Genomic DNA, 54,478 nt, shown 5'->3' with positions numbered 1-54,478 from the left:
GTCAACCCGTGTCAGCGCTGCGTCGTCCCCTCTCGCGACCCGGACACGGGGGCCGAGATCGACGGGTTCCGCGAGCGGTTCGTCCGGAAGCGCCGCGAGACGCTGCCCGAGTGGACCGCGAGCGACCGCTTCGACCACGACTTCCGGCTGATGGTCAACACCGTCGTCGAGGAGCGATCGTGGGGCGACGTCCTCGCCGTCGGCGACGAGGTCACCGTCGACGGCGTCATGACCGTCGACGAGAGCGGGACGCCCGTCGCGGGCGCGGACGCGGCGGAGTGACTCTCCGGAAGCGACGCACGAACGGTAAAAGGCGAGCGGGCGGGTCAGCGAGCGGAACCGGCGACGGTCGAGAGCGGGACCGGCGCGCGAGAGTAAAAGTGACGACCGCCGTGACGCGTCAGCGCCCGCCGTCGGTCATCGCGACCGGTTCGTCCGCGTCGGCGTCGGCCGGCTCCGCGGCGGACTCGCCGCGCGACGCGGGATCGACCGCGGTGTCCGTGACGCCGAACTGCGTCCAGAAGGTCGCGACGACGACCGCGTACGCGACCAGGTCGTAGTGGACCGCGCCCTCCAGCCCGGTGAACGCGGTGAGCGTGCTGTAGCCGTAGAGGGCGGCGACCCCCCCGACGAACGCGACCTCGTTGGTGAACTCACCGTCGCGCACCGCCGCGGCCGCGCGACGGATCGTCGGGCCGCAGGCGACGAGGAACGCGAGCCCCGAGAGCGCGCCGAGGTTGATGAAGAAGTGCGTCGTCATCTGCGAGTCGAGGATCGACTGAAGGTACTGGACGGTCACCGGGTCGTAGAACAGCCACTCGACCCGGGTCGGGTACAGCACTGCGATGTACGGCGTCGCGACCATCAGGCCGAACAGGGTCGCGACCGCGACGCGCGCCGACGCGAACTGCGAGGCGCGCCGGGACTCGAACGCCTCGTCGCCGGGCGCGACGACGAGGCCGCAGGATTCGAGCTCCCCGCGGAGCGCGTCCCGCGAGAGCGACGGGTCGTGGTGGACGCCGACGGTCCCGTTGCGCCGCGTTGCCGAGGCGGCGCTGACGCCGTCGACGTCGCGCAGGACCGTCTCCAGTAACCCCTCGCGGCGGTCGGTCTCGATCCCCTCGACAGAGAACGTGTCGTGGGTGTGGCTCTCCGGCACGCGGGCGACTCGCGGCCCCGAACCGCCGGCGTCGCCCGGACACGTCGAGTCCCCGGTCGGATCGGGCTTCCCCGCCCCGTCGGGCGCGTCGAGTCCCCGTTCGCGGACCACGGCGTCGAGCGGCGACTCGCCGCCGGGGTGGTTGCTGTCTCGCATGAGAGATACCTACGGGTACACGACTATGAAACTTCCCCCGAGCGCGCGCCGCGTCCGGCCCAAAGTCCGCGTGCGGCGCTCAGGCGTTGACGGATTCGAGGTACGAGCTCACGATCATCTGTCCCTTGCGGGTGAGCGTGGTCCCGCTGTCGCCGTCGGCGACGAGGTCCTCCTCTCGGAGCGTGTCGAGGATCATCGACGTCTGGGCGACATCGCCGGTGACGACGTCCGCGATGTTCGCCTCGCCGCCCGCGGAGTAGATAGAGACGAGGATCTCCAGCTGCTCTTCGGTCGGGTCGAAGGACTCCAAGTCCTCCATCGCCTCGTCGTACTCGATCTTGATGTACCGGCCGAGGATGTTGAGCGCGCGCTCGTTCGGCACGGTCGTGATCGACGTGACCGTCTGGTCGTCGACGACGTGTTCGAAGACGAGCGCGGGGCGCTTCTTCCCGCCGAGGGTGCGGTCCGTCCGCTCGTAGTCGATCACCGAAGAGAGGTCGACCGTGAACGGGTCCGGACAGTTGTTGAACCGTATCTCGCCCGGCGACACCGACACCGAGGCGCGGTGGTCGGTCGCGTCCGTGACGCGGCCGCCGACCTTCGCTGGGTGTCGCACCGTCACGGTGACGTTCCGCAACAGGGACGTGAACAGCAGCCTGACGAACTTGTCCATGTCGTCGGGTTCGCCTTCCACGAGCGCCGAGCGCCGCGACCCGTCGCGCTCGTACGCGACGGTGACGCTGTCGTTGAAGAACGAGCGCAGGTCGCCGGGGACGCTCCCGACGACGACGTCGAACACCCGCGAGAGGGGGATCGTCTCCTTGCCGTCGTCGGTCGCGAGGACCAGCCGTCGCTGGCTCAACAGGACGCGACCGGTCGCCGGCTCGTCGGCGGACAGGCTCGCCGCGTGAACGCGGCCCACGAAGTCGGCGACGACGGACTCCTCCATCGGTACGTTCTGCGCGTCGTACGCTATTTATTGTTACTCACCTCGTATCAGTCGCGATAACGCGCAGTCACGTGATCGGACGGAGGTCGCCGGCGGTGAGGAACCCGGCCGATCGACGACGCCCCGATCCCCGGACGAGGCGACGGAACGTGCCGAACTCGTTCGGCCGCGGAAGCGAACTCGTTCGGTCGTCGGGCTCTCGTCTCGGCGGCGGCGGACGGGGAACAGCAAAGCCTAATGAGGTGGGCACCAAACCGTCAGGTGATGCCCACAGTAGAATACCTCAACTACGAAGTGCTCGACGACCACGGCTGGTCGATGGACGACGATAATCTCTTCGAGGAGGCCGCAGACGCCGGCCTCGACGAAGAGGACTACGGCACCCTCGAAGTGAACCAGGGCGAATACATCCTCGAATCGGCCGAGGCGCAAGGCTACGACTGGCCCTTCTCGTGCCGCGCCGGCGCGTGCGCGAACTGCGCGTCCATCGTCAAGGAAGGTGACATCGAGATGGACATGCAGCAGATCCTCTCCGACGAGGAGGTCGAGGAGAAGAACGTCCGGCTCACCTGTATCGGGAGCCCGGCCACCGACGAGGTCAAGATCGTCTACAACGCGAAACACCTCGACTACCTGCAGAACCGCGTCATCTGATCGGGTTTCTCCTTCGGTAACGGCCGCTCTCACACGGGATCGCGGCGTACGCGGTCCTCGATCCTCTCGGAGCCGGGAGCGGCAGGTCTGCCGCCGTCGCTCGACTCGGACGGCGACCCCTCCGCGTTACCGTCTCGCCCGAACCCGTTCGGTCGAATTTCGCGGCCGTGGGAACGCGCGAAACCCCGTTCGGGGAACCGTCCGTACGGTGGGGTATGGTCGAGAAGACGGACCGAAGCGAGGGCGCGAACGGGCCGCGGTCGGCCGACGGTCGCCGCTTCGAGGTGTTCGTCCGCGAGGCGGAGTCGGACCCGCTCCGCCACGTCGGAACCGTCGCCGCCCCGACGCCGGACGCCGCCCACGAGGAGGCGAGCAAGCTCTTCGCGTGGTACGCCCGCGACGTGTGGGTGTGCCCGGCCGCAGAGGTTTCCCGGTTTTCCGCCGGGTCGCTCGCGGACGACGGGACGGAGGCCGGAGAGAGCGACGCTGGCGACGGGGACGCCGACGAACCGCGCGTTTACGAGGAGACGGAGGGGACGCCGACCGTCTCCTGCGGCGGCGCGCCCCCGGCCGACGCGGTCGACGCCGACGACGCGGGGGACCAGCGATGATATCCGTCAGCAAGCTGCTCTGCGGGCTCGACGCCGAGAGCGACGGGCTCCGCTACGACGCGGCCGACGGCTCGAAGAAGCCGCAGATCACCGAGGAGGTACAGCAGCGTCCGGTCGTCGTCTGGAACACCACGAAGCGGTGTAACCTCTACTGCGAGCACTGCTACGCCGGCGCCGACGAGGCGGGCGCGCCGAACGAGCTCTCCACCGCGGAGGGGAAGGCGCTCATCGACGACCTCGCCGAGTTCGGCGTCCCGGTCCTCCTCTTCTCCGGCGGCGAGCCCCTCGTCCGCGAGGACCTCACCGAGCTGGTCGCGTACGCCGACAACAGCGGAATCCGGCCGGTGCTCTCGACGAACGGCACGCTCCTCACCCGGGAGCGCGCCCGCGAACTGAAGGAGGCCGGCCTCAAGTACGCCGGCGTCTCGGTCGACGGACTCCCCGAGCGCAACGACCGCATCCGGGGCGAGGAGGGCGCGTTCGACGCCGCCGTGCGCGGGATCGAGGCCTGCCTCGACGTGGGGCTCAAGACCGGACTGCGGTACACGATCACCGAGCACAACGTCGACGACCTCGCGGGCGTCGTCGACCTGCTCGCCGACGTGGGCGTCGACCGCTTCTGCTTCTACCACCTCGATTACGGCGGCCGCGGCGCCGACATCTCCGACGTCGACCTCTCCCCGGAGGCCACCCGGAAGGCGGTCACCGACCTCTGTGACCTCACCCGCGAGTACCACGACCGGGGCGAGGAGATAGAGACCCTGCTCGTCGGCAACTACGCCGATGCGGGCCACCTGGTCGAGTACGCCGACCGCGAGATGGGGAAGGATCGCGCCCGGCTCATCTACCGGTACCTCGAACGCAACGGGGGCGACCCGACCGGCGAGCGCGTCGCCGACGTCGACCCCGTCGGCAACGTCCACCTGACGCAGTTCTGGCAGGGGTACTCGCCCGGGAACGTCCGTGACCGCTCGTTCGGCGCGATCTGGTCCGACGAGTCGAACCCGCTCCTTTCCGGGCTCCGCGAGCGGGAGGAACACCTCTCCGGGCGGTGCGCCGACTGCGCGTACCAGTCGATCTGTCGCGGCGGCTCGCGGCTCCGGGCGCTCTCCGCGCACGGCGACCCGTTCGCGCCCGACCCGAAGTGCTATCTCACGGAGTCGGAGCGCGCTGGCGAGGAGGCCTTCGCACGGATCGACGGCCCCGACCGGTCCGCGCCCGCGGACGACTGAGTCGCCGTCCGGCGGTGGGCTTTACTCCGGGCCGCCGTCCGACTCGATCCCCGTGCCGTACTTCGTCGAGAACCGCTCCGCGGGCACCTCGCCGCGCGCGACGCCGATGGCGTCGCGCACGAGTTCGACGGTGGCGTCGTCTCGGGCCGGTTCGGGAACCGGTGGCTCGTCGTCGGTCATACCCGGCCCGACGCGTCGACGCCACCTCCGCGTCCCGCTTCACGTGTGTATCCCTTCAAGAGGACCGCGCTCACCCTTCGACGCCGTCGAAGACGTCGGTCACCAGCTTCGCCTGCGCAGTGCGGAGCCGCTGTGAGAGCGCCGACTTGCTGATCCCGAGCTCGTCCGCGAGGTCGCTCAGGCGCACGTCGCGGTCGTCGTCGAAGTAGCCGCGGACGACCGCGAGTTCGAGGCCGCGGCGCTGTTTCGGCGTCAGCGCGGAGAGGTCGAAGGTGACCTGCTCGGTCGCGTCGGGGCCCTCCACGACCGCGAGCCGGACGAGCCGCACCCGGTCGACGACCTCGCGGAGCTCCTCGACCAGTCGGCGCACGGCGTCGCGGTCGTCGACGTACGCGGTCACGAGGATCGTCCCGTCCTCGACGCGCCGGAAGTGCGGGGCGTAGCCGAGCCGGGAGAAGGCGTGACAGAGGCAGTCCTCGCTCACTTCGCCTGTCCCACGGCGCACGTCGCCGTCGGGCGTCGTCACGTCGACGACGCACTCCTCGCCGACGGCGTTGACAGCTACCCCGGCGGCCTCGGTGGCTTCGGTGACGATCGGACACCCGCTGTCGTCGACGAGGTCGACGTCGAGGTCGACCCGCAGGCGGCGGTCCCCGCTGACGGCGGCGTCGGACATGACAGCCGGTACGGGCAGCGCCGGTTTTACTTTTCGGCGGATTCCCGCGGACCGGTTGGACGACCCGAGCCGGGCCGGCGGCGTAGCGCGACCGATCCCACACCGTTTATTCCTCGCGGCCGGGAGTAGGCGGACGACGTGCGAGACGCGCTCCGCGGTATCGTCGAGCTCGCGCGCCTCGGCAACTGCGTCGCCGCCGGGGGGCTCACGGCCACCGGCGCGTTCGTCGCGGGCGCGGGCGGCGCCGCCCTCCCGACCGCGCTGGCGGCCGCGACGACCGTCTTCGCGGTCGCCGCGGGCAACGCGATCAACGACTACTTCGACCGCGAGATCGACGCCGTCAACAGCCCCGGCCGGCCGATCCCCCGTGGCGCCGTCTCGCCGCGGACCGCGCTGGCGACCGCCGCGCTCTGGTTCGCGGTCGCGGTCGCGTTCGCGGTCCGACTCCCGACCCTCGCGATCGGCATCGCCGCGGTGAACCTCGTCGCGCTCGTCACCTACACGAGCGTCTTCAAGGGTACGCCCGGGCTCGGCAACGCTCTGGTCGCCTACCTCGTCGGCTCGACGTTCCTGTTCGGCGGCGCCGCGGTCGGGAACCCGCGCGCGGTCCTCGTCCTCGCCGCGCTCGCCGGTCTCTCGACGTTCACCCGCGAGGTGATCAAAGACGTCGAGGACGTGGCGGGCGACCGCGAGGAGGGGCTCGCGACGCTCCCCATCGCGGTCGGCGAGCGCCGCGCGCTGTGGATCGGCGCGGCCGCGCTCGGCGTCGCCGTGACCGTCAGCCCGCTACCGTACCTCTCCGGGACGCTCGGCGCGGCGTACCTCGCGGTCGTCGCGGTCGCCGACGCGGTCATGCTGTACGCCGCCTACGAGGGCTTCGCCGACCCGGCCGCCGCGCAGCGCCGATTTAAGTACGGAACCTTCCTCGCGGCGGTGGCGTTCGTCGTCGGCCGCGCCGCGGTAGTCGCCTGAGACGGTCCGTTCCGGCCGCGTGAGTCGACGGTGCCGTCGCTCCCGGACGCGACTCATGGTAAAAACGAGAGCCGACTGCGGTTCGAACCGACGCTCGACGGCGGACGGTCAGGTGACGGTCACGCGACGTTGAAGCCCTTGTCGCGGAGGAAGTCCTCCACGCGACCCGAGTGGTTCCCCTGGAGTTCGATGGCGCCGTCTTCGACGGTGCCCCCGCAGGCGAACTTCGACTTGAGATCCGACGAGAGGGAACTCAGGTCCACGTCCTTCGGGTCGAATCCTTCGATGACCGTTACCTCCTTACCGTACCTGCGCTCGTCGATGCGGATGCTGATCTGCTGGGACTCTTTCGCGACGTCCTCGCAGACGCAGAGTTCCTGGGGCAGTCCGCACGTCGAGCAGACTTCCGACATTACAGCCTGAGTCTACAGGATGCCCATATTAAATAGTGTCGGGAAGCCCCCCGTTCAGCGGACGAACCGCCCGACGAGCGGCAGCCGTTCGAGCGCGAGCCGGCGCACGGCTCGCCGGGCCTCGTCGGCCTCGGCGCGCGTCACCGACCCGGCGTACGCGGCGCGCTCGTACGCGGCGGCGACGGTCTCGACGCGCTCGTCCGCGCCGAGCGTCCGGACCGCGTCGACGTAGCTCCGCGGCGTCTCCCCCGGGCGCCGCTCGCGGTAGCGCCCGGCCAACAGCCGTTCGAGGTCCCCGAACGCGCGCTCGGCGTCCGCCCTCGGATCGCGCCGCCGCCGCGGGAGCGCCGGACCGATCCGACGGTGAACTCGTCCCGCGAGTCCCGTCCGGCGGACCCCCGCGACGCCGAGCCCCGCGACGAGCAGCCAGTAGAGCGCGGTCTCCGGGTCGGGGAGCGACCCGAGCGGGCCGCCGTCGCTCCCGTCCGCCTCGGATCCCCTCGCCGACCGCGTGGCCGCCGCCGGAATGGTTCCGGTCCGGGTCCCGTCGAGCCGCGCGATGTCGGTGGGACCGACCGCGCCGCCGCCGCTCGCGTTCCCGACCGTCGAGTCGTTCGTCCCCCCGCTCGGCGCGTCGTCGGTCGTCTCCGCGTCGGTCTGGTTCGGTTCGGGGTCCGGCGTCCGGTCCGGGACGGACGCGTCCGTGTCGACGTTCTCCGCCCCGTCGGCGCGCGCCTCCGCGAGCCGGGTCGCCCGCGTCTCGTCGCGCGGCCCGGACGGGGTCGGGTCGAACGCCACCCAGCCGTGGTCCGGCACGTAGATCGACACCCACGCGTGGGCGTTCTGTCCCCGGACGACGTACTCGTCGTCGCCCACCCGCTGGCCCGGGGTGTAGCCGGTCTCGAAGCGCGCCGGGATCCCCTGCGACCGGAGCATCGCCGCCATCGTCGTCGCGAAGTACACGCAGTACCCGGCGTCCATCTCGAAGAGGAACGCGTCCGCCACGTCTCCCTCGGGCTCCTCGACGGTCAGCGTGTACTCGTACTCCGAGCGGAGGTACGCCTCGACCGCGGCCGCCTGCTCGTACGGCGACTCCGCGCCCGCGGCAGCGACGATCTCCTCTGTTCGGTCGCCGACCCGCCCGGGCGTGCTCTCGGGCAGCTGCGTGTACCGCTCCTCGATGGCCGTGGGGTAGTCGTCGCTGGCGTTCCGGAGCGCCGCGGGGTCTGCGTCGAGCACGCGGCTCCGGACGACCGCCCCGTCGCCCGGTTCGAGCGGCTCCGCGAGCCGGAGGCTCCCCCGCTCGTCGACCTCGACCGCGCCGCCGCCCAGAGCCGAGACCGGCTTCCACGGCGCCGGCAGCGCGGTCGACTCGGCCTCCGAGGTGATCCGCGTCTCGACGAGGTCGCTCGCGCCCGGCGGGCCCGACAGCGAGCCGTTGACCGCTGACCGCTCGCCGCTCCGCACCCACCCATCGCCGGTGTAGGTGTCGTACGCGCCGGTGTGCCAGTTCCGCTCAACCGGGCTCTCGATCGTGTACCGCACCTCCGGCGAGAGCCGCGTCGATCCGACGACGTCCAGCTCGTCGTCGCCGCTCAGGCTCGACTCTAACGTCGTCGTCCCGCGGTCGAGCCCCAGCGGGGCCGCCGCCCCCGCCGGGATCACGGTGACGGTCGCGCTCGCGACGACCATCGCGGCGACCACCACGGCGAACGTCCCCGCGTGGCCGCGGCGCCGGCTCGGCGTCGAGAGCGTCGCGAGGCCGACGGCGAGCGCCAGGCCGACGACCCCGGCGACCGCGGCTCCCGTCTCGGCGTCGCCGGTCAACACGAGGAAGCCGAGCGTCCCTCCCGCGACCGACGCGGCCGCGACGTGTCGCCCGCGCCCGACGAAGTAGCCGACGAGGAACGTCGGCACCGGCGCCACCGCGAGCACCCAGACGTCCGCGAGCGCCAGCCGCAACACGGAGAGCCCGGTCGACAGCGCGAGGAGGTCCAAGGTGACGCTCCGCGCCGTGAACAGCGCTCGCCGGCTCTCGGGGATCGCGAGGACGTAGGCGGCGAGCCCCGCGGCGAGGAGGAGGCCGGCCAGCCACAGCGCGGTCCGCTCGCCGACGGCCCGCGCCAGCGCGACGCCGCCGAGGCCGGCGAGCGCGACGACGCCGGCGGTCCGTCCCGTCCCGCCGACGACGTTCGTTATTTGGAAGAACACGGCGAGGTACGCCGCGGTGACGACCGCGACGCCGACGACCGCCGCGTCGGCGAGCCGCCCGTCGCCGTCGGTCGGCTCGCCCGGTGAACGGGGTTCCCGGAGCGACGAACCGCGGCTCACGGCGACGCCACCTCCCCGGGGTCCGCCGCGCTCTCGGCTCGGCGCGGGCCGTGGGCTCCGGTCGGCGTGCCCTCCTCCTCGGCCTCGCGGCGCAGGTCCGCGAAGGAGACCGCCCGGTCGCCCGTGCGGAACCGGGCGCCGTCCGCCCCGGCGACGATCGTCACGTCGGCCTCGTCGTCGGCCACAGCTCCCGGGCCGGTCACCGCCGCCAGCTCCAGCACCTCTCGTCGACCGCGGCCGCCCGGTGCCGCCGAGACGCGACCGCCGGGGAGCCGCACGTCGACCGGGACCCCGTCGTCGAGCAGCGCCAGCGCGAGACTCACCGTCGCCCGGGCGAGCTCGTCGGCCGCGACCGCGCTCGCGGCCCGGTCGGTGTCGCCGTGGTCGATACCGGCAAACACCGGTCGTTCCTTCCCGCTGCCGACGTCTGTCCCGCCCGCGATCGTCACCCGGTTCCGCGCGGTCTCGGCCGCGAACTCCTTGACGACGATCTCGTCTCGCTTGGCGGTCGTCGCCCAGTGGACGTCGCGGACCGCGTCGCCACGGGTGTACTCGCGGAGCCGGTCGAACTCCTCCCGTTGCCGGCTCACGTCGACCGCGTCGGCCGCGTACAGCGCCCGCCGGAACCGCGTCGGCATCGGGTCGCGGGGCGGGTACACCGTCACGGCGTCGGTCTCGTCGACGACCAGTTCGCGCTCGAAGAGGCCGAACACGTCGGTCACAGTGAGGTCGATCGGTCCGAGGGTCCGCTCGCCGCGCTCGCGGTACGTCACGCGGTACGACACCGGCTCAGTGCCGACGGACGCTCGGATCGGCGCCGTCGGCCCGTCGAGCCCCTCGTCTACCCGGACAGACACGTCGGCGAGGAACGACGGGGAGGCGTCGCCGCCCCCGACCGCGTCGGGTCCGAACTCCAGGCGGACCTCCCGCGTCTCCCCGACGAATCCGTCGGCGGGCGCCACGTGGCGGACCGCGGGCACGTCGACCCGCAACACTTGGACGTAGCCGGCCGCGAGCGCGATGGCGACCGGGATCACGATCGCGTCTAAGGCGCGGCCGCCTGCTGCGAACGCGCTGGCGGCTGCGACGAGGCCGACGACGCCGGCGACGCGCCCTCGTCGGGTGAGCGCTGGCGTCATCGGCGCGAGGGGGGCGTCATGGGCGGGTCACTCCACGCGAATCCGGTCGAGCGCGTCGCTGACGACGTCCGCGCCGTCGGTCCCGCCCGACTCGGTCCGGACCCGATGCGAGAGCACCGTCGGCGCCTCGGTCTGAACGTCGTCCGGGATCACGTACCCGCGGCCGTCGAGCGCGGCGCGGGCCTGCGACGCGCGGATCAGCGCGAGGCTCCCGCGCGGGCTCGCCCCGAGCTTCGCGTTCCGCCGGGTGAACACCGCGAGCCGGGCCACGTACTCCCGGACCGCCTCCGAGGCCTCGACCTCGCCGACGACCCGGCGGGCCGCCCGCACGTCCGCGATCGTCGCGACCGGCTCGACCGAGTCGACCGGGTGGTCGCCGGTGAGCCGCCCGAGGATCGCGGCCTCCTCCTCGGTGTCCGGGTAGCCGAGCCGGATCTTCTTCGTGAACCGGTCGACCTCCGCGACCGGAAGCTCGTACGTCTGTCCCGGCTCCACGTCGTTCTGGGTCGCGATCACGCAGAACGGGTCCGGCAGCTCGCGGGTGGTCCCGTCGGTCGTCACCTGGTTCTCCTCCATCGCCTCCAAGAGCGCCGACTGCGTCTTCGGCGGGGCGCGGTTGATCTCGTCGCCCAGCACGACGTTCGCGAACACCGGACCGGGCTGGAAGTCGAACTCGTCAGTGCGGCGGTTGAACACGTTGACGCCGGTGACGTCGGAGGGAAGGAGGTCGGGGGTGAACTGGACGCGCTTGAACGAGCCGTCGATCGAGCGCGCGACCGACTTCGCGAGCGTCGTTTTCCCGACGCCCGGCACGTCCTCCACGAGCAGGTGGCCGCGCGCCAGCACGGTGACGAGGACGTGTTCGACCGCGCCTCGCTTGCCGACGATCACGTCCTCGACCTCCTCGACGATGCGGTCCGCGAGCGTGGCGACGTCCGCGGGGGTCTCCGGTCCGCTCCCCGCGCCGGCCCCGGTCGTCGCTCCCGCGGCCTCGGCGTCGCTCGATTCCGCGTCGGCCGACCCCGCGGGACCCGTCCCGACCGGCCCGGACTCTCCGGGGTCGGTCATGTCCGGCCGACCTCGTCCAGGTCGGGCTCCCGCCCCGAGGCGACCGTGCGAATGCTCCCCGTGGTCATCGATATACACCGGCTAAGGCGAGCAACGGCATATGCGTTCCGCCGCCCCCGATCCGCCGTCGCGGCCGATTTCGGCGTCTCGGCCGTCGATCGCCCGGACGCGCCGTTTCCGCACAGCGCTCCGCGATTCCCTTCGATTCCCCGCGATTACGACTCCCTGACGTTCCGCCCGACGGGCTCGCCGAACGACGCCGCCCCCGTCGCCGGGTCGCGTTCGTAGACGACCTCGCCGCGGACGAGCGTCACCTCGGGGAAGACCCCGCGGAGCCCCTCGAATGGGGTCCACGCGGGGGCGCTGTGGAGCGCGGCGGCCTCGATCTCGCGGGGGTCGGCGATGTCGACGAGGACGAGGTCGGCGTCGCGCCCCGCCGCGACCCGCCCCTTCCGGTCGAGGCCGAATATCTCGGCCGGGTTCGCGGCGACCACGTTCCGGACGCGTTCGAGCGACAGTTCGCCCGTCCGCGCCGACTCCAGGAGCAGGGGGTACAGCGTCTCCACGCCCGGCACGCCGCTCGGCGCGTCGACGAGTCCCCGCCGCTTCTCCTCGACCGTGTGAGGCGCGTGGTCGGTCGCGACCACGTCGACGTCGCCCGCGGCGAGCCGGGCGAACAGTGCCTCGCGGCGCTCTTCCGACCGGAGGGGCGGGTTCATCCGCCCGAACGTGCCGAGCGACCGCGCCCGCTCGCGGGAGAGGTAGAGGTGGTGCGGCGTCACCTCGCAGGTGACCAGTGCGGTGTCGGCGTCGCCCCCGTCCTCGTCGGCTCCCGACCCGCCCTCGCGGGCCTCCGTCACCGCGTCGACCGCCTCTGGCGTCGAGGTGTGCGCGACGTGGAGTTGGGCGTCGCGCTCCGCGGCCGTCGCGAGCGCGCGCTCGACCGCGGCGACCTCGGCGTCGGCCGTCCGATAGGCGGACCACGCGTTGGCGGTCGCGGCCGTGCCGACCCCGCCGAGGTCGCCGTTGAGCGCGCCGTCGTCGAACAGCGTCGCGTCCTCGGCGTGGACCGTGACCGGCACGTCGCGGGCGCTCGCCTCGTCGAGCGCGTCGGCGAACAGGTCGGCGTCGATCCCCATGTCGCCGGTCGAGTCCGCGAGGAACACCTCGCCGAGCGCGAAGAGTCGCCGATCGAACAGCTCCTCGGGGTCCCAGTCGGGGGTCACGCCGCCGTTGATCCCGTAGTCGACGAGCGAGTCGGCCGCGAGCGCGGCCTTCTCGTCGAACGCCGCGCCGTCGACCGTCGGGGGCGAGGTGTTCGGCTGGTCGACGACGGTCGTGACCCCGCCGGCGGCCGCGCTCTCGGACCCGGAGGTCCACGTCTCCTTGTGCCCCCCGCCGGGCTCCCGGAAGTGGACGTGGACATCGACAGCGCCCGGCAGGAGGTGCCTCCCGCGGGCTTCGAGGACGCGCTCGCCGCCGTCGGCGCCGAGCCCCTCGGCGACCGCGTCGATCCGTCCGTCGTCGCCGATACGCACGTCTCGCACCCGGCCGTCGGCCAGCGTCGCGCCCGTGATGAGCATCGTTGTCGGCCGGTCGCGGCGAGCGGGATAAACGCTGGTGGTTCCGGGCGGCCGCCGGCCGACCGCGACGGCGACGCCTCGCAGGTCACCACAAGAGGTTTGCCGCCCGCGGCGGCTCGTCTCGCGCATGGTCTCGCCCGTCCCCGCTCCGTCGGTTCCGCTCTCCCTCGCTCCCGCGGTCGTCGATTCGGTCGTCGGCTGGCTGTGGACGCTCGCGCTGCTGGGCTTCCCCGGGCTCGTCGCCGCGGGACTGTGCGCGCCGTTCCTCGCGGCGTCGCGCCTCCGGGCGCTGTTCGAGGCGCTTCCCCCGGCGGGGCGGGTCCTCCCCTCGTACCTTGCGGTCGCGGTCGGGCTCTCCGTCCCGTACCTCGTCGGGGTCGGCCTCACGGTGGCGCGCGCCGGCGAGGCGGGGCCCGCGTGGAGTTCGGGGTTCCTCTCAACGGCGCTTCTCGGCGGCGTCCTCGTCGGCCTCGTCGCCCCCGCGGCCGCGGTCGCCGGGCTGCCGCGGTTCGGGGTCGACTGGGACCCGACGGGATACGGCGTCGGGACGTGGCTCCTCCTCGGCGCCGCCGGCCTCTGGTACGCGGTCGTCGCCGCCGTGCCGCTCGCCGCGCTCGCCGTCGGGATGGCGTTACCGGGCGGGTACTGACGGCGACGCGCGAACCGGGCGCCCCGACTCCGCGGGACCTCCCGATTCCATAACACTTTGTTGCCTCGCGTCGAGACTCCACCGCGCATGCTCCCCGCACCATTCCGGCTGTTCTTCGTTGCCGTCCCCCTCCTCGTTAGCGCCGGCGCGCTGGCGATGGCGGCGTTCCCGCGAAAGATGACGAGCTGGCAGACCCGCTCGCCAGACGGATCGACGGGGCGGATCGAACCGAGCGACACGCGGATCCTGATGATGCGCGTGATGGGCGTCGTCGTCGCCGCGCTCGCCCTCCTGATGGCGTTCGGTACGTTCTCGTTCACCCCCTGAGGCCCGCGGTTCCGCGCCCCGGCCCGAATCCTTGTCACGCGGTGACGACGCTCCGATACGGTTTTGGGTCGCCCCGCGGAACTCCCGACAAATGCTGTCTCGACAGTTCGTCCGGGAGAACCCCGAGGTCGTCCGCGAGGCGCTCGACAACAAGGGCGTCGACGTCGACCTCGACCGGATACTCGACGTCGACGAGGAGTGGCGGAAGCTGAAACAGCGCGGCGACGACCTGCGCCACGAGCGCAACGAGGTCTCCTCGACGATCGGCGAGCTGAAAGCCGCCGGCGAGGAGGAGGCGGCCCAGGAGGCGATCGAGCGCTCCCAGGAGCTCAAGTCGGAGCTCCAGGAGGTCGAGGCGCGCGCCGACGAACTGGAGCGCGAACTGGAGGCGTCGCTGCTCGAACTGCCCCAGATCCCCCAAGACTCCGTGCCGGTCGGCGCGGACGAGTCGGAGAACGTCGAGGTGCGCCGCGAGGGGTTCGACGACCACCGCGAGGTCCCCGCCGACGTGGAGCCGCACTACGACCTCGGTGAGGACCTCGAGATCCTCGACTTCGAGCGCGGCGCGAAGGTCGCCGGCGGCGGGTTCTACGTCGCGAAGGGCGACGGCGCGCGCCTCGAACACGCCCTGATCCAGTTCATGCTCGACGTCCACCGCGAGCAGGGGTACGAGGACGTGTTCCCGCCGATCCCCGTCAACTCCGAGTCGATGCGCGGCACCGGGCAACTCCCGAAGTTCACCGAGGACGCCTACCGCGTCGAAGGGTCGAACGAGGACGACTACGACGACGACGACCTCTGGCTGCTCCCGACCGCGGAGGTGCCGGTCACGAACCTCCACCGCGACGAGATCCTCCTCGGCGAGGACCTCCCGCTGAAGTACCAGGCGTACACGCCCAACTTCCGACAGGAGGCGGGCGAACACGGCACCGAGACGCGCGGTATCGTCCGCGTCCACCAGTTCAACAAGGTGGAGATGGTGAACTTCGTCCGGCCCGAGGAGAGCGACGAGCGCTTCGAGGGGCTCGTCGACGAGGCCGAGGAGGTGCTCCGCCGCCTCGAACTGCCGTACCGTATCTTGGAGATGTGTACCGGTGACCTCGGGTTCACGCAGGCGAAAAAGTACGACGTTGAGGTGTGGGCACCCGCGGACGACATGGACGAGGGCCCGGAGCAGGGAGGCCGCTGGCTGGAGGTCTCCTCGGTCTCCAACTTCGAGGATTTTCAGGCGCGCCGCGCCGGGATCCAGTACCGCGAGGAGCACCACGAGTCGGCGGAGTACCTCCACACCCTGAACGGCTCGGGGCTCGCGGTCCCGCGGATTGTCGTCGCGATCCTAGAGTACTACCAGAACGACGACGGCACCGTCACCGTCCCGGAGGCGCTCCGCCCGTACATGGGCGGCACCGAGGTCATCGACGGTCACGACGCGGTCGGCGAGTCGAAGCTGGGCGGGGAGTAGCCGGCGCCGTCCCCTCGGTCGCGGCCGCTACTTGTTCTCTAGGGCGTCGAGGATACACGCGGCGGCGATCACCGCCTCCTTCGGCACGCCGCTCGCGTCGTCGATGGTGACCGTGTAGGCGTCGCGCATCGAGAACTGCCCCGCGATGTCGCCGACGTGGCCGCCGTCGGCGTCGAATATCTCGTACTTGTTCGGGATCAGGTTCGCGGGGCCGACGAGGTGCCGGAGCGCGGACAGCACCTTGTTTTTCGACCGGATCGTCGCCAGCGCCTCGCCGGTGTCGGGGTCGCGAATCGTCCAGTTCTCGACGAGAAGCGAGAGGTCCTCGTCCAAGACGACGACCTCCTCGCCGGTGCCCGCGTCGGTGATCGCGTAGTTGCCCGCGACGTCCATGATGCCGCCGGCCTTCACCGAGAAGGCGTCCTCGCCGTCGGCCGTGACGAACGGGAACTCCTCTTTCAGCTTGAACATCTTCTGTTTCCCGCGCAGGACGACATCGCCGGCGCTGTCGGTGACGGCGTACTTGTTGCGGACCAGCGACTGCGTGACCTCGTATCGGTCGTCGCTGAGGTCCACCGTTGAGATGTCGTACGCGCTCGACTCGGCGGGGAACGTGGAGGGGTCGACCATGGGTGTCGACGCGCGTCACCGCCGGAAAAAGCTTCCTGCTCTCTCCGCGGCGCCCGCGGCCGGTCGGTAGCTCAAGCGATCGTCGTAGCCTCCGAGACCCCTTTTGAAACGGCGCACCGTCGTGACGGTAATGTCTCGACTCGCCCTCGTCGCGGTCGCGTGTCTCGTCGTCCTCGCCGGCTGCCTGTCGGGCGGCGCTCCGGGCTGCCCCGCGATAGGACCGGACGGCGAACGGGTCGACGATCCGGTGTGTCCCGACCAGCGGACGGGCGGGCTCTCGCTGTCCCTCGATCGGGACGGGGAGACCGTCCGCGTCGTCGCCACGAACGTGGGCGACGAGCCGGTCCCGATCAATCCGGACCGGTGGGTCGTCTTCCGGAACGCCGCCGACTCGGGGGCCCCCGAGTGGCGGGCGGCGGCGAACGCGCCGGCGGGAACGTACAACCTGACCGTGATCGAACTGGCCCCCGACGAGACGCGGACGTGGGCGCTCCGCTACGACCCGACCGCGTCGGACGCGTCCGACCGGCGCGACGCGGTGCTCGACCGGCCGGGCGAGTACGTCTTCTCGCTCGGGTCGAACAACAGGACCTACGTGATCCCCTTCGAGATCGAGGCGTGAACGGCGGCGCGCGCCGCTCAGACCGCCTCTTCGCTCTCCCGCTGTCGGTGGTGACGCCGGAGGACGCCGACCTTGTTCGCGACCGCGGCCGCCAGGTCCCGGAACGCCGCCGCGGCCTCGCCGTCGCCGTCGGAGACGATCGGCTCACCGTCGTCGCCTCCCGCGCGGACGGCCGGGTCCAGCGGCAGCGATTTGAGGTACGGGACGTCGACCGACTCGGCGAGCGTCCGCCCCCCGTCCTCGCCGAATATCTCGTGTCTGTCCCCGCAGCTCGGGCAGACGAACCCGCTCATGTTCTCGACGACGCCCAACACGTTCGTCCGGTACTCCCCGAACATCTGAACGCCTCGACGGGTGTCGCCCACGGCGACGGACTGCGGCGTCGTGACGACGACTGTCCCCATCACGGGGAGGTTCTGAAGCACCGTCAACTGGACGTCGCCCGTCCCCGGCGGCAGGTCCACCACGAGGTAGTCGAGCTGCCCCCACGACACGTCCTCGAAGAGGTCGGTGAGCGTGTTCTGCGCGACCGGTCCGAGCTGACCGACCGGCAGCGCGAAGCGGCGCGCACCGCGCACTTCGCCGGGTTCTTCGAGTGGCCCCGCGAGCACACCGGAGAGGAGGTGGCGTCGATGATGGACATCTCGCAGACGACGTTCACGCAGCACCTCCGCGCGGCCGAAAACAAGCTGTTCGCCGCGCTGTTCGACGACACTGTGACGGTGTCGTGAACGGCCCGCGGAGCGGTGACCGGTCGGCCACGGGGCGGTGATCGGTCGGCCGCGAGACGGTCGGCTGCGGTATCCCTCAACTCCGGTGCCGGTCGGCTACGGCGTCAGTCGGTCGACCGAGACCCACTCCACGTCGGCGGCGCGGACCCAGTCCGCCGCGCGCGCGCCGCGTCCGCCGCCGCCGACCGACGTCACCGCGAACACCATCTCCTTGCGGACGCCGCCGGCGAGCCGCACGTCGAGCGAGAGCTCGCGCGGCGAGAACCGGTGGTCGGCCTCGACGACGCGCACCAGGTGTTCGGAGTGGGGCAGGTCCTCGACCGTCTCCACGTCGAGGTACGTCCGGAAGTCGGCGCCGAACTTGAAGCCGGTCTTCGGCACCGCGTCGGCACCGCGGAGGCGCTCGTACACCGCGAGCCGGCGGTCGAAGCGGTCCCCCTCCACCTCGCGGCCGCGGGCAACGATCCGGGCGGCGTCGTCGCCGGCAACACCCCCCTCGTCTCCGACCGACGTGGACAGCGCCAGCCGGCCGTCCGCGACCAGCGACGCGGCCTCGACGAGAGAGAGCTGGAGCGCGCCCTCGACGTCTGCGGCCCGTCCGGTGAGCGGGCGGCCGTAGAAGCCGCGCTCGTACAACCCCTCGGGGGCGTCCCAGACGACGACGCGGTCGGCGAGGAGGACGCCGCTCAGGTCGGCGGGGGGCTCGTAGTCGGTCGCGCCGTCGACCGCGCCGCCCTCGGCCGCGAAGTAGGTGATGTCGGACTCCTCGTCGACGACCGCGAGGGTGCGGCCCGCGAGCCCCGCGGCCGCGACGGACTCCCGCTCGCCGACGACCCGAATGGGGTACTTGACCTTGCCCGTGTCGGGCGTCTCGCCGCGCTCGTAGGCGACGAAGTCGACCGCGTCTCCCGGCGCGTCGCTCCCCCCGGGCCACGGCTCGCGGGCGGGCGAGAGGTAGAAGCCGCGGTCGCGGAGGTCGGAGTAGACGAGGAACCGCACCGCGAAGCGGTCGGCGGCGGCCGCGCTCGCGACGAAGAAGCGCTCGAAGCCGACGGGGTCGCCGCCCGACACGCCCGCCGCGTCGCCCCCGAGTTCGATCCCGGAGAGGTCGCCGCGGAACAGGAGGTGGGCGGCCTCGACCCGCGAGAGCGCGATCTCGTTGCCGTCGAGCGGCCGCCCGTACCCCCGGGCGTCGTAGAAGCGCTGGCGGGCGTCCCCGCCCACGCGGACCGCGTCGCTCCGCAGGTGTCCCGTCGGTTGCATACCCGTCACGGCGGCCGGGCGAGGGAAGGGGGTTGCGGTCGGCGGTCGGGGCCGGTCACTCGTCTTGGATGAACTCGCCCGAGCAGTCGTACTCGATCAGCTCGAACCCGTTCGCGGCCACCACGCTCCCGTTGTAGGGGTCGGTCCGCTCGTACTGCTGGTGGATCGTGACGTTTTCCACGGCCGTCTCGCGGGTCCGGTTCCAGTCCTCACAGAGGTAGTTCGCGAGGTACAACCGGTGGTTCTCGTTGTCCGTCGACGCGACGTTGCCGAGGTACTTCCGCCAGCGCGCGCTCCGGTAGGTGGCCTCCGCGCGCGTCGGCCGGTCGAACTCCACGGGCGAGTCGCGCAACACGTCTCGCTCGGTCCCGTCGGCGAGGGTGCCGACCGTCACGAACCACCGGGTCGTGCGGGTGGGATCCGGTGCGAACATCCGCCAGTGTTGGTCCATCTCGACGGTTTCGAGGGCGTTTTCGGCCGGGTCTGGCGTCTCGGCGTAGCCGACCGCCTGGGCGCTCGAGAGGACGATCAGCACGAGGAAGACGTACGGCACGACCGTCGAGAGGAGCGGTCGTCCGCGTCCGACTCGCGCGCGGAGGCCGGCGACGGCGCCGCTCGGCGTCGGTCGGGGTATCGACGCGTCGAGCGAGGCGAGCGACTCTCCGACGGACTCGAGGCGCGCGCGCCACCGTTCGAGGGCCGCCGGCGGGCCGAACCGATCCACGGCGCGCTCCGCGGCGTCCCAGACCGGGGTCTGGAAGAACGGCACGAAGCCGACGACGACGACGATGGGGAAGAGGCCGATCGGCATCGTGACCGCCATGCCGAGGTGCATCCCGACGAACAGCGAGGCGATCGCGGCGCGCGGGATCCCCGTGAGCAGGATCAGCAGCGGGGAGGCGAACAGGAGCGCGATCCACAGGACCGTGAGACCGCGGAGCAGGCCGGTGAACTCGGCGAGGTGGTTCCCCAGCAGGTAGGTGAAGTGGTCCGCCTGCATGATGTACGCGACCGCCTCGCCGTCCATCCAGAGGTCGCTCCCGCGCTTGTGGATGCCGTTCGTCACGTACATCAACAGCACCTGTATCAGGACCGCCATCGTGGCGACGGTCGCCACGGCGGACCCGGACGGCCCGGCTGTCGCGGACTCATCGCCGTCGTCCGCCCCGGGATCTCTCTCGGAGCCGCCCGCGCCAGCGGCGGCGTCCGCGTCGGTCCCCGCGCCTGCCCGCCTGAGGGCGTCGACCGACCAGCGGGCGCCGAGCGGGAGGAAGACGCTCCAGAAGAGCAGCATGCGGAGCAGGCTGTCGCCCGAGTTCAACACCATCGGGTTCCGGGCGTGGAGCGAGAGCAGCAGCAGCCACGAGGCGAGCGCCGCGAGCCGCGTCCGATAGCCGGCGAGCAGCGCGAGGGCGAACGCGCCCGCGAGCGCGAACAGCAGGGCCACGGCCTACGGCTCACCGACGAGCGCGTGGACGGAGTACACCTCCCCGTAGTCGGCGAACAGCGCGCTCCGCGGGAGCACGCCGTCGTCCGTGTAGAAGGCGGACAGCGAGCGCGACCGCCGGATCAGGTCGGCGATCACCAGCGCACCGAGGCCGATCCGGAAGGCGGCGAGCGCGCGCAGGTCCACCGAACACCGCGCGGCGAGCGCCGCCGAAAGCCGTCGCACGACGGTCCGGAACCGCGATCGGGCGGTCGCGACGGAGGAACTTCGAGCCATGATGTCGGACTCCAACTTGTTGGAGAGGCCGAGGGACCTGTATAAGTTTTCCGTGCGCGGGACGGACCGCGTCCGCCTCGGCGCCCGCCGGGGTACCCGGCAACCGGTATCCCCCTTCTGCGCTCGCCGCAATCTTCCGCTCCGCCGCCACCGCAACCCCGGCTCCGGGTCCACCGCAATCCTGAACTGCGGCGGCGACGTAGGCTCGCGAGTGATGGACGGGGATATCCCCGACGATGAGGCCGTCATCCTCTTCGACGGCGTCTGTAACCTCTGTAGCGGGTTCGTACAGTTCGTCGTCCCCCGCGACGCGGAGGGGAAGTACCGCTTCGCCTCGCTCCAGTCCGACGTGGGACAGGCGCTGCTGGCCGAACACGACCTTGCGAGCGACGACCTCGACTCGGTCGTCCTGATCGAGGACGGCGAGAGCTACGTGAAGTCGTCGGCGATCATCGAGATCGCGTCGGGGCTCGGCGGCCGCTACCGGCTGCTCTCGCCGTTCCGCTACGTCCCGAAGTCGGTCCGCGACCGAGTCTACGACTTCGTCGCCGACAACCGATACCGGTGGTTCGGGAAGAAGGACCGGTGTATGATGCCCACCGGCGACGTGGAGTCGCGGTTCATCGAGTGAGCGAGGCGTTACCCCCGGCTCGCTCACTTCGCGTCGCGCCGATCACTCCGCGTCGCGCCGCTCGTAGGTGACGAACGCGAGGTCGTCGTCGGTCTCGCGGGCGCGCTCGACCCACGTCTCCCGGTCCCAGTCCGGAAACCGCGTGTCGCCGTCGGGGCGCTCGGGGATCTCGGTGATCTCCATCCGGTCGGCGCGGTCGAGGTACGCCTCGTACACCGTCGCGCCGCCGATGACGTACACGTCGTCGACGCCGCGGTCGGCGGCGTCCGCTCTCGCCCGCGCGAGCGCCGACTCGACGTCGTGCGCGACGACCGCGCCGTCGGGGAAGTCGCCGTCGTCGACGGGGCGGGTCGTCAACACGACGCTCGTCCGCTCGGGGAGCGGGCCGCCGACGCGCTCGGCGATGCGTTCGTACGTCTTCCGACCGACGATCACCGGGTGGCCGGTCGTGAGGCGCTTGAACCGTGCCAGGTCCGATGGGTAGTGCCACGGCATCGCGTCGCCGTCGCCGATCACGCGGTTCTCGGCGACGGCGGCGACGAGGACGAGGTCCGGGTTCGAATCCATGCCCGCCATCACTCCGCGACCGCGAACGAGATGCCGTCCGCGGAGTCGTAGTCGACGACCTCGACGTCCTCGTAGGTCAGCTCGTCCAGCGGCTTGTCCGCGATCTCGATCCGCGGGCGGTCGCGGGGCGTCCGCGACAGCTGTTCGAGCAGGCCGGGCACGTGGTCGTACCCCTCCTGCCCGTTCGGCTCGTCGGGGGCGGTGCGCTCGACCCAGCTTTTCACGTCGAGGTAGTCCTCCTTGCTCTCGACGTTCGCGAGCCGCTCCTGGACGTAGCGGAGATTGTTCGCGTACCACTTCCCGCGCTCGCCGCGGCCGCAGTAGACGTGCGCGTCGACGACCGTGTGGCCGAACTCCCCGACCTCGAAGCCGGTCCGCTGCGCGAGCGCGTTCGCAAGCAGCGCGTACGCCGCGATGTTGAACGGGACGCCGAGCGCGATGTCGCCCGACCGCTGCGTCAGGTGGAGGTTGAGCCGGCCGTCTTGGACGTTCACCACGAAGGTGTAGTGGCAGGGCGGTAGCGTCGAGACGGCGGCGTTCGCCGGGTGCCACGCGTTCACGACCATCCGGCGGGAGTGGGGGTTCTCTTCGAGCGTGTCGAGGACGTACTGAATCTGGTCGAACGTGCGCCGCCGCGTCCCGTCGTCGTCCTCCTCCACGGTGACCCAGCGGTCCGCGTCGTCGGGCCACGTCTCGCCGGGGAGTTCGGCCGCCGCCTCCGGGACGGGGTACCGCCGCCAGAACCGACCGTATGCGGTGTCGAGCTTCCCCTCCTCGTCGGCCCACGCGTCCCAGATCTTCGTCTCCTCGCGGAGGTTCCGGATGTGCTCCTCACCGGAGAGGTACCACAGCACCTCGTGGATGAGCGAGTTCCACCGGTAGCCGTCCATCTTCTTCGTCGTCAGGAGGGGGAACCCCTCCGCGAGGTCGACGGTGTACTGCCCGCTGAACGTCGCGATGGTGTCGACGCCGGTCCGGTTCGGCTTGTACGTGCCCGTCGAGAGCGCGTCGTCGACGAGATCGAGGTACTGTTGCATGGTGGGGTGGACGCGCCGGGACGGCCGTCGCCGGCGCGGGCTGATATCGGATGAAACGGGGCGGGGAACCTAATAACGTTGATCGAACCCGCCGCAGTCACCGGTACCGCTCGGGGACGTACGGGTCCAACACCGCCGGCAGCAGCGGGAAGAACACTGCGGCGGCGTCCGCGAGACGCCGGCGAAGGACCGCGTACACGGCGGCGACGATCACCGTGGCGACGACGAGCCGTCGGAGCGGCCCGTCGAGCAGGAGGTACAGCGGCACCGACATTGCGACGGAGAGCGCGAGGTCCTCCACCGCGCCGTCGTAGCGGACGCCGCGGCGCGGCGGGATCCACCGATCCCGGTGGTGGTCGTACACCGCCTTGTCGGAGTTCCCCTCCCACGGGCGGAGCTCCAGCCCGCCGCCGTACATGTCGGTGACGCTGTGGAACGCCGCCCCGAGGAGGAAGAACGCGGCGCCGACGGTGACGGGTGACGGCGCCAGCGCCGCCGCGAGCAGCGCCGGCACCGCGATCACCGGGTAGTACACCGGGTAGTGGAGCGTCCGCCGGTGACCGACGTACATGTCCAGATCCGGCGTGAGGCCGCCGAGAAAGCCGGCGACGAACCCGATCGGCGCCAGCTCCGGCGCCACGAGCGCCAGCGGGGTCGCGAGCAGCATCCCCGCCAGCACGTGGGTCGGGAGCATCATTGTGATCGTACTCAGGCGACAGAAATATATGAGTATGTCGCCCGGCCGTTTCCGTCGCCCGACCGTCTCGATCGCTCGACCGCGGCGCCGACCGTCGCGCTTCGCGCGGACGGTTTATATACGGGCGGTCAAACCGGGACGTATGCTCATGACGCCGGGGCCGACCGCGGTCCCAGAGCCCGTGCGCGACGCGATGTCCCGCGAGCTGATACACCCCGACGTAGACCCGCGGTTCCGGGAGATATACGACCGGCTCACCGACCGGCTCGCGAGGGTCTACGGCGTCGACACCGACGCATCCGGAGGGGACGCCCGCGATGTCGTCGCCCTCGGCGGCGAGGGGATCCTCGGGCTGGAGGCGGCGGTCGCGTCGCTCGTCGAGCCCGGCACAGAGGTGCTGTGTCTGTCGAACGGGCTCTACGGCGAGGGGTTCGCCGACTTCGTGGAGTCGTACGGAGGGACCCCGACCCTGGTCGCCGCCGACCACGACGAGCCGCTCCCGGTCGACGCGCTCGACGAGGCGCTGGCGGGGGACGAGGCCGACTTCGACATCGCGACGATGGTCCACTGCGAGACGCCGACCGGCGCGCTCAACGACGTTACGGCGGCGCTCGACCGGATCGAGGCCGCAGACGCGGAGGTCCTCACGGTCGTCGACGCCGTCTCGTCGCTCGGCGGCGTCTCGGTCCCGACGGACCGGATCGACGTGTGCCTCGGGGCCTCACAGAAGTGCTTCAGCGCGCCGCCCGGGCTCGCGACCGCCGCGGTGAGCGAGCGCGCGTGGGCCGCGATGGAGGAGCGGGACCCGCACTCGCTGTACGCGAACTTCCTCCCGTTCCGCGACGTGAGCGACGGGTTCCCGTACACGCACCTGACGACCGAGGTCGTCGCGCTCGACGCGGCGCTCGGGCTGCTGCTGGACGAGGGCCTCGACGCGGTCCGAGAGCGACACGAGGCGGCCGCGGCCCGGTGCCGCGAGCGCGGCGCGGAGCTGGGACTGGAGCCGGTTCCCGACCCGGAGCGCAGTTCGCCGACGGTGACCGCCTTCGAGGTCCCCGGTCGGGCCGAGGCGCTTCAGGAGCGGCTGCGCGAGGAGCACGACGTGATTCTCGCGACCGGACTGGGCGAAGACGCCGGAGACGTACTCCGCGTCGGCCACATGGGTCACAACGCGCGAGTCGAGCGCGTCGACGAGACGATGGACGCGCTGGCGGCGGTGTTATGAACGGGGGGTGAGACGGGCTCGCAAACCGCCGATATCTTCATCTCAGACGCGGCGGGCGATCCGGTTATGCCGTCACCACGCGAGGCGATCCGGGAGCACGGCTGGACGGTCGAACACGTCCCCCACGAGAGGATCGCGAAGTACAACGCCTGTTACCGCGTCGAACTCGACGGGGAGCTGATCCACCCGCCAGCGGCCGACGACCTAGGCATCCCGAGGAACGAGGTCTGGATCTCCGAGAAGTGGTCGAGGTACGACCGGTTCATCCTGTATCATGAGCTCAGAGAGATCCTCTACCGGGCGAACGGCCACGACAAGTCCACGGCGCATCGGCTCGCCGAACGCGACGAACTGTCGCTGTGGCGGGACAACCCCCGCTGGCGGGTGATGAACGCCGAGTGGGACCAGGGACGGGCGCACCTCCCGTTCCCGCACGAGGGAGGCGGCCTCAGTCGGCGGACCGCCGCAGCAACAGCGCGATCCCGGTGAGCGACACCGACATCCCGAACAGGATCACGCCGAGGTAGCCGACCGCGATCGACCCGATGTCCTGAATGTGCGAGTGGTACTCGTCGGTCACGTGCGCGTACAGCAGGAGGGTGCCGACCGCGCTGAGCAGGAGACCGACCGCGTTCACTACCAGCCCGAGCTTCGCCATGTCTCTCGTGTCGTCCACGCTCCAGGTAAAAGTGAGCAGTGGAATGGAACGTCGCGGCCTCGCCGCCTCCGGAACGCCCTTGCCCCCGCCGCGATCAGTAGCGGACAGTATGAACCACCGCGAACTCGGCGATGTCGGCGAGGTCAGCGAGGTCGGCTACGGCGCGTGGGAGATCGGGAGCGACTGGGGCGAGGTCACGGAGGACGAGGCGGTCGCGGCGGTCGAGACTGCGCGCGACGCCGGGATCGACTTCTTCGACACCGCCGACGTGTACGGCGACGGTCGCTCTGAGCGGATCCTCGGCGAGACGCTCGCCGACGAGATCGCGGCCGGCGACGTGACCGTCGCGACCAAGGCCGGTCGCCGACTCGACCCCCACGAGCCCGACGGGTACACGGAGGCGAACCTCCGCCGGTTCGTCGACCGCTCGCGGGAGAACCTCGGCGTCGAGACGCTTGACTTGGTCCAACTCCACTGCCCGCCGACGGACGTGTACTACCGGCCGGAGACGTTCGACGCGCTCGCGACGCTCGAATCCGAAGGTCGGATCGACGCCTACGGCGTCAGCGTCGAGCGCGTCGAGGAGGGGCTGAAGGCGATCGAGTATCCCGGCGTCGAGAGCGTCCAGATCGTCTTCAACCCGTTCCGGCAGCGGCCCGCGGAGCTGTTCCTCGACGAGGCCGCCGCGCGCGACGTGGGCGTGATCTGCCGGGTGCCCCTCGCCTCGGGGCTGCTGACGGGCGCGCTCTCCCGCGACGACGAGTTCCCCGAGGACGACCACCGGAACTACAACCGCGACGGCGACGCCTTCGACGTGGGCGAGACGTTCGCCGGCGTCCCCTTCGAGGCGGGCCTCGACGCGGCCGACGCGCTCGACGAGCGCCTGCCGGACGACCGGCCGCTCTCGGAGTTCGCGCTGCGCTGGATCCTCGACCACGACGCCGTCTCGACCGCGATCCCGGGCTCGACGACCCCCGACCACATCCGGGCGAACGCGGCCGCGAGCGTGGCCGCCGCGCTCTCCGACGCCGAGCGCGAGGCCGCGGCGGCGGTGTACGACGAACACGTGCGCGAACACGTCCACCAGCGCTGGTAGGTCGCGGCCGCGGGACCGCGAGTCCGGTCGGGCCGGCCGCGAAACGCGTCCCTTTTTTTGCGCGACTGCGACCGGATCGGCAGAGACGACCGTGGAGAGCGAACGCGAGGCGGCGGCGACCGAGCCCGACGACGAGCGCGAGCGCGGCGAGATCCCCGACGACGAGCGCGAGGCGTTAGAGACGATCGCGCACGGCGCCGTGCTCACCTCCGGCGGGGTCGCCGGCCAGCGCGCGCTGATCGCGGCGGCCGAGTTCGCGCTGACCCGCGGGCTCGGCCCGACCGCCTACGGCGTGTACGCGCTGGCGTGGCGGATCGCTCAGCTCTGCTCCCGGCTCGTGACGTTCGGCAGCGTCCCCGCGATCCAGCGGTACCTCCCGGAGTACGCGGACGACGCGGGCCGGCAGGGCGCCGTCGCCGGTCTCGCGTACGGGACGACGATCGGGTTCGGGGTCGCGATCGCGGTCGGCGTCTGGCTCGCGGCGCCGGAGATAAACGCCGGCACCGTCACCGAGCCGGCGTTCACGGGAACGATGCGCGCGTTCGGCGGCCTCGTCGGGCTGCTCGGGGTCGTGATGGTCGCGTCCGCGCTCTTCCGCGCGGTGGGGTCCGCCCGCGGCGAGGTCCTGTTCAACAAGCTGTTGCGCCCGGGCGTCCGGCTGGTCGGCGCCGTCGGCGCGCTCGCGCTCGGCTACTCGGTCGTCGGCGTCGCCGGCGCCATCGTCGCCGCGACGGGACTGCTGGCCGCGGCCGCCGTCCCCCTCTCGGCGTCCGTCACCGGTGTTCGCCCGACGCTCCGCGGTGCTCGCGCGGAGGCGCGCCGCTTCTACGACCACGCCGCGCCCGTCGCGATGAGCAGCCTCGGGAAGGTGTTCCAGAACCGCGTCGACGTGCTGCTCGTCGGCGCGCTGCTGACGGCGACCGCGGCGGGCGTGTACAACGTCGTCCTCGTGGTGATCGCGGTCGCGTGGATCCCGCTCTTATCATTCAACCAACTGCTCCCGCCGGTCGCCTCGGAGCTGTACGCGGACGACCGGACGGCGACGCTCAACGAGGTGTACGGCTCCGTCACGCGGCAGATCGTCACAGCCGTCGTCCCGATACTCGCCGCGCTCGTGGTGTACGGCCGGGAGATACTCGGCCTGTTCGGCGAGGCGTACGTCGCCGGGTACCTCCCGCTCGTCGTCTACCTCGGCGGCGTCTTCGTCGGGAGCGCGGTCGGCGCGACCGGTTGGCTGCTGATGATGACGGACCACCAGTACGCGCGGATGGCGCTCGACTGGCTGCTCGCGGTCCTCAACGTCGGCCTGACGTACGCGTTCGTCGTCCGCTACGGGCTCGTCGGCGCCGCGCTCGGCACGTCGCTCGCCATCGCGGTCCAGAACGGGATCCAGGTCGTCCTCCTCCGCCGCTTCGAGGGGCTGTGGCCGTTCGACCGGACGTTCCTCACCCCGCTCGCGGCCGGCGGCGTCGCGGCCGCCGCGATGTTCGCGGTCCGGGCGCTGCTGACCGGTCTCCCGGCGGTCCTCGCGGGGAGCGTGATCGGGCTCGCGGCGTACGCGGCCGCGCTCCGACTCCTCGGCGTGGACCCCCGCGACCGGTTCGTCGCGCGGCGGCTGGCGCGCCGGTACCGGGCCGCGATCGCGGAGCGGTTCGACCGCTGAGGATCCCCGCGCGCGGATCGCGACGATTTATTGGCCGACCGCGTCGTACCCACGGTATGCAAACGATCGACCGCGGGTCGGCGGGGTCGGCCCGCGTCGCGATCGTCGGCGGAATCCACGGCGACGAGCCCGCCGGCGTCCGGATAGTGGAGCGGCTCGCCGAGGAACTCCCACCCCTCGACCCGAACGACGACCGCGTGGAGTCCGACGGACTCGTCCGGCTGATACTCGCCAACGAACCGGCGATCGCGGCCGAGACGCGCTACACGGACGCGGACCTGAACCGGGCCTTCCCGGGCGACGCCGACAGCGACGAGTACGAGCGGGCGCTGGCGCCGCGGCTCGCCGCCGAGTTGGAGGAGTTCGACGCCGTGCTCGCGCTCCACACCTCCCACAGCGCCCCGCCGCCGTTCGCCATCTTCAGCGACCTCACGGAGTCCGTCCGCCGCACCGTCACCGGGCTCCCGGTCGACCACGTCGTCGACGCGAGCGGCCTGCGGTCGACGACGCTCGACTCCACGATCCCGCACACCGTCTCGATCGAGGTGGGCCGACAGGGGAGCGAGGCGGCCGTCGAGTTCGGCCACGAGGCGTGTCGAGCGTTCCTCCGCGTTCACGGCGCGATCGCGGACGAGCCGCCGACGTTCTCGGAGACGGTCGTGGTGAAAGGCGACGAGGAGGTGCCGAAGGGCGGCGGCGAGCCGCGCGTCCACTTCGCGAACTTCGAGGCGATCCCGGAGGGCGCCGTGTTCGCGGAGGACGACGTGTACACCCACCGCGTCGAGGAGCCGGGGCTGGTCCCGATCCTCGCGAGCGAGGAGGGGTACGACGACATCTTCGGCATGTACGGCCGCGTCACGGGCGCGTTGAGGCCGCCGGGCGAGGGCGACCTGCGGGTGTACCCGCGCGACGACTCGGAGGGCACGGGAGAAAGCGACGGAGCGCGGAACGGCGCGGACCGGTAAGAACGGTCGGACTGCGTGTTAGCCGGAGCTCACTTCGCGGTCGGCGTGATGTCGCCGACCGCGTCCATCACCTGAACCGCCGCGCTGGCGGCGAGGCCGCGGGCGACCTCGTCGGTGTCGGACTCGGCGATGCCGGCGTCTAAGTCCTCCGGGTCGGGGGTGAAGCCAGCCGAGACGGGGTGGCCGGCCGGGGGGTTGACGGCGACCGTCGCCTGCGGACCGTTCGCGCCGACGGACAGCTCGGAGCCGACGGCGTAGCTGTCGGGCAGATACGATTCCGTGCGCGATACGATTCCGGCGACCGCGCGCCGGAGCTGCCGTTCCTGGTCCGGAGAGAGGTCGACGGCCGCGGGCGAGCCCGCGTCCGTCACACCCGGTGCCCCGGCGTACGGGTTGTTGCCGTTCATTCGAAGACACGACAAGTACGCGGAGCCGAGTCAAAAAGGCGTCGGCGGCGGCGACCGCGGTTTCGACCCGACGCCGGACCGCTCGCGCCGGCTACAGGATGGGCTCGGACTCGCCGTACGCCGCGACCACGACCGCGGTCGCGTACCGGTCCGGCTCGGCGGCGACCGTCTCGACGCGCGTCTCGCGGTCCGGGAGGTCCCAGTCGCGGAGGTCGCCCCCGGCGTCGAGCCCCGCGTGGATCCGGTCGCGGACGCCCTCGGGATCTTCCCCCGTCACCTCGTAGAAGAGTCCCGGTCCCGGGCCGGTCGCCCAGCCCAGCCCCGCGACCGCGTCGGGATGTCGGCGGGGCGCGCGCTTCGACTCGGCGCCCTCGGCGCCCGCGCGACCGCCCTCGCGGAAGTCGACCTCGTCCCCGGGACCGATCGTCCGGCGCGCCTCGACGACCGTGAGCCGGTTTCCAGCGGGACCCAGATCCGGCGCCTCCGACACCGCTTCGACGGTCGCCTCGGCGGGGACGACCGAGGAGACCGCCACGAGGTTGTAGTTGTGGAGGTTCGCGTCCGCGAGCGCGGCGTCGTAGGAGGCCATCGCCGTGTCGGCGACGCCGACGCCGCCGGCGACGTGGATGGTGTTCATTACCGGCGAATCGGCGGCGAGCGCGGTAAGGGGTTACGAACCCGCCCGCCGGCGCGGAGAGTATAAAAATCATTAAAAAGGCGGTGGCGCGTGCCTGCGAGCGGCCGGTAGGCCGCGAGCAGCACGCGCGAGGGAGTCGCGAGCGCAGCGAGCGACGAGGTTGGGGAGGCGTGAGGTGCGGTGCTGCGCGGTGCGGGCGGGACTCAAAGGGGCAGCCGTGAGGCGGGCGCAGGCGATGTAAGCACCGCAGCGAGTGAGCGGAGCGCAACGAGCGAGGAGCGCAACGAGCGTGCGCCCGCCTCACGGCTGGGGCTTTGGCGGTGGTCGCCGCCGATCCACAGTCAACTATTTATAAACGAACCGCTGGAATTTCAGCCGAAGAAACGGGCGCAACAGCACCTCGCAAAAACCGAACTTCAATCACGTAGTCGCAGTCGCCTCAGTACTGGTAGTTGATGACCTGCTCGTCCTCTGTATCCGCGTCCTGAAGCTTATCGCGGGCCTGCTCGAAGTCCGCCTGCGTCACCTCGGTGCGGCCGTCGCGAATGGCAAACATCCCGGCCTCGGTCGCCAGCGAGGCGATGTCCGCGCCGCTGTACCCGTCGAGGTCGCGGGCGACGACGCCGAGATCGACGCCGTCGGCGACGTTCATGTCCGCGGTGTGGATTTCGAGGATGCGCTCGCGGCCCTCCGGACCGGGCTCGGGCACCTCGATGAGGCGGTCGAAACGGCCGGGACGCAGGATCGCCTCGTCGAGCATGTCGAAGCGGTTGGTCGCGGCCATGATCCGGACCTCGCCGCGGTCGTCGAAGCCGTCCATCTCGGAGAGCAGCTGCATCATCGTGCGCTGGACCTCGGCGTCGCCCGAGGTCTTCGAGTCCGTCCGCTTGGCGGCGACCGCGTCGATCTCGTCGATGAAGATGACGGCGGGCTCGCGCTCGGCGGCGAGCTCGAAGAGGTCGCGGACGAGCCGCGCGCCCTCGCCGATGAACTTCCGGACGAGCTCGGAGCCGGCCATCTTGATGAACGTCGCGTCGGACTCGTTGGCGACCGCCTTCGCGAGCATCGTCTTCCCGGTGCCCGGCGGGCCGTGGAGCAGGACGCCGCTCGGGGGTTCGACGCCCACCGTCTCGAACTGCTCGGGGTTCTCGAGGGGGTCCTCGACGGCCTCGCGAACCTCCCGGATCTGGTCGTCGATGCCGCCGATGTCGGCGTACTCGACCTCCGGGGACTCGGTGACCTCCATCGCCTGCGCCCGGGAGTCGGTCTCGTCGTCGAGCACCTGCTGGACCGCGAACGAGTCGTTGATCGCGACGCGGTCGCCGGGACGGAGGTCCTCGTCGAGCCGCGTCGCGGCCTGCGTGAGGACCTCCTGGTTGTTGCCGTGCTGTTTGATCACGACGCCGTCGTCGGTGATCTCTTCGACGGAGGCGATGTACAGCGAGGAGGTCTTCAGGACCTCGTTCTCGCGTTTCAGCTGCTCGACGTCGTCCTTCAGCTCGCCGCGGCGCCCTTCTGCGTCGGCGAGCCGATCTTCCAGTTCATCGTTCACCTGAACGATCCGCCGGTAGTGCTGGCGGATCGCCTCCAGCCGCTCCGCGTCGCTCATCTCGGGGTCGAGCTCCAACCGCGGGCGGTCGGGGAGTGACGGGCTGTGAGACATTCGTTATCCGGAATAGGATGCGGGCGTAAATGTGCCTTTGGGTCACGGAGAGACCGTTGGATCGGCGAGACGAGCGCGACCGCCGGGCCCCCGGAGCGGGGGTGAACGCCCTCAGCCTCCTGCGGTATCAAATACGATAATTGGGAGTCAACGTTTTAGACGGAGGTGAGATAACATCCGCTCATGGACGCACGAACGGCGGGTAGACGCGCCGGTCCGGCGCTCGCGAACCGCGAGGGACGGACCGGGAGGTCCCGCCAATGACGGGCGATCCGGACGCGACCGTCCTCGCGGTCGACGACGAGCCGGACCTCGCGGAACTGTATCGGGTGTACCTCGACCCGTCCTACGACGTTCGGATCGCGACCGGCGGCGAGGAGGCGCTCGACGCGATGGACGACGCGGTTGACGTGGTCCTCCTAGACCGACGGATGCCCGACATGTCGGGCCATGAGGTGTTAGACGCGATCCGCGACGAGGGGTACGACGCCCGCGTGGCGATGCTGACCGCCGTCGAGCCGGACGTCGACATCGTCGAGATGCCGTTCGACGACTACAAGACGAAGCCGGTGACCAAGGAGGACTTGGTCACGCTCGTCGAGGTGCTGCTCCACCGCGCCGCGTTCGACGAGCGCAGTCAGGAGTTCTTCGCGCTCGCCTCCAAGAAGGCGGCGCTGGAGGCCGCGGGCACGACGAACTCCGACGAGTACGAGGAACTCCTCGACCGGATGGAGTCGGTCCGCGTCGAGGTCGACGACACGCTCGATCACCTCTCCGCACGCGACGCGTTCGTCGAGGTCCCCGGCGAAGTCCCGTAGCGCGACACGCGCGACGCGGTCGATATACGAACGGCGGGCGGTCGACGGCGAACGGGGGACTGCCGGGGCGAACGAGACGCGCCCTTCTCGTCGCCGACCCCGGAACAGTCCGACTACTCGATCTCTAGCTCACCGTCCGCGCTCTCCTCGCCGCCGTTCTCGTCCCACTCCAGCTCGAACTCGACGCTCAGCTCGCCCGGCCCTTCCGCGGCCCCCTCGCGCTCCGCCTTCACCTCGAAGGTCGGTCTCGCGGGCGGGTCCAGCGTCGTCGACTCCTCGCCGCGTCTGAGCGTGATCGCGCTCCCGTCGTCGAGCGAGTCCGCGACCGTCCGCAGGTACGCGGCAATCTCCTCGCGGCTCCGCCGGCTCTCGGACTCGAAGATGACTTCCTCGGGCATACCGGTCCGTACGCGTCCTCGCGATATAAATGTCGCCGCGGTGTCCGCGGGAACGCGCGGGCGGCGGGACGCCCCGGACCGTTTTGTGCCACCCGCCCGAACGCTCACGCCATGTCCGTCCCCGACCCGCTCCGCAGGGCCGTCGCCGTCGTCGTCTACTGGACGGCGATCGCGCTCGGCGGGAGCGTTCTTCTCCCCGACCCGACCGGCCCGCTCGTCGCGCTCCCGGTCCTCGGCGGCGGCGCGGTCGTCGCGCACGCGGCACGCACGGACCGACTGGTCCCGCTCGGGTACGCCGTCGGAACGATGTGGCTCGCCGTGCTCGCGCTGTCGGTTGGTACCGGCGTCGTCGACGTGTTCGGGACGCCTGAGGGGGAGATCGCGCCGCTCGCCGACTACCCGGTCCCCGCCGCGCTCGGCACCGTCGGGCTGTTCGGCGTCCTCCTCGTCGCGTACGCGGCGTTCGGTCGCCGGAGCGCGGAGCGAGCCGCCGAGTCGGCGTGAGCGGCGCGCGCGGCGACGGCGCTCGATACGCCGGCCGCCTCAGAACCCGTCCTCGAAGACGAACGTCCCGTTCCGCTGGACGACCTCGCCGTCGACCTCGATAACCGAGTCCTCGCTCATGTCGACGATCATGTCGACGTGTTCGGCGGACTCGTTGACCGCGTTCTCCTCGCCGACCGTCTCCGGGTAAGCCGACCCGACCGCCATGTGGACCGTGTCGCCCATCTTCTCGTCGAACAGCATGTTGTAGGTGAACCGGTCGATCTGGCGGTTCATCCCGATGCCGAGCTCGCCGAGGCGACGCGAGCCCTCGTCGGTGTCGAGGATGCCGGAGAGGAGATCCTCGTTGCGCTCGGCGGAGTGGGAGACGACCTCGCCGTCCTCGAACCGGAGCCGGACCCCGTCGATCTCGCGGCCGTAGCGGTAGAGGGGCAGGTCGAAGTGGACCTCGCCGTCGACGCCGTCGCGCGTCGGCGCGGTGAACACCTCGCCGCCGGGGAGGTTCGCCTCGCCGTAGTCGTTGAGCGTGGAGTTCCCCGACACGTCGAGCGTGAGGTCGGTCTCCTCGCCGGACACGATCCGAACCTCGTCGGCCTCGTCCAGGATCTCGACCATGTTCGACTGGAACTCGCGCTGTTCGTCCCAGTCGAGCGAGACGGCGTCCCACACGAAGTTCTCGTACGCCTCGGTGCTCATCCCGGCGAGCTGGGCGTGGCTCGCGGTCGGGTACTGCGTGAGACACCACGTCTTCGAGAGGCGGGTCCGCTTGACGTCCTCCATCGCGCGGTTGTACGCGGCGTTGGTCTCGGGGTCGATGTCGGCGTCCTCGGTGGCGTTCGCGCCGCCGCGCGCGATGACGAACACGTCGGCCTCCTCGTAGAGCGCCCGGCGGTGACTCGGCTCGGTGAACTCCTCCGAGGAGCGCTTGAAGGCGCGCTGGGCGCGCTTCGAGTAGTTGAGGTAGATCGGGTTCGCCCCGCGGTCGCCGCAGACCTCGTGGAGCGCGACGGCGAGGTCCTCGGCCTCCTTGGGCATCTGGATGACCACGTCGTCGCCCGACTCGATGCCGGTGGCGTGGTCGGCGATTATCTCGGCGTGCTCGCGGACGCGTGCGTCCATGACAGCCGGTTTCGCCGCCGGGGAATTACCGCTTTTCCTTCCGGCGTGGCGGGTGGGTGAGGTCGGGACGCCGAGAGCGCGGGCGGCGAGCCGTCGCGACGCGGCGCCGGCGACCGCCGCGACCGCCCCGGCCGCAACGCGTTTGCCCCGCCGTCGCGTAGCTCCGGCCATGTCTCGGCTCGCGTTCCGCGCGGCCGCGGCGGTCGTCGGCGTCGCCCTGCTCGCCGTCTACCTGACCGCGGCGCTGTTCGTCGCCGACCTGCTGCGCGCGGTCTGGGCCGCCCGCCCTGAGCTCCCGGTCCTCCTCGCGCTGCTGGCGGCCGCCGCGCTCGGGTCGGCGTACCTCAGCTACCGGCTCGGTACCGCGCAGATCCTCGCGAACCTGGAGGGGGACCGCGTCCCCCGGGAGCGGGCGCCGGACCTCCACCGCCGGGTCGACTCGCTCGCGGCGCGGATGGACGTCGCGCGCCCGAAGCTGTACGTCACCGACGCGCGCGCGCCGAACGCGTTCGCGGTCGGGGGCGGGGCGGACGGCGGCGCGCTGGTGATCGACCGGTCACTGTTCCGGCTGCTCGCCCCCCGCGAGATCGAGGCAATCTTCGCGCACGAGCTGGCGCACTTGGAGGGGAACGACGGCTTCGCGATCGCGATGGCCGACGGGATCGGGCGCTCGCTGGTCGGGATCGCCACCGTGGTGGCCCTCCCGGCGCTGCTCGCGCTGTCGGGGCTCGCCGCCGCGTCGGCGTGGATCCGCGGGCGACCGGGCGACCGGTCCGGCCCCTTCGCGCGGCTCCACCGGGCGCTCGCGGGCGCGCTGTTCGCCGGATTCGTCCTCGCGACGCTCGTCGCTCGCTCGCGGTCGCGCAAGCGGGAGTTCGCGGCCGACGACCGCGCGGCCGAGGTGACCGGCGACCCGGTGGCGCTCGCGCGGGCGCTCCGCCGGATCGAGCGCGCGACCGATCCGACGTGGTCGTTCGCCCCGTTCTCGACGCACAAGCGGACCGACGGGGCGGCCGAGCGCTGGCTATCGACGCACCCGTCGACCGACGAGCGCGTCGAGCGCCTGCGAGAGAGGGCGGAGGCACAGGGGCCGACGCGCCGGATCCCGGCGGGGCCGTCGCGGACGACCGCCGGGCGCGGGCGGGCGCGGCGGTGAGAGGCGTGGGACACGAGGCCGGAGGATATTGCGGTGGTCGTCACCGCTCGGCCAGCAGTCACCTATCGGCGAGCGACCGGGGCTCTGCCGGTGCGTGCCGTCGGTCCGCCGGCAGCAATAGCGAGGCGATCGACCGCGGCGACGGACGCTCCGACTTACAGCCCGTACTGTTCGCGCGTCACGTCGCCGAGGCCGGACTCCTCCAGCACGTCCGCGGGCACGAGCATGTCGAGCTGGACGACGCCCGGCAGCCGGCCGATCTGGACGCCCCCAGTGAACGTACATCGGGCGCGGACCTCGCCCTCGCTCATGCCGAGCAGCGTCCCGGCGCGGTCGAAGGCGTTCTGCGTGGCGTCGTTGGCGGTCGCGCCCGAGCCGATCACCTGTATCGGGGCGGCGTCGGTGTCGATGTCGACGCCGTGTTCGTCTCCGAGGTCGTCGCCCGCCTCGATCTCCTCGTCGCTGTAGGGCGCGCTGATGAAGGGGAGGTCCTCCTCGTTCGGCAGGAGGACGGGGCCGTCGAGGTCGACGTCCTCGATCACCTCCACGTCCATCGTGACGGTCCCGCTCACGTCGGTGGTATGGAGGGAGAGCTCGCCGTCACCCTGGTTCGCGTGGAGGTCGCCGACGTAGACCCCGCCGCCGTCGACGACGACGGGGCAGATCAGCGTGGCGCCCGCGCGGACCTCGGGCACGTCCATGTGGCCGTCGGTGCGCAGGTCGAGGTCGTCCTCTGTCTCGACGCCGTAGTCGTGGTCGGCGCCGATCAGGTTCTGCCCGAAGTCGCCGGCGTTGTGCGAGTCGGGCATGGTGACCGGCGGCGTGGTGCCGATGTTCCCGATGAACGGGCGGAGGCGACCCAGCGTTCCGGGCATCCCGTCCGGCTCGTACAGCAGGATCGGGTGTTGGCGGGCGTTCTCGGGAATGTCCATCACGCGCTCCGCGTCGGTCGCGAGCTCGTGGGCCCCGTCCTTGTCGAGGGTGATCCCGACCGCGTTCTCGTGGTCGAACGCGACGGTGTACCCGTACTCGAAGCCGAACGAGGAGGCGTTGGCGCCGCACTCCGCGCAGCGGATCGCGTCCTCGCCGGTGCCCTCGACGACGGAGTCGGGCCACGTCGTCCCGCACTCGGGACAGCGGTGGTCGACGAAGGGGTCGTCGCCGAACGCCTCGTCCCGCTCCGCCATCGAGCCCGTGCTGGTCGCCATGCTCGTCACCTCCACGTCGCGGATGTGGATCGCGACCGCGTCGCCGACCTCGGCGCCCTCGACGCGGATCGGGCGCGTCACCTCGTGGCCGCCGCGGAACGACGGCGTCACCATCGGCCCCCAACAGCCCGGCGGCGTGTACGTCGTCACCCGGCCGCCGTCGGCGACCGTCCCGGCCCACTCCTGGTCGGGCCCGACGAGGCCGAGCGTGTACTGGTCGACGTACAGTTCCTCTTTGACCTCTGTTTGCGCCATACCGTATAGTGGTACGGTATGACACGTCATAACCGTAAGGGAGGCGGCACTCGCGCGGCGAATCCCGAGGGCCGCGAATCCCGGGAATCACGAGGCGCGCTCGCTCGGCGGATCGCCCGCGGCGGGGAGCTCCTACCGCACTCGGGGTCTGTCGGGCTCGCGGCCCCCGGGGAGTGGTCACCGGCCCGCGCTCCCGAGATCGCTGGCGAGACCGCCCGATCTGTTTGAAAATAGCGCACCTGAACGAACTCAAAGAGCTTGTAATCAGTCGAACAAGATTATTGAAGACAAAATCTTTTCACTATACGAGTATGTGAGAAAGTACGCGACGAAAATACACTATGCCAGCAATGGAAACCGCTGAGTTCGATACCGAACTCAGTCTCTTCAAGTACGATAATCTCGAACAGCTTCCGCCTGAATACCGCGACTTCGACGAGGCCGAGCGAACGCGACGGATCGAGGGGGCGCTGGACGCGCTCGGCGACGACGTGGTAATCCTCGGCCACAACTACCAGCGACGCGAGATCGTCGAGCACGCGGACTTCGTCGGCGACTCCTACCAGCTGAGCAAGGAGGCCGCCGCGGCCGACGCGGAGTACGTCGTCTTCGGCGGGGTCACGTTCATGGCCGAGTCCGCCGACATCATCACCGACGACGACCAGACGGTCGTCCTCCCGAGCATGGAGGCGTCGTGCCCGATGGCGGGGATGGCCGAGGCGCTCCAGGTCGACGCGGCCTGGGCGGAGCTGACGGCCGCGACCGACGCGGACGTCGTACCGGTCACCTACATGAACAGCTACGCCGACCTCAAGGCGTTCTGCGCCGAGCACGGCGGCTTGGTGTGTACCTCCTCGAACGCCCACCGCGCCTTCGAGTACGCCCTCGACGAGGGCGACAAAGTGCTGTTCCTCCCCGACAAGCACCTGGGGGAGAACACCGCCCACCGGCTCGGGCTCGAAGAGGAGATCGCCGAGTGGGACCCGTGGGACGCCGCCTCCGCCGACGCGGCGGCGGTCGTCGACAACGACGTGATCCTCTGGGACGGCTACTGTCAGGTTCACGAGCGGTTCAGCCCGTCACACGTCGAGCAGGTCCGGGTGGACCACGAGGACGCGCGAGTCGTCGTCCACCCCGAGTGCCGCCGGGAGGTCGTCGAGGCGGCGGACGTGGTCGGCTCCACCGCGACGATCCGCGAGACCGTCGCCGAGGCCGACCCCGGCGAGACGTGGGCGATCGGCACCGAGGTCCACCTGACCCGCCACCTCCAGCGGTGGCACCCGGAGGTGAACGTCGTCCCGCTGTGCGGCGAGGCGTGTATGGACTGTAACGCGATGCGCCAGATCGACCCGAACTACCTCGCGTGGGTGCTCGAAGAGCTGGCCGCCGGGCGCGAGCGCAACGTCGTCGAGGTCGCGCCCGAGGAGAAGGAGCTCGCGCGCGTCGCGCTCGACCGCATGCTGGAGGTGTGAGATGACGGGCCACGAGACCGCAGACGTGCTGGTCGTCGGCTCGGGGATCGCCGGCCTGACGGCCGCGCTCGCCGCAGCGCGCGAGGGGCGCGAAGTGACGGTGGCGACGAAGGCCACGCGCCCCGCGGACGCCGCGTCGTGGTGGGCGCAGGGCGGGATCGCCGTCGCCCGCGACCGACCGGAGCGGTTCAAGCGCGACGTGCTGGCGGCCTCGGACGGGACGGCCGACCCGGACGCGGTCGACGTGCTCGTCGAGAACGCCGACGGCGCCGTCCGGGACGTGCTCGTCGACACGCTCGGCGTCGAGTTCGACCGCGAGGCGGGCGCCGACGCGTTCGACTACGGCCGCGAGGCCGCCCACAGCGAGGACCGGATCCTCCACGTGGGCGCGGCGACGGGCGAGCACGTCCACGTCCCGCTGTTGAACCACCTCGACGGACGCGACGGCGTCGAGGTCGTCGGCGACGCGGCCGCGCTGGAGTTGATCACGCGCGAGGGGCGGGTCCACGGGGCCGTCGTGGCGTCGGACGACGGTCGCGTCCCGATGTACGCGAACGCGACCGTGCTCGCGACCGGCGGAGTCGGCGACCTGTTCCCGCGCTCGACGAACCCGCGCGGCGCCACCGGCGACGGGGTCGCGATGGCCGCGCTCGCGGGCGCCGACGTGACCGACATGGAGTTCGTCCAGTTCCACCCGACGGCGTACGACGCGGGCCCGGACGAGGAGGGGTTCCTGGTCAGCGAGGCGGTCCGCGGCGAGGGCGCGCTGCTGCGCAACGGCGACGGCGAGCGGTTCATGCCGGAGTACCACGAGGACGCCGAACTCGCGCCGCGCGACGTGGTCTCGCGGGCCGTGGCCGCCGAGCGCGACGCCACGGGCGAGGTTCGCCTCGACGTGGGGCCGCTCGACTTCGCGGGCGAGTTCCCCGGCCTCGCCGACAAGTGCGACGACCGGGGCGTCGACCCGACCGACGGAATCCCCGTCGCGCCCGCCGAACACTTCCTCTGCGGCGGCGTCGCCGTCGACGACCGCGGGCGGACGACCCTCGACCGGCTCTACGCCGTCGGCGAGTGCGCGCGGACCGGCGTCCACGGCGCGAACCGGCTCGCCTCCACGAGCCTCCTCGAAGGGCTCGTCTGGGGGCTCCGGGCGGGCGCCGACGCGGCCGAGACGGCAGGTTCCGACGGGGCGCCGGCGGACCCAGAGCGGGTCGCGCCCCCGGACCTACTGGACCGCGACCCCGACCTCCCGTCAGCGTTCGCCCGCGAGAAGTTCCGCCGACTCCGCCGAGTGATGGGAGAGCACGTCGGGATCGAGCGCGACCCCGCCGACCTCCGACGGGCGCTCAACGTCCTGCGGCGGCTCAAGGGCGAGGTCGACGCCTACGTCCGGACGCGGACCTCGCGCTCGCTGTACGAGCTCCGCAACGCGACCGTGACGGCGCTGTTGGTGACGCGACAGGCGCTGGCGAACGACGAGAGCGTCGGGACGCACTACGTCGCGGACGACGCCGAGCCCGCCGAACCCGGGCCGGCGGCCGACGACTGATGCTCACCGACGCCGACGTGGAGCGCTGGCTCCGCGAGGACGTGGGGCACCACGACGTGACGAACGACGTGCCGGGCGAGACGAGCGGCCGGCTCGTCGCGAAAGAGTCCGGCGTCGCGGCCGGCGTCGACGCCGCGAGCGCCGTGTTCGACTACCTCGACGCGACCGTGACCGAGCGCGTCGCGGACGGGACCGCGGTCGAGCCCGGCGACGCGCTGCTGCGGGTCGCGGGACCGGCACAGGCGGTCCTCCGCGGCGAGCGCGTCGCCGTGAACGTCGCGGCCCACGCCTCGGGAGTGGCGACGCGGACCGACGCCGCGGTCGCGGCCGCCCGCGAGGTCGACGACGACGTTCGGGTCGCGGCGACCCGCAAGACAACGCCCGGGCTCCGCGGCGTCGAGAAGCGCGCCGTCGCGGCCGCCGGCGGCGACACCCACCGCCTTGACCTCTCGCACATGGTCATGGTCAAGGACAACCACGTCGCGGAGCTGGGGCTGACGGAGGCGATCGAGCGCTTCCGCGAGCGCGCCTCCTTCGCGACGGGCGTCGAGGTCGAGGTCGAGGGCCCGGACGCCGCCGCGCGCGCCGCCGCGGTCGGCGCCGACGTCGTCCTACTCGACAACATGGCGCCCTCGGAGACGACGGCGGCGGCTGAGCGCGTGGCCGCCGCGGACGGAGACGCGCTGACCGAAGCGTCGGGCGGGATCACGGTCGAGACCGTCCCGGACTACGCCGCGACCGGGGTGGACGTGATCTCGATGGGCGGGCTCACCCACTCCGCGCCGGCGCTCGACCTGTCGTTCCGGACGGGAAGCGACGGGTAGCTCGCCGGCGGCGAGACGGGCGCCGGCGGCGAGGTCGGCTCCGTTCGCGACCGCTCGCGTCGCGGAGTGATCTGGTGGTTTTTATGAATCCCACACCCACGGTCAGGGTATGCAGACCCACGTCGTGCCCGTCGGGTTCGACTACGACCGGATGATCGCCCCCCTCATCCGGGACCAGTTCGACGTCGACCGGGTGATCCTCTTGGAGGGGACGGTCGGCAGCGAGGCCAACGTCGAGTACTCGCGCAACATCGCGCGCAAACTGGAACAGGACTTCCAGAACCTGCTCGGCGCGGAGACGGTCCGCGAGCAGTTGGACGACGTGTACGACTACGACGCCGCCTTCGAGCGCGCCTTCGACCTGATCAACGCTGAACTCGATCGCGAGGAGGGAGTCGACGAGTCCGACGAGCGCGAGGTGTGGGTGAACCTCTGTTCGATGCCCCGGCCCGTCTCCTTCGCGTTCGCGACCGCGGCCCACTCGATAATGGTCGAGCGGCAGGCGGACCGCGACCGCATCCACACCTACTACACCGCCCCCGAGAAGTACCTCGAAACCGAGTTGGCGGAGGAACTCCGCGCGACCCGCGACCTCCTGCGCGACCTCGACCAGGGGAGCGACGCCGACGCGCTCGCGGACGCGGGCGTCGATCCCGACCGCGTCGCCGATCGGCTCGCGAGCACCACGGACCTCCTCGCGGAGTTCGACGAGCGCGGCACCACCATCGGCGCGAAGCGGATCGGCGACCGCCACGTGATCGAGCTGCCGGTCGCCTCCTTCCAGAACGTCAAGCCGTTCGAGGAGCTGGTGCTGTTCACGCTCGGCGAGCACGGCGAGTTCGAGTCCGTCTCCGAGCTGGCGGAGACGCTCGCGGCCGAGCTCAACGAGGAGTACACGGACTCGTTCCGCTCGAAGGTGATCTACAACGTCGACCGGCTCGGTCCCGGCGGGAAGGGGTACATCGAACGCGAGGAGCACGGGAAGTCCTACCGGACGAGCCTCTCGCGGATCGGGGAGCTGTGGGTCCGCTCGCACGCCGACGAGGATCGGGACGTGGCGTGAACAGCTGGGACATGAGGTAAACGCTCGGGACGCGGAGCGAACGACCGGGACGTGACGCGAGCGGCGGCGAGCGAGATGCCGCCCATCGAAGGGTAGTTACCCTCCGGGCGGCACGCTGCGGTATGGAGACGGCACTCGTTATCCTCGACGGCTGGGGGCTCGGCGACCACGACCGCCGCGACGCCGTGAAGGCGGCCGACACGCCGACGTTCGACGCGGCGACGGAGCGCGGGGCCGACGGCCGCCTCGTGGTTCACGGGCGGCGCGTTGGGCTCCCGGAGGGACAGATGGGCAACTCCGAGGTCGGCCACCTCAACATCGGCGCGGGGCGGGTGGTCAAGCAGGCGTACACCCGGATCACGGACGCGCTGGGGGAGGGGTCGCTCTCGGACAACGACGCGGTCGCGGCCGCGCTCGACCACGCGGACTCGACCGGCGGCCGCGTCCACTTCATGGGGCTCGTCTCCGACGGCGGCGTCCACTCGGACGTGGAACACCTGCTCGCGCTGATCGACGCCGCGGCCGACGCGGGCGTGCCCGCCACGAGCCACGCGTTCACCGACGGCCGCGACACGGCCCCGGAGATCGCCGACGAGTTCCTCGCCGACGTGACCGCGAAGGCCGACGAGCGCGGCACCGGTCACGTCGCGACCGTGACGGGGCGCTACCACGCGATGGACCGCGACGAGAACTGGGGGCGGACGAAGAAGGCGTACGACGCCATCGTCGGTCGCGAGGCCCCGAACGAGGCCGAGAGCGCGGTTGCGGCCGCCCGAGAGGCACACGCCCGCGGGGAGACGGACGAGTTTGTCGAGCCGACGCTCGTCGCCGACGAGCCCGCCCTCGCCGACGGCGACGCGGTGATATTCTTCAACTTCCGCGCCGACCGCGCCCGACAGCTGGTCCGGATGCTGACCGACACGCGGCCCGAGTGGGAGTTCGACCTCGGCCAGCCCGAGGTCCGCATGACGACGATGACCGAGTACGACGAGACGTTTGAGTTCCCGGTTGCGTTCCCGCCGGAGATCCCCGCGAACACGATCGGCGAGGTCGTCGCGGACGCCGGCGGCACGCAGCTCCGGATCGCGGAGTCGGAGAAGTACCCTCACGTCACCTACTTCCTCAACGGCGGCCGAGAGGTGGAGTTCCCGGGCGAGATCCGGACGATCGTCGAGAGCCCGGACGTGCCGACGTACGATCAGCAACCGGAGATGTCCGCGCCCGAGGTGACCGACGAGGCCGTCGAGACCATCGCGTCGGACGACCCCGACCTGCTCGTGTTGAACTACGCGAACCCCGACATGGTTGGCCACACCGGCGACTTCGAGGCGGCCGTCGAGGCGGTCGAGGCCGTCGACGCCCAGCTCGACCGCCTGCTCTCCGCGGTCGCCGACGCCGGCGCGCACGCGGTCGTCACCGCGGACCACGGCAACGCCGACGACATGGGTACCGCGGACGACCCCCACACCGCCCACACGTACAACCCGGTCCCGTTCGTCTACCTGACGCCCGACGGCGACGACGGCGCGAAGCGGGTCCGCGAGGCCGGGTCGCTGTGCGACATCGCCCCGACGCTGCTCGACCTGATGGAGCGCGACCGCCCCGATGAGATGACCGGCGAGAGCCTGCTGGAGCGTAAACGATAAACTTCGGATCGATTCTCGCTCGTTCCACGGCGTTTTAATACGTCGTCGGGCTTGTGATCGTTCATGACAGACGAGACCACGCCCGTGATCGCGGCCGCCTACCGAACACCGCAGGGGAAAGACGGCGGCGTCTACGAGGACGTCCGCAGCGAGGACCTCTCGACGACGCTCATCGACCATGCGCTCGACGAGACGGGGCTGACGAGCGACCACGTCGACGACCTGATGTGGGGGGTCGCACAGCAGCGCACCGAGCAGGACAACAACGTCGCGCGCGTCATCGCCCTCCTCTCGGAGCTGGGTGAGTCGGTGCCCGCCACCTCGATCAACCGCTGGTGCGCCTCCTCGATGCAGGCGATCATCTCGGCGTCGGACGCCATCGCCGCCGGGAACCGCGAGTGTATCATCGCGGGCGGGGTCGAGAACATGAGCCGCGTCCCGATGGACGGCGACTCCTACGAACACCTCCACCCGGAGCTGTCTGAACAGTACAACATCTTCCAGCTCCAGATGGGGATGACCGCAGAGAAGGTCGCCGAGGAGTACGAGGTGAGCCGCGAGGCCCAAGACGAGTACGCCGCCCGTAGCCACCAGCGCGCCGCCGAGGCGACCGAGTCGGGCCGCTTCGACGACGAGATCGTCCCCGTCGAGACGGACGACGGGCTCGTCGAGGCGGACGAGGGGATCCGCCCGGACACGACCGCCGAGAAGCTCGCCGACCTGCCGCCCGCCTTCACCGGCGACGGCAGCGTCACCGCGGGGAACTCCTCGCAGATCTCTGACGGCGCGTCGCTGACCGTCGTCACGAGCAGGGCGTTCGCGGAGGAGCACGGGCTCGACGTGCTCGCCGAGGTCGGCACGAACGCGGTCGCCGGCGTCGACCCCACCGTGATGGGGATCGGCCCGGTGCCCGCCACCCGGAGCCTGCTCGACCGCGCGGGCACGGACATCGACGACTACGACCTCGTCGAACTCAACGAAGCGTTCGCCTCCCAGTGCGAGTACTCGCGGCGCGAGCTCGGCATCGACGAGGACCAGTACAACGTCAACGGCGGGGCCATCGCCATCGGCCACCCGCTCGGCGCCTCGGGCGCGCGCCTCCCCGTGACGCTGCTCCACGAGATGCAAAAACAGGACGCCGACCGCGGGCTCGCGACGCTTTGCGTCGGCTTCGGGCAGGGCGCCGCGATCGAGTTCCTGCGATAGGCGACGCAGACCTCGAAAATCTTCTGCGGTGGCGCGTGCCGACGAGCGGCCGTCATCGGCGGCCGCGAGACAGCACCGCGCGAGGGAGTCAGTCGCCGGAGCGAAGCGGAGGCGACTGACGAGGCTGGGGAGGCGCGAGGTGCGGGCTGTGCGGGGCGGGGTGGGACTCGAAGGGGCGGTCGCGAGGCGGTGTTCGCGTGGATCAGTCGTTTATAAGTTCGACTCTTGGACGGTCGGGCGGCCGGGGCTTCGGCGGTGTTCGCCGCCGCTCTGCGGGCGCTCATTTATAAGCGAACCACTGGGACCTCGGTGACCTATCCGTCTCCGTGCGTGAAGCCGCGGTCGGGCAGGGGCTCGCCGTCGGCGAGGACGCGCGACCCTCCTTCTTCGGGCTCCTCGACCACCGTCCCGATCCGCGTGAGCCCGGCGGGACACGACTCTTCGACCGCATCAACCTCCGCTTCCGGTACCGCACAGACCAACTCGAAGTCCTCGCCGAAGTGCGCCGCGAGTTCGAACCGCTCCGTCGACCCCTCCGCAACCCCCTCGACCGCGGGGTGAACCGGAACCGCGTCCCGCTCGATCTCGATCCCGACCTCGCTCGCCTCGGCCAGCTGGTGACACGACCGCGCCAGCCCGTCCGAGGAGTCCATCATCGCGGTCGCGTGCGATGCCAGCGCCAGCCCGTCGGCCACGCGCGGCGTGAACCGGAACAGCTCGTTGGCGCGCTCGGTCTCGCCCTCGCCGTCGTTTTTGAAAATCCGCAGCGCCGCTGCGGACCGGCCCCACTCGCCGGTGACGCAGAGCGCGTCGCCCGGTCGCGCCCCGTCACGCGTGACGGCCCCGGCGTCGGTGATCCCGCCGACCGCGGTGGTCGCGGTCGTGAACTCGACGTGTTCATCGAGGTCGCCGCCGACGTACTCGGCGTCGACCGCCTCGCAGACGTTGACCGCGCCCGCGACGAACCGGGTCAGCTCGTCGCGGTCGAACGCCTCGTCGGCGTAGACGGCGACCGCGGCCCGGGCGGTCGCGCCCATCGCCGCCACGTCCGACAGCGACGCGCCGACTGCGCGCCAGCCGGCTGTGTACCGCGTTGTGCCGGCCGGGAAGTCGGTCCGCTCGTGGAGCATGTCCGTCGTGATGACCGTTCCGTCGACGACGGCGGCGTCGTCGCCCGCGTGCGGGAGGTCGGCCGCGAGAGCCCGGAGAGCGTCGCGCTCGTTCACTACCCTACGCTCCGCGCGGCGGGGTCAATAAGCGATCGGTCCGGCCCGGCTCGGTCTGGCCCGGTCCGACGCCGTCGATGTCGCTCGGCGGCGTCACCGACAGTGTTGTGGACGCTGTCACCGGCGGCGAGGGGCGCGCAGCCCCGGATGTCTTCGTTTGTATGGGCCGTGTTGTCATGGAACATTTAACCGAATAAAACAACATAACGAATATTATCATTATCAATCATTATGTTTATTGGCTTCCTCCGATTTGCTCCGGTCGCAATGGCAGTATCCGTACGCGGACACGCAACGACCCGAGGCACCGACCCGATCACCAGACGACCGCCGCAACCCCCCACACGACCCGATGACGACACCTGACGACACGCCCGACGACACGACTCGACGCACCGATCGCACGACCGACCGCACGACCGGCTCGGAGCCCGCGGAGCGCTCCGACCGGACTGCTTCTCCGCAGCCGATCCCCGGCCGCATCCCGCCCACCGAGGAGGCCGGCGCGCCGCTGGTCCCGACGATCACGACGCGCCGGACCACGGGGACGCGCTCGCCCGGCTCGCCGCCCCGGGCCGACACCCGTCGCCCGACCCGTCCGCCGACCGACGACGAGCGCGACGCGCCCATGGTCCCCGACCTGCGTCCCGCCTCGCGGACGCGGACCGACGGGGGTTCGCGATGACGGCGAACGCGACGCGCCGCTCCCGCGAGCGCTCGGCCCGGTCGACCGGCGAGGACGCGTCCCGCAGCACCGTCCCAATGGCGGGGACCGGCGACGGACCGCGCCCGGACCCGACGACGTTCGCGCCGACCGCTCGCCCCGCCGACAAACGCCGATCAGGCCGGCGCACCGCGCCGAACCACACCGCAGACGACGACACCACGCAGTAACCCGATGAATCCCAACGAACTCGACGACGACGTCTTCACCAGAGATATCGACAACCCGGCCGGCCGCCGGCTCCGCGAGCTGTTCGAGGAGCAGGAGTACACGTTCGCGCCGGGGATCTACCACGCCCTCGACGCCCGCCTCGCGGAGATGGCGGGCCTCGACGCGGCCTACATGAGCGGCTACTCGACCGTCCTCGGCCAGTTCGGCTTCCCCGACCTGGAGATGGTCACCATGTCCGAGATGGTCGAGAACGCGAAGCGCATGGTCGAGGCGACGAACCTCCCCGTCATCGCCGACTGCGACACCGGCTACGGCGGCGTCCACAACGTCCGGCGCGCGGTCCGCGAGTACGAGAAGGCCGGCGTCGCCGCCGTCCACATCGAGGACCAGACCTCGCCGAAGCGCTGCGGCCACATCGCCGGCAAGCAGATCGTCTCCCGCGAGCAGGCCCGCTCGCGCTTCGAGGCCGCCGTCGACGCCAAGCAGAGCGAGGATACCGTCATCATCGCCCGCACCGACGCGTACGGCTCCGCCAACGGCGACTGGGAGGAGCACCTCGAACGCGGCCGAATCTACGCCGACGCCGGCGTCGACCTCGTCTGGCCCGAGATGCCCGACCCGTCCCGCGAGGACGCGGTCGAGTACGCCGAGACGATCCACGAGACCCACCCCGACCTCGATCTGGCCTTCAACTACTCCTCCTCGTTCGAGTGGGGCGCCGAGGAGGACCCGCTCACCTTCGAGGAGCTCGGCGACCTGGGCTACCAGTACATCTTCATCACGCTGTACGGTCTCCACTCGGGCGCCCACGCGGCCTACGAGGACTTCGAGAACATCGCGCAGAACGACGAGGAGGCGCAGTTCGACCTCGAAGAGCGGTACATCGGCCACGAGACGGAGAGTCACCACGAGCTCTCCTTCGTCCCGCGGTATCAGGACATCGAGGCCGAGTTCGATCCCGAGGCCCGCGAGCGGCAGGAGGAGTCGGCGGGGTTCACCGAAGACGAGAGCGACCCGATCACGGCCGAAAACGACGACTGAGCGCCCGGGAAAACCGGTGACCGAGCGCTCGGCGGCGACCGACGGCGGAGCGCTCGACGGCGACCGACGGCGGAGCGCTCGACGGAACCCGACCACCGAGCGTCCCGTCGCCGTCAGCCGTCCGGAATCGCTCCCCGTTCTTTCAGCTCCGCGATGTCGCCGTCGCCGTAGCCGTACTCGTCGAGAACTGACTCCGTGTGTTCGCCGAGCGCCGGCGGGTGGCGCCGGACAGTCGTCGGCGTCCGGGAGAAGTGCATGGGCGAGCCGGGGAACGTGACGGTGCCCGCGGTCGGGTGTTCCGCCTCGGCGACCATCCCGCGCGCCTCGATTTGGGGGTCGGCGAACACCTCGCTCACGTCGCGGACGCGGCTCGCGGGCACGTCGTGTTCCTCCAGGACCGCGGTCGCCTCGGCGGTCGTCATGGACGCGAACGTCTCGCTCAGCTCGCGGTCGAGCTCCTCCCGGTAGCGGACGCGGCCCTCGTTGGTCTCGAACCGCTCGTCCGCGAGCAGGTCCGGGCGGTCGATCGCGCGGCACAGCGGCGGCCAGAACGGGTCCGACGAGCAGGCGACGACGACGTACCCGTCGCTCGTCTCGAACGCCTGATACGGGACGATGTTCGGGTGTTTGCTCCCCATCCGTCCCGGCGGCTCGCCGCTGGCGAAGTAGTTCGTCGCCATGTAGCTGGTCCAGGCGGCCTGCCCGTCCAGCAGGCTCACGTCGATCTTCTGGCCGCGGCCGTCGCCGAGTTCGCGCTCGAGGAGGGCCGCGAGGATCGCCTGCGTCGCGTACATCCCCGCGCCGACGTCGGCGAGCGCGACGCCGATCCGGACCGGCGGGCCGTCCTCGACGCCCGTGAACGACATGAACCCGCCCCGCGCCTGCATCATGATGTCGTAGGCGGGCTTGTCGCGGTCGGGGCCCCACTCGCCGTAGCCGGAAATGCCGCAGTAGATCAGCCCGGGGTTCTCGTCGACGAGGTCGCCGTAGTCGAGGCCCCACTCGGCGGTCTTACCGACCCGGAAGTTCTCGACGAGCACGTCGGCCTCGCGGGCGAGGTCCCGCGCGACCGCGCGCCCCGACTCGGTCGTCAGGTCCAACTGGATCGACCGCTTGTTCCGGTTAACGCTGACGTAGTAGGCGCTCTCTTCGCCCTCGCCCTCGCCGAACGCCGGCGGGACCCATGTCCGCGTCTGGTCGCCCTGTCCGGGCCGCTCGATCTTGAGCACTTCGGCGCCGAGGTCGCCGAGCTGCATGGTACAGAACGGGCCGACGAGCACGCGAGAGAGGTCCAGCACGGTGACGCCGTCCAGCGGTCCGGTGTCGCCGTCGGGATCGCGCGCCTCACCGACCACGCGCGTTCACCCCCGCGGACCGTCGCCGAATTCGGTTCATGTGTCCCGGGTCAGTCCCGGGGGTACTGAGTGTTGCGGCGGCGTCGCGGACGGAAACCCGGGGCCGGCGAGGAGGCGGCGCCGGCGAACGGTTTCGTCAGGCCGGAAGCGTGTCGATGCCGTCGATCTCGACGTAGCCGTAGCCGCAGTCGGGACAGCGCCACTTCGTCTTCTCGCCGAGGTGGAGCGTCATCGCCGCGGTCCGGTAGAACGAACGAGACCCGCCGCAGTCGGGACAGTCCACGTCCTTTTCGAGCGCCATGTGCGCCGATCGATCCGGGCCGGTGTTGAACCTACTGATTCGGGCTCCGCCGGCCCTGTCACCACACCGGCGCGAGCAGCAGCGCGACCGTCGCCGAGATGAAGACGAGCTTGAGCGCGGTGTTGACGGCGATCACCTTCGTCCCGAACGAAGGCCCCCAGATCCCGTACTGGAACGGGATCGAGCGCCGGAACGTGGAGACGGCGAACGAGAGGATGCTCCCGATGAGCAGCGACGCGACCGCGGTCCGCGTCGTGAAGATCCCGGCCTCCGTCCCGGCGAGCGTCGCCGCGCCCGCGGTCGTGTCGAGCGTGAACACCGCGATGACCGGCACCGCGGCACCCGGCAGGCCCAGCACGCTCGTGATCGGCTCCGCCACGCTCGTCAGGGCCGCCACGTCGTAGGTCGTGACGAGCCAGATGACCAGCGTGTACACGACCGCGAGCCGCGGGACGATCCGCCTGAGGGTCCGCCACGACTTCCCGGCCGCGTCGCGCACGCGCTCCCGGTCGGTACGGTCGTCGTCCTCGGGCCCGGTCGCCTCGACGTCGGCGAGCGCGGCGCGGTCGACGTTCGACTCGGAGAGGAGGAACCCGCCCGCGACGACGCCGGTGACGGTGATCAAAAGCGCGATGCCGGCGCGCGCGCCGACGTAGACGGCGCCGGTGGTGACGCCGAGGATCGGGATCAACACCGGGACGTAGTAGGTGAACACGTGCTGGACGAAGCCGAAGAACGTGTTCATCGTCACTGCGACGAGCGTCGCCCGGTCGTCGAGCAGGCCCGACTCGCGGAACTCCGCGAGCGTCGCGTAGCCCGCGGTCGTCGACGCCGCGGTCGTGAGGATCGCCGTGCCGACCTCGTCCGGGAGGTTCGCCGGTCGGGTGAGCCACCCCGCGAGCCCGGCGACGTACCGGACCAGCCCGAACGCGACGGCGACGTTGGCGGCGAAGACGCCCCCCGCGATGAACGCCGTGATCCGGGCAAGTCGGGGGGCCACCTCCGCGAGCAGCGTCGAGAACTCGGCGGCGACCGATTGCACGAATCAGCGTACGCGAGGGGCGCTCAAATGGCCGTCGGAACGGGCGGGCGTTCCCGGAGGGTCGGAACGCGCGCCGCCGCGCGGGGCTTATGTCCCGCCGCGGAGAACGGCCCTCCGATGGCTCCCGCCGAGGATGACATCTCGATCGATGAAAAGCGCGTGTACGCGGGCAGTGTCGGCCGCACCGACGCCTACGTCGCGACGGGGACGGGGATCGTCCGCGTCTCGATGTCGGCCGACAAGGTCGGCGCGTTCGACATGGTCGCCCGCGACCCCGCCCGCGATGTCACCGTCCTCGCTCGCGGCGGCGGCCCCGACCTCGCCGTCGCGGCCACGCCCGACGGGCTCTCGGTCGCCGCGGTCGGCGACGACCCGGCGTTCGAGTCGGTCGACGACGAGCCGGCGGTCGCGGTCGGCGCGGCGAGGGACCGTGACGACGCGCTCCTTGTCGCCCGCGAGGACGGGGCGATCGAGCGCATCAACGTCGGGGAGGGCGACGAGGCGACGGTCTCGTCGACGACGCGGATCGGAACCGTCACAGACCCGCGCGCGGTCGACGGCGGTCTCGTCGCTGGCGCGAAGGCGGTGTACCGGGTCGGTGAGCGCGGCATCACCGACGTCGGCCTCGACGACGCGCGCGACGTGGCCGGCGCCGGGATGCCGCTCGCGGCGACCGGTGCGGGGCTCTACTGGCTTGGCAACGGTTGGATGACGGCCCGGGAGGCGGTCGCGGAGGCGGTCGCGTCCGACGGCGACGGGCACGCGATGGCGGTCGTCGGCGGTGACCTGCTCGTTCACTCGGACGGGGCCGGCGAGTGGGGCGAGGAGACGTGGACGCCCGCGGACCTGCCCGTGGACGAGACGCCCGTCGCGCTCGGCTACGGCCCCGGCGTCTCGGTCGCGGTGACGGACGCGGGCACGCTCTGCGTCGACGCCGGCGACGGGTGGCGACACCAGGTGGTCGGCGTTCGCGACGTGGCGGGCGTGGCGCTCGCGGTCGTAGAATAGGCAGAGTACGTCGATGTTGACGGCTCGGTGGGAGCTCCCTCCAAATTCCCCGTCGGATTATAAACGGGATTCAGCAGGTCGGCGGTGAATACTCCCAAAGCCCCAGCCGCGAATCGGGCGCACGCTCGCTGTGGTCCTTACTTCGCCTGCGCCCGATTCGCGGCTGCCCGTTTGAGTCCCGCCCCGCACCGCACCTCACGCCTCCCCAGCCTCGTCGGTGGCTCTCCGCTTCGCTCCGACCCACCGACTCCCTCGCGCGGTGCTGTCTCGCGGCCGCCGATGGCGCCCGCTCGTCGGCACGCGCCAGCGCCTCGATAGTTTATAAGTGGGGGATGTTTTCTCTCACGGACGTTTCACGCGCTCGGCAGGTCGATCTCGTCCCCGTCGGCGTAGACCGTCGGGTCCCGGATGATCCCGTCGAGGTGGAGCGGCGCGTCCGTCTCGCCGCCGATCCCGACGTTGTCGCCGATCGCGATGTGGACGGTCCCGCCCGCCTTCTCGTCTAGGAGGACTGACCCGACGAGTTCCGCAACGCCGCCGTTGGTGCCGATGCCGAGTTCCGCGAGGTTGTACGCCGCGTCGCCGACCTCGTCGGCGGCGGCCTCGACGTCGGCGCGGATCGCGTCGTCGGCGATCTCGGTCACGAACCCGTCCTCCACCTCGAACGCCAGCTCCCGCCCGTCGTCGAGCAGGCCGTGGGGCATCATCGTCCCGTCGACGACGAAGGTTCCGGTCGCGCTCGCGGGCGCGACGAACACCTCGCCCGCGGGGAGGTTCGAGAAGTCGCCCGGGTCGCGGACCATGCCGGTGTCGGCGAGCCACTCGCGGTCGCCGACCTCGAAGGTGATGTCCGTGCCGGCGGGCGCGGTGACGCGGACCTCGCTGGCGTCGCCGATCTGCCCCAGCACGTCGTCGCAGGCGGCCTCGATGGCGGCGTAGTCGGCGTCGAGCCCCGTCGTGAACACGTCCTTGGTGATCCCGGGCAGCGTCGCGCCGCGCGCGCCGGCGTCGCAGGCCGCGCCGCGGGCGCGGGTGTGGCTCAGGCTCTTCGTCGTCGGCGCGAGGAAGGCGTCGGCCTCCGCCATCGCGGCCGCGACCGGTGCCGGCGGCTCCGTCCCGTGCTGTTCGGTCGGGGGGTACCGGAGGAGCGTCGCGTCGTCGGTGACGGCGCTCGCGGCCGCGTACAGCGCCTCGCCGATCGGCTCGCGCTCGTCGTCGGTGACGACCGCGACCGATTCGTCGGGAGCGACGTTCAGACACTGTTCGACCGCGGTCGTCGCGGCGTCGGAGAGATCGGCTGCCATGCCAGCGTCTCCGTTCGGCCGGGCGTTAGGCCTTGTCATCGCTGAGTTTACTCTATTCCGTAATTGAATTATTTACGTCCGGTACCGATCGGCGTCGAATTAACCGATCGATTACTCGTGGGGTAGTTAATTTCATTTCACCCACCTCGAAAAGATTATACCGATTCCCGAGCGAGGGGCAGATATGATACGCGTGGGCGTCAACGGCTACGGCACGATCGGGAAACGGGTCGCGGACGCCGTCGCGGCCCAGCCGGACATGACACTCGTCGGCGTGACGAAGGCGTCGCCCGACTACGGCGTCGAGGCCGCGGCGCGGCGCGGCTACGACCTGTACGCGGCGGTCGAGGACCGCGTCGAAGACTTCGCGGCCGCCGGCGTCGACCTGTCCGGGATCCTCGGCGACCTGCTCGACGCCGTCGACGTCGTCGTCGACTGCGCGCCCTCCGGCGTCGGCGAGCGCAACGCGCCCGTCTACGAGGCCCACGACACGCCGGCGATCTTCCAAGGCGGCGAGGACGCCGCCGTCGCCGAGGCCTCCTTCAACGCCCGCGGTCGGTTCGAGGCGGCCCGCGGCGCGGACGCGGTCCGCGTCGTCTCCTGTAACACGACCGCGCTCTCGCGGCTGCTCGCGCCGCTCGACGAGACCTACGGCGTCGAGAAGGCGCGCGTCACGCTCGTGCGCCGCGGCGGCGATCCGAGCGAGACGGACCGCGGCCCGATAAACGACATCGTTCCCGACCCCGCGGCGGTCCCCTCTCATCACGGTCCGGACGTGAACGAGATTCTTCCCGACCTGCCGGTCGACACCGCGGCACTGAAGGCGCCGGTCACGGGGATGCACACCCACAGCGTCAACGTCACGCTGGAGAGCGACCCCGACTCGGGGGCCGTCCGCGACCTCCTCGCCGACGAGGACCGGATCTTCCTCGTGCCGGAGGCCGCGGGCATCGACGGTGCGGGCGCGCTGAAGGAGTACGCCGCCGACGCGGGGCGGCCCCGCGGCGACCTCTGGGAGAACTGCGTCTGGGAGGAGTCGATCAGCGTCACCGGGCGAGACCTGTACCTCTTCCAGAACGTCCACCAAGAGGCCGACGTGGTCCCGGAGAACGTCGACGCGATCCGCGCGATGACGACCGACGTCGACGCGGCCGAGTCGGTGGCGCGGACGAACGAGACGCTCGGCGTGGGTCTCGAAAGTCGGCTCGGGAACGACGGGCCGGCGCGCGCGGAACTGACGGCCGACGACTGACGCCGTAGTCGCGGTCTTTTCGGTCGCTACCGTCCGGAAGCCGCCGTCACTCGGTCGGTC

Annotated in this window: 58 protein-coding genes and 1 pseudogene (2 of these 59 running past the window's edge); 30 read left to right on the top strand and 29 right to left on the bottom strand. The window is 71.2% G+C overall.

Annotation, left to right across the window (positions count from 1 at the left end):
- On the top strand, positions 1-282 hold the 3' portion of the coding sequence (locus tag EO776_RS11215) for an MOSC domain-containing protein (RefSeq protein ID WP_094519836.1). The gene continues 621 nt to the left of window position 1, outside the view; only the last 282 of its 903 coding nucleotides appear in the window; its start codon lies beyond the left edge, outside the window; its stop codon occupies positions 280-282.
- Positions 283-400: 118 nt separating this feature from the next.
- Here EO776_RS11215 and EO776_RS11210 read toward each other — a convergent pair whose 3' ends face one another.
- Together EO776_RS11210 and EO776_RS11205 are read right to left on the bottom strand one after the other, a co-directional pair.
- Positions 401-1,315: a hypothetical protein gene (locus tag EO776_RS11210; RefSeq protein ID WP_049931606.1), complete on the bottom strand. Its 915-nt coding sequence runs from the start codon at positions 1,313-1,315 to the stop codon at positions 401-403.
- A 79-nt stretch (positions 1,316-1,394) separates the two neighbouring features.
- Complete coding sequence (locus EO776_RS11205) at positions 1,395-2,264, bottom strand: CheF family chemotaxis protein (protein WP_049931605.1); 870 nt, start codon at positions 2,262-2,264, stop codon at positions 1,395-1,397.
- Positions 2,265-2,528: 264 nt separating this feature from the next.
- Between EO776_RS11205 and fer the strand changes: the two genes are divergently transcribed.
- The 3 genes from fer to EO776_RS11190 all read left to right on the top strand — a co-directional run bounded on the left by fer (position 2,529) and on the right by EO776_RS11190 (position 4,761).
- Positions 2,529-2,918, top strand: a complete 390-nt coding sequence (fer, locus tag EO776_RS11200; RefSeq protein ID WP_049931604.1) for a ferredoxin Fer — start codon at positions 2,529-2,531, stop codon at positions 2,916-2,918.
- A gap of 215 nt (positions 2,919-3,133) precedes the next feature.
- Entirely contained in the window at positions 3,134-3,529 is a 396-nt protein-coding gene (locus tag EO776_RS11195) for an Htur_1727 family rSAM-partnered candidate RiPP (protein ID WP_094495534.1), read from the top strand.
- The gene (locus tag EO776_RS11190) at positions 3,526-4,761 is read left to right on the top strand and encodes a TIGR04347 family pseudo-SAM/SPASM protein (protein WP_094519837.1); all 1,236 of its coding nucleotides are present in this window, start codon (positions 3,526-3,528) and stop codon (positions 4,759-4,761) included. Before EO776_RS11195 ends, EO776_RS11190 begins: the two co-directional genes overlap by 4 nt.
- 21 nt (positions 4,762-4,782) lie before the next feature.
- On the opposite strand, the gene EO776_RS18995 is transcribed toward EO776_RS11190, so the two are convergent.
- A complete protein-coding gene (locus EO776_RS18995) occupies positions 4,783-4,941 on the bottom strand; it encodes a hypothetical protein (RefSeq protein WP_155120037.1) in 159 nt (52 codons plus the stop codon).
- A 70-nt stretch (positions 4,942-5,011) separates the two neighbouring features.
- Positions 5,012-5,617, bottom strand: a complete 606-nt coding sequence (locus EO776_RS11185; RefSeq protein ID WP_049931600.1) for a helix-turn-helix domain-containing protein — start codon at positions 5,615-5,617, stop codon at positions 5,012-5,014.
- Between the two features lie 138 nt (positions 5,618-5,755).
- On the opposite strand from EO776_RS11185, the gene EO776_RS11180 reads away from it, so the two are divergent.
- The gene (locus EO776_RS11180) at positions 5,756-6,589 is read left to right on the top strand and encodes a geranylgeranylglycerol-phosphate geranylgeranyltransferase (RefSeq protein WP_049931599.1); all 834 of its coding nucleotides are present in this window, start codon (positions 5,756-5,758) and stop codon (positions 6,587-6,589) included.
- 119 nt (positions 6,590-6,708) lie between these two features.
- On the opposite strand, the gene yciH is transcribed toward EO776_RS11180, so the two are convergent.
- The 5 genes from yciH to EO776_RS11155 form a co-directional block, all read right to left on the bottom strand.
- On the bottom strand, positions 6,709-7,002 hold the full coding sequence (gene yciH / locus EO776_RS11175; RefSeq protein ID WP_004596695.1) for a stress response translation initiation inhibitor YciH: 294 nt from the start codon (positions 7,000-7,002) through the stop codon (positions 6,709-6,711).
- 54 nt (positions 7,003-7,056) lie between these two features.
- A complete protein-coding gene (locus EO776_RS11170; protein ID WP_094519838.1) occupies positions 7,057-9,333 on the bottom strand; it encodes a transglutaminase family protein in 2,277 nt (758 codons plus the stop codon).
- Positions 9,330-10,472 carry a DUF58 domain-containing protein gene (locus EO776_RS11165; RefSeq protein ID WP_094519839.1) on the bottom strand — a complete coding sequence of 381 codons (1,143 nt, stop codon included), beginning with the start codon at positions 10,470-10,472 and terminating at the stop codon, positions 9,330-9,332. The genes EO776_RS11170 and EO776_RS11165 overlap by 4 nt, the downstream gene beginning before the upstream one ends.
- A 27-nt stretch (positions 10,473-10,499) precedes the next feature.
- Entirely contained in the window at positions 10,500-11,540 is a 1,041-nt protein-coding gene (locus EO776_RS11160) for an AAA family ATPase (protein ID WP_086215419.1), read from the bottom strand.
- Positions 11,541-11,755: 215 nt separating this feature from the next.
- A complete protein-coding gene (locus tag EO776_RS11155; RefSeq protein WP_086220436.1) occupies positions 11,756-13,123 on the bottom strand; it encodes a dihydroorotase in 1,368 nt (455 codons plus the stop codon).
- 127 nt (positions 13,124-13,250) lie between these two features.
- On the opposite strand from EO776_RS11155, the gene EO776_RS11150 reads away from it, so the two are divergent.
- From EO776_RS11150 to serS, 3 genes are all read left to right on the top strand, one after another.
- Entirely contained in the window at positions 13,251-13,772 is a 522-nt protein-coding gene (locus EO776_RS11150) for a hypothetical protein (protein ID WP_094519840.1), read from the top strand.
- A gap of 87 nt (positions 13,773-13,859) precedes the next feature.
- Positions 13,860-14,099 (top strand): hypothetical protein, encoded by a 240-nt coding sequence (locus EO776_RS11145; protein WP_094519841.1) that lies wholly within the window; start codon positions 13,860-13,862, stop codon positions 14,097-14,099.
- 91 nt (positions 14,100-14,190) lie between these two features.
- Complete coding sequence (gene serS, locus EO776_RS11140; RefSeq protein ID WP_089308137.1) at positions 14,191-15,561, top strand: serine--tRNA ligase; 1,371 nt, start codon at positions 14,191-14,193, stop codon at positions 15,559-15,561.
- 27 nt (positions 15,562-15,588) lie between these two features.
- Here the strand turns inward: serS and EO776_RS11135 are convergent, their stop codons facing one another.
- Positions 15,589-16,191 (bottom strand): LURP-one-related/scramblase family protein, encoded by a 603-nt coding sequence (locus EO776_RS11135; protein WP_086215414.1) that lies wholly within the window; start codon positions 16,189-16,191, stop codon positions 15,589-15,591.
- 130 nt (positions 16,192-16,321) lie between these two features.
- On the opposite strand from EO776_RS11135, the gene EO776_RS11130 reads away from it, so the two are divergent.
- Positions 16,322-16,813, top strand: coding sequence for a hypothetical protein (locus tag EO776_RS11130; RefSeq protein ID WP_086215413.1), 492 nt, complete (start codon positions 16,322-16,324; stop codon positions 16,811-16,813).
- A 17-nt stretch (positions 16,814-16,830) separates the two neighbouring features.
- On the opposite strand, the gene EO776_RS11125 is transcribed toward EO776_RS11130, so the two are convergent.
- The gene (locus EO776_RS11125; RefSeq protein ID WP_394346112.1) at positions 16,831-17,424 is read right to left on the bottom strand and encodes a P-loop NTPase; all 594 of its coding nucleotides are present in this window, start codon (positions 17,422-17,424) and stop codon (positions 16,831-16,833) included.
- On the opposite strand from EO776_RS11125, the gene EO776_RS11120 reads away from it, so the two are divergent.
- Positions 17,335-17,544: a helix-turn-helix domain-containing protein gene (locus EO776_RS11120; RefSeq protein WP_369335233.1), complete on the top strand. Its 210-nt coding sequence runs from the start codon at positions 17,335-17,337 to the stop codon at positions 17,542-17,544. The two genes, EO776_RS11125 and EO776_RS11120, sit on opposite strands and share 90 nt — an antisense overlap.
- A 96-nt stretch (positions 17,545-17,640) precedes the next feature.
- Here the strand turns inward: EO776_RS11120 and endA are convergent, their stop codons facing one another.
- The gene (gene endA, locus EO776_RS11115) at positions 17,641-18,807 is read right to left on the bottom strand and encodes a tRNA-intron lyase (RefSeq protein WP_094519842.1); all 1,167 of its coding nucleotides are present in this window, start codon (positions 18,805-18,807) and stop codon (positions 17,641-17,643) included.
- Between the two features lie 55 nt (positions 18,808-18,862).
- Positions 18,863-20,530 (bottom strand): annotated as a pseudogene (locus tag EO776_RS11110) (HTTM domain-containing protein).
- Positions 20,531-20,744: 214 nt separating this feature from the next.
- On the opposite strand from EO776_RS11110, the gene EO776_RS11105 reads away from it, so the two are divergent.
- On the top strand, positions 20,745-21,161 hold the full coding sequence (locus EO776_RS11105) for a thiol-disulfide oxidoreductase DCC family protein (protein ID WP_086215411.1): 417 nt from the start codon (positions 20,745-20,747) through the stop codon (positions 21,159-21,161).
- A 42-nt stretch (positions 21,162-21,203) separates the two neighbouring features.
- On the opposite strand, the gene EO776_RS11100 is transcribed toward EO776_RS11105, so the two are convergent.
- The 3 genes from EO776_RS11100 to EO776_RS11090 form a co-directional block, all read right to left on the bottom strand.
- Entirely contained in the window at positions 21,204-21,737 is a 534-nt protein-coding gene (locus EO776_RS11100; RefSeq protein ID WP_086220069.1) for a dihydrofolate reductase, read from the bottom strand.
- The gene (gene thyA, locus EO776_RS11095) at positions 21,737-22,765 is read right to left on the bottom strand and encodes a thymidylate synthase (RefSeq protein WP_049931586.1); all 1,029 of its coding nucleotides are present in this window, start codon (positions 22,763-22,765) and stop codon (positions 21,737-21,739) included. The genes EO776_RS11100 and thyA overlap by 1 nt, the downstream gene beginning before the upstream one ends.
- A gap of 97 nt (positions 22,766-22,862) precedes the next feature.
- Positions 22,863-23,459 carry a metal-dependent hydrolase gene (locus tag EO776_RS11090; RefSeq protein WP_176450665.1) on the bottom strand — a complete coding sequence of 199 codons (597 nt, stop codon included), beginning with the start codon at positions 23,457-23,459 and terminating at the stop codon, positions 22,863-22,865.
- 145 nt (positions 23,460-23,604) lie between these two features.
- On the opposite strand from EO776_RS11090, the gene EO776_RS11085 reads away from it, so the two are divergent.
- On the top strand, positions 23,605-24,687 hold the full coding sequence (locus EO776_RS11085; RefSeq protein ID WP_094519843.1) for a pyridoxal-phosphate-dependent aminotransferase family protein: 1,083 nt from the start codon (positions 23,605-23,607) through the stop codon (positions 24,685-24,687).
- A 66-nt stretch (positions 24,688-24,753) separates the two neighbouring features.
- Positions 24,754-25,176, top strand: coding sequence for a hypothetical protein (locus EO776_RS11080; protein ID WP_086220071.1), 423 nt, complete (start codon positions 24,754-24,756; stop codon positions 25,174-25,176).
- On the opposite strand, the gene EO776_RS11075 is transcribed toward EO776_RS11080, so the two are convergent.
- Entirely contained in the window at positions 25,136-25,363 is a 228-nt protein-coding gene (locus tag EO776_RS11075; RefSeq protein WP_233127177.1) for a hypothetical protein, read from the bottom strand. The two genes, EO776_RS11080 and EO776_RS11075, sit on opposite strands and share 41 nt — an antisense overlap.
- 91 nt (positions 25,364-25,454) lie before the next feature.
- On the opposite strand from EO776_RS11075, the gene EO776_RS11070 reads away from it, so the two are divergent.
- The 3 genes from EO776_RS11070 (at position 25,455) to EO776_RS11060 (ending at position 29,069) form a co-directional block, all read left to right on the top strand.
- Positions 25,455-26,441: an aldo/keto reductase gene (locus EO776_RS11070; protein WP_086220072.1), complete on the top strand. Its 987-nt coding sequence runs from the start codon at positions 25,455-25,457 to the stop codon at positions 26,439-26,441.
- A gap of 91 nt (positions 26,442-26,532) precedes the next feature.
- Complete coding sequence (locus tag EO776_RS11065) at positions 26,533-28,104, top strand: lipopolysaccharide biosynthesis protein (RefSeq protein ID WP_094519844.1); 1,572 nt, start codon at positions 26,533-26,535, stop codon at positions 28,102-28,104.
- Between the two features lie 56 nt (positions 28,105-28,160).
- Positions 28,161-29,069 carry a M14 family metallopeptidase gene (locus EO776_RS11060; protein ID WP_049931580.1) on the top strand — a complete coding sequence of 303 codons (909 nt, stop codon included), beginning with the start codon at positions 28,161-28,163 and terminating at the stop codon, positions 29,067-29,069.
- Positions 29,070-29,098: 29 nt separating this feature from the next.
- On the opposite strand, the gene EO776_RS11055 is transcribed toward EO776_RS11060, so the two are convergent.
- The 3 genes from EO776_RS11055 to pan2 all read right to left on the bottom strand — a co-directional run bounded on the left by EO776_RS11055 (position 29,099) and on the right by pan2 (position 31,776).
- Positions 29,099-29,476, bottom strand: coding sequence for a DUF5811 family protein (locus EO776_RS11055; protein ID WP_006628157.1), 378 nt, complete (start codon positions 29,474-29,476; stop codon positions 29,099-29,101).
- Between the two features lie 91 nt (positions 29,477-29,567).
- Positions 29,568-30,113, bottom strand: coding sequence for a pyruvoyl-dependent arginine decarboxylase (locus tag EO776_RS11050; RefSeq protein WP_049931579.1), 546 nt, complete (start codon positions 30,111-30,113; stop codon positions 29,568-29,570).
- A gap of 439 nt (positions 30,114-30,552) precedes the next feature.
- The gene (gene pan2, locus EO776_RS11045) at positions 30,553-31,776 is read right to left on the bottom strand and encodes a proteasome-activating nucleotidase Pan2 (RefSeq protein WP_049931578.1); all 1,224 of its coding nucleotides are present in this window, start codon (positions 31,774-31,776) and stop codon (positions 30,553-30,555) included.
- A 260-nt stretch (positions 31,777-32,036) separates the two neighbouring features.
- Between pan2 and EO776_RS11040 the strand changes: the two genes are divergently transcribed.
- Positions 32,037-32,594 (top strand): response regulator, encoded by a 558-nt coding sequence (locus tag EO776_RS11040; RefSeq protein ID WP_049931577.1) that lies wholly within the window; start codon positions 32,037-32,039, stop codon positions 32,592-32,594.
- 113 nt (positions 32,595-32,707) lie between these two features.
- Here EO776_RS11040 and EO776_RS11035 read toward each other — a convergent pair whose 3' ends face one another.
- Positions 32,708-32,992, bottom strand: a complete 285-nt coding sequence (locus tag EO776_RS11035; protein ID WP_049931576.1) for an amphi-Trp domain-containing protein — start codon at positions 32,990-32,992, stop codon at positions 32,708-32,710.
- A 111-nt stretch (positions 32,993-33,103) separates the two neighbouring features.
- Here EO776_RS11035 and EO776_RS11030 point away from each other — a divergent pair, with 111 nt between their 5' ends.
- Complete coding sequence (locus EO776_RS11030; protein ID WP_049931575.1) at positions 33,104-33,496, top strand: hypothetical protein; 393 nt, start codon at positions 33,104-33,106, stop codon at positions 33,494-33,496.
- Between the two features lie 39 nt (positions 33,497-33,535).
- Here EO776_RS11030 and EO776_RS11025 read toward each other — a convergent pair whose 3' ends face one another.
- Positions 33,536-34,615 carry an aminopeptidase gene (locus tag EO776_RS11025; protein WP_049931574.1) on the bottom strand — a complete coding sequence of 360 codons (1,080 nt, stop codon included), beginning with the start codon at positions 34,613-34,615 and terminating at the stop codon, positions 33,536-33,538.
- 169 nt (positions 34,616-34,784) lie between these two features.
- Here EO776_RS11025 and EO776_RS11020 point away from each other — a divergent pair, with 169 nt between their 5' ends.
- Positions 34,785-35,771 carry a M48 family metallopeptidase gene (locus EO776_RS11020; RefSeq protein WP_094519845.1) on the top strand — a complete coding sequence of 329 codons (987 nt, stop codon included), beginning with the start codon at positions 34,785-34,787 and terminating at the stop codon, positions 35,769-35,771.
- A 155-nt stretch (positions 35,772-35,926) separates the two neighbouring features.
- Here EO776_RS11020 and EO776_RS11015 read toward each other — a convergent pair whose 3' ends face one another.
- Positions 35,927-37,234: an acetamidase/formamidase family protein gene (locus tag EO776_RS11015; protein WP_086220271.1), complete on the bottom strand. Its 1,308-nt coding sequence runs from the start codon at positions 37,232-37,234 to the stop codon at positions 35,927-35,929.
- 341 nt (positions 37,235-37,575) lie between these two features.
- On the opposite strand from EO776_RS11015, the gene nadA reads away from it, so the two are divergent.
- The 6 genes from nadA to EO776_RS10985 all read left to right on the top strand — a co-directional run bounded on the left by nadA (position 37,576) and on the right by EO776_RS10985 (position 44,994).
- Positions 37,576-38,706, top strand: a complete 1,131-nt coding sequence (nadA, locus tag EO776_RS11010; RefSeq protein WP_094519846.1) for a quinolinate synthase NadA — start codon at positions 37,576-37,578, stop codon at positions 38,704-38,706.
- Between the two features lies 1 nt (position 38,707).
- Positions 38,708-40,255, top strand: coding sequence for an L-aspartate oxidase (locus EO776_RS11005; protein WP_094519847.1), 1,548 nt, complete (start codon positions 38,708-38,710; stop codon positions 40,253-40,255).
- Positions 40,255-41,079, top strand: a complete 825-nt coding sequence (nadC, locus tag EO776_RS11000) for a carboxylating nicotinate-nucleotide diphosphorylase (RefSeq protein ID WP_094519848.1) — start codon at positions 40,255-40,257, stop codon at positions 41,077-41,079. Before EO776_RS11005 ends, nadC begins: the two co-directional genes overlap by 1 nt.
- A gap of 109 nt (positions 41,080-41,188) precedes the next feature.
- On the top strand, positions 41,189-42,142 hold the full coding sequence (locus EO776_RS10995) for an HFX_2341 family transcriptional regulator (RefSeq protein WP_049931568.1): 954 nt from the start codon (positions 41,189-41,191) through the stop codon (positions 42,140-42,142).
- A gap of 122 nt (positions 42,143-42,264) precedes the next feature.
- The gene (gpmI, locus tag EO776_RS10990; protein ID WP_094579775.1) at positions 42,265-43,788 is read left to right on the top strand and encodes a 2,3-bisphosphoglycerate-independent phosphoglycerate mutase; all 1,524 of its coding nucleotides are present in this window, start codon (positions 42,265-42,267) and stop codon (positions 43,786-43,788) included.
- A gap of 63 nt (positions 43,789-43,851) precedes the next feature.
- Entirely contained in the window at positions 43,852-44,994 is a 1,143-nt protein-coding gene (locus EO776_RS10985) for a thiolase family protein (protein ID WP_086216589.1), read from the top strand.
- Positions 44,995-45,308: 314 nt separating this feature from the next.
- On the opposite strand, the gene thiL is transcribed toward EO776_RS10985, so the two are convergent.
- Positions 45,309-46,220, bottom strand: coding sequence for a thiamine-phosphate kinase (gene thiL / locus EO776_RS10980; protein WP_094520856.1), 912 nt, complete (start codon positions 46,218-46,220; stop codon positions 45,309-45,311).
- A 352-nt stretch (positions 46,221-46,572) separates the two neighbouring features.
- Between thiL and EO776_RS10975 the strand changes: the two genes are divergently transcribed.
- From EO776_RS10975 to aceA, 3 genes are read left to right on the top strand one after another with little or no spacing between them, the layout of a single operon-like run.
- Complete coding sequence (locus EO776_RS10975) at positions 46,573-46,905, top strand: hypothetical protein (RefSeq protein ID WP_094520857.1); 333 nt, start codon at positions 46,573-46,575, stop codon at positions 46,903-46,905.
- Positions 46,902-47,114 carry a hypothetical protein gene (locus EO776_RS10970; protein ID WP_049931563.1) on the top strand — a complete coding sequence of 71 codons (213 nt, stop codon included), beginning with the start codon at positions 46,902-46,904 and terminating at the stop codon, positions 47,112-47,114. The genes EO776_RS10975 and EO776_RS10970 overlap by 4 nt, the downstream gene beginning before the upstream one ends.
- A 4-nt stretch (positions 47,115-47,118) precedes the next feature.
- The gene (gene aceA, locus EO776_RS10965) at positions 47,119-48,156 is read left to right on the top strand and encodes an isocitrate lyase (RefSeq protein ID WP_086216767.1); all 1,038 of its coding nucleotides are present in this window, start codon (positions 47,119-47,121) and stop codon (positions 48,154-48,156) included.
- Positions 48,157-48,269: 113 nt separating this feature from the next.
- On the opposite strand, the gene EO776_RS10960 is transcribed toward aceA, so the two are convergent.
- The 3 genes from EO776_RS10960 to EO776_RS10955 form a co-directional block, all read right to left on the bottom strand.
- The gene (locus EO776_RS10960) at positions 48,270-49,511 is read right to left on the bottom strand and encodes a CaiB/BaiF CoA transferase family protein (protein WP_094520858.1); all 1,242 of its coding nucleotides are present in this window, start codon (positions 49,509-49,511) and stop codon (positions 48,270-48,272) included.
- A gap of 136 nt (positions 49,512-49,647) precedes the next feature.
- Entirely contained in the window at positions 49,648-49,812 is a 165-nt protein-coding gene (locus EO776_RS18990; protein WP_167373072.1) for a DUF7838 family putative zinc beta-ribbon protein, read from the bottom strand.
- Between the two features lie 58 nt (positions 49,813-49,870).
- A complete protein-coding gene (locus EO776_RS10955; protein ID WP_049931560.1) occupies positions 49,871-50,854 on the bottom strand; it encodes a nucleoside recognition protein in 984 nt (327 codons plus the stop codon).
- A 117-nt stretch (positions 50,855-50,971) separates the two neighbouring features.
- Between EO776_RS10955 and EO776_RS10950 the strand changes: the two genes are divergently transcribed.
- Positions 50,972-51,862 (top strand): HVO_0234 family beta-propeller protein, encoded by an 891-nt coding sequence (locus EO776_RS10950; protein WP_094520859.1) that lies wholly within the window; start codon positions 50,972-50,974, stop codon positions 51,860-51,862.
- 353 nt (positions 51,863-52,215) lie between these two features.
- On the opposite strand, the gene EO776_RS10945 is transcribed toward EO776_RS10950, so the two are convergent.
- Complete coding sequence (locus tag EO776_RS10945; protein ID WP_094520860.1) at positions 52,216-53,166, bottom strand: aminopeptidase; 951 nt, start codon at positions 53,164-53,166, stop codon at positions 52,216-52,218.
- A 184-nt stretch (positions 53,167-53,350) separates the two neighbouring features.
- Here EO776_RS10945 and EO776_RS10940 point away from each other — a divergent pair, with 184 nt between their 5' ends.
- Positions 53,351-54,418, top strand: coding sequence for a type II glyceraldehyde-3-phosphate dehydrogenase (locus EO776_RS10940; RefSeq protein ID WP_049931557.1), 1,068 nt, complete (start codon positions 53,351-53,353; stop codon positions 54,416-54,418).
- Between the two features lie 46 nt (positions 54,419-54,464).
- Here EO776_RS10940 and EO776_RS18985 read toward each other — a convergent pair whose 3' ends face one another.
- Positions 54,465-54,478, bottom strand: the final stretch of a protein-coding gene (locus EO776_RS18985) for a hypothetical protein (RefSeq protein WP_167373071.1). 163 nt of this gene lie beyond the right edge of the window; only the last 14 of its 177 coding nucleotides appear in the window; its start codon lies off the right edge, out of view; the stop codon is at positions 54,465-54,467.

The sequence above is a fragment of the Halorubrum ezzemoulense genome, from assembly GCF_004126515.1.
Lineage (GTDB): Archaea > Halobacteriota > Halobacteria > Halobacteriales > Haloferacaceae > Halorubrum > Halorubrum ezzemoulense.
Note: the sequence above shows the minus strand (reverse complement) of the source record. Positions and strands in the feature narration are given on the sequence as shown.

Coding starts and splice junctions, on each gene's coding strand:
- EO776_RS11210 (WP_049931606.1), bottom strand. CDS start 1,315: ATGCGAGACAGCAACCACCCCGGCGGCGAGTCGCCGCTCGACGCCGTG.
- EO776_RS11205 (WP_049931605.1), bottom strand. CDS start 2,264: ATGGAGGAGTCCGTCGTCGCCGACTTCGTGGGCCGCGTTCACGCGGCG.
- fer (WP_049931604.1), top strand. CDS start 2,529: ATGCCCACAGTAGAATACCTCAACTACGAAGTGCTCGACGACCACGGC.
- EO776_RS11195 (WP_094495534.1), top strand. CDS start 3,134: ATGGTCGAGAAGACGGACCGAAGCGAGGGCGCGAACGGGCCGCGGTCG.
- EO776_RS11190 (WP_094519837.1), top strand. CDS start 3,526: ATGATATCCGTCAGCAAGCTGCTCTGCGGGCTCGACGCCGAGAGCGAC.
- EO776_RS18995 (WP_155120037.1), bottom strand. CDS start 4,941: ATGACCGACGACGAGCCACCGGTTCCCGAACCGGCCCGAGACGACGCC.
- EO776_RS11185 (WP_049931600.1), bottom strand. CDS start 5,617: ATGTCCGACGCCGCCGTCAGCGGGGACCGCCGCCTGCGGGTCGACCTC.
- yciH (WP_004596695.1), bottom strand. CDS start 7,002: ATGTCGGAAGTCTGCTCGACGTGCGGACTGCCCCAGGAACTCTGCGTC.
- EO776_RS11165 (WP_094519839.1), bottom strand. CDS start 10,472: ATGACGCCAGCGCTCACCCGACGAGGGCGCGTCGCCGGCGTCGTCGGC.
- EO776_RS11160 (WP_086215419.1), bottom strand. CDS start 11,540: ATGACCGACCCCGGAGAGTCCGGGCCGGTCGGGACGGGTCCCGCGGGG.
- EO776_RS11155 (WP_086220436.1), bottom strand. CDS start 13,123: ATGCTCATCACGGGCGCGACGCTGGCCGACGGCCGGGTGCGAGACGTG.
- EO776_RS11150 (WP_094519840.1), top strand. CDS start 13,251: ATGGTCTCGCCCGTCCCCGCTCCGTCGGTTCCGCTCTCCCTCGCTCCC.
- EO776_RS11145 (WP_094519841.1), top strand. CDS start 13,860: ATGCTCCCCGCACCATTCCGGCTGTTCTTCGTTGCCGTCCCCCTCCTC.
- serS (WP_089308137.1), top strand. CDS start 14,191: ATGCTGTCTCGACAGTTCGTCCGGGAGAACCCCGAGGTCGTCCGCGAG.
- EO776_RS11135 (WP_086215414.1), bottom strand. CDS start 16,191: ATGGTCGACCCCTCCACGTTCCCCGCCGAGTCGAGCGCGTACGACATC.
- EO776_RS11130 (WP_086215413.1), top strand. CDS start 16,322: ATGTCTCGACTCGCCCTCGTCGCGGTCGCGTGTCTCGTCGTCCTCGCC.
- endA (WP_094519842.1), bottom strand. CDS start 18,807: ATGCAACCGACGGGACACCTGCGGAGCGACGCGGTCCGCGTGGGCGGG.
- EO776_RS11105 (WP_086215411.1), top strand. CDS start 20,745: ATGGACGGGGATATCCCCGACGATGAGGCCGTCATCCTCTTCGACGGC.
- EO776_RS11100 (WP_086220069.1), bottom strand. CDS start 21,737: ATGGCGGGCATGGATTCGAACCCGGACCTCGTCCTCGTCGCCGCCGTC.
- thyA (WP_049931586.1), bottom strand. CDS start 22,765: ATGCAACAGTACCTCGATCTCGTCGACGACGCGCTCTCGACGGGCACG.
- EO776_RS11090 (WP_176450665.1), bottom strand. CDS start 23,459: ATGCTCCCGACCCACGTGCTGGCGGGGATGCTGCTCGCGACCCCGCTG.
- EO776_RS11085 (WP_094519843.1), top strand. CDS start 23,605: ATGCTCATGACGCCGGGGCCGACCGCGGTCCCAGAGCCCGTGCGCGAC.
- EO776_RS11080 (WP_086220071.1), top strand. CDS start 24,754: ATGCCGTCACCACGCGAGGCGATCCGGGAGCACGGCTGGACGGTCGAA.
- EO776_RS11070 (WP_086220072.1), top strand. CDS start 25,455: ATGAACCACCGCGAACTCGGCGATGTCGGCGAGGTCAGCGAGGTCGGC.
- EO776_RS11060 (WP_049931580.1), top strand. CDS start 28,161: ATGCAAACGATCGACCGCGGGTCGGCGGGGTCGGCCCGCGTCGCGATC.
- EO776_RS11055 (WP_006628157.1), bottom strand. CDS start 29,476: ATGAACGGCAACAACCCGTACGCCGGGGCACCGGGTGTGACGGACGCG.
- EO776_RS11050 (WP_049931579.1), bottom strand. CDS start 30,113: ATGAACACCATCCACGTCGCCGGCGGCGTCGGCGTCGCCGACACGGCG.
- pan2 (WP_049931578.1), bottom strand. CDS start 31,776: ATGTCTCACAGCCCGTCACTCCCCGACCGCCCGCGGTTGGAGCTCGAC.
- EO776_RS11040 (WP_049931577.1), top strand. CDS start 32,037: ATGACGGGCGATCCGGACGCGACCGTCCTCGCGGTCGACGACGAGCCG.
- EO776_RS11035 (WP_049931576.1), bottom strand. CDS start 32,992: ATGCCCGAGGAAGTCATCTTCGAGTCCGAGAGCCGGCGGAGCCGCGAG.
- EO776_RS11030 (WP_049931575.1), top strand. CDS start 33,104: ATGTCCGTCCCCGACCCGCTCCGCAGGGCCGTCGCCGTCGTCGTCTAC.
- EO776_RS11025 (WP_049931574.1), bottom strand. CDS start 34,615: ATGGACGCACGCGTCCGCGAGCACGCCGAGATAATCGCCGACCACGCC.
- EO776_RS11020 (WP_094519845.1), top strand. CDS start 34,785: ATGTCTCGGCTCGCGTTCCGCGCGGCCGCGGCGGTCGTCGGCGTCGCC.
- EO776_RS11015 (WP_086220271.1), bottom strand. CDS start 37,234: ATGGCGCAAACAGAGGTCAAAGAGGAACTGTACGTCGACCAGTACACG.
- nadA (WP_094519846.1), top strand. CDS start 37,576: ATGCCAGCAATGGAAACCGCTGAGTTCGATACCGAACTCAGTCTCTTC.
- EO776_RS11005 (WP_094519847.1), top strand. CDS start 38,708: ATGACGGGCCACGAGACCGCAGACGTGCTGGTCGTCGGCTCGGGGATC.
- nadC (WP_094519848.1), top strand. CDS start 40,255: ATGCTCACCGACGCCGACGTGGAGCGCTGGCTCCGCGAGGACGTGGGG.
- EO776_RS10995 (WP_049931568.1), top strand. CDS start 41,189: ATGCAGACCCACGTCGTGCCCGTCGGGTTCGACTACGACCGGATGATC.
- gpmI (WP_094579775.1), top strand. CDS start 42,265: ATGGAGACGGCACTCGTTATCCTCGACGGCTGGGGGCTCGGCGACCAC.
- EO776_RS10985 (WP_086216589.1), top strand. CDS start 43,852: ATGACAGACGAGACCACGCCCGTGATCGCGGCCGCCTACCGAACACCG.
- EO776_RS10975 (WP_094520857.1), top strand. CDS start 46,573: ATGACGACACCTGACGACACGCCCGACGACACGACTCGACGCACCGAT.
- EO776_RS10970 (WP_049931563.1), top strand. CDS start 46,902: ATGACGGCGAACGCGACGCGCCGCTCCCGCGAGCGCTCGGCCCGGTCG.
- aceA (WP_086216767.1), top strand. CDS start 47,119: ATGAATCCCAACGAACTCGACGACGACGTCTTCACCAGAGATATCGAC.
- EO776_RS18990 (WP_167373072.1), bottom strand. CDS start 49,812: ATGGCGCTCGAAAAGGACGTGGACTGTCCCGACTGCGGCGGGTCTCGT.
- EO776_RS10950 (WP_094520859.1), top strand. CDS start 50,972: ATGGCTCCCGCCGAGGATGACATCTCGATCGATGAAAAGCGCGTGTAC.
- EO776_RS10945 (WP_094520860.1), bottom strand. CDS start 53,166: ATGGCAGCCGATCTCTCCGACGCCGCGACGACCGCGGTCGAACAGTGT.
- EO776_RS10940 (WP_049931557.1), top strand. CDS start 53,351: ATGATACGCGTGGGCGTCAACGGCTACGGCACGATCGGGAAACGGGTC.